At 36.7% G+C, this 57,671-nt stretch carries 43 protein-coding genes and 1 pseudogene (1 of these 44 running past the window's edge); 19 read left to right on the top strand and 25 right to left on the bottom strand.

All coding sequences use genetic code 11. The annotated features are described in order from the left end of the window. A protein-coding gene (locus GWI58_RS10435; protein WP_004242891.1) for a DmsC/YnfH family molybdoenzyme membrane anchor subunit crosses the window boundary here: on the top strand, positions 1-500 show its 3' portion. It extends 361 nt beyond the left edge of the window; the window shows 500 of its 861 coding nt (coding positions 362-861); its start codon lies off the left edge, out of view; it ends in the stop codon at positions 498-500. Positions 501-639: 139 nt separating this feature from the next. After that, positions 640-1,251, top strand: coding sequence for a Tat proofreading chaperone DmsD (gene dmsD, locus GWI58_RS10430; protein WP_161769158.1), 612 nt, complete (start codon positions 640-642; stop codon positions 1,249-1,251). A gap of 52 nt (positions 1,252-1,303) precedes the next feature. On the opposite strand, the gene GWI58_RS10425 is transcribed toward dmsD, so the two are convergent. Both GWI58_RS10425 and GWI58_RS10420 read right to left on the bottom strand, forming a co-directional pair. Beyond that, a complete protein-coding gene (locus GWI58_RS10425) occupies positions 1,304-1,765 on the bottom strand; it encodes a nucleoside deaminase (RefSeq protein ID WP_004242888.1) in 462 nt (153 codons plus the stop codon). Then, a complete protein-coding gene (locus tag GWI58_RS10420) occupies positions 1,765-2,451 on the bottom strand; it encodes an ankyrin repeat domain-containing protein (RefSeq protein WP_004242887.1) in 687 nt (228 codons plus the stop codon). The genes GWI58_RS10425 and GWI58_RS10420 overlap by 1 nt, the downstream gene beginning before the upstream one ends. A gap of 335 nt (positions 2,452-2,786) precedes the next feature. Here GWI58_RS10420 and kdpA point away from each other — a divergent pair, with 335 nt between their 5' ends. From kdpA to kdpE, 5 genes are read left to right on the top strand one after another with little or no spacing between them, the layout of a single operon-like run. Beyond that, entirely contained in the window at positions 2,787-4,487 is a 1,701-nt protein-coding gene (kdpA, locus tag GWI58_RS10415; RefSeq protein WP_094959178.1) for a potassium-transporting ATPase subunit KdpA, read from the top strand. Between the two features lie 11 nt (positions 4,488-4,498). After that, positions 4,499-6,556, top strand: a complete 2,058-nt coding sequence (gene kdpB / locus GWI58_RS10410; RefSeq protein ID WP_004242885.1) for a potassium-transporting ATPase subunit KdpB — start codon at positions 4,499-4,501, stop codon at positions 6,554-6,556. Positions 6,557-6,566: 10 nt separating this feature from the next. Continuing rightward, complete coding sequence (kdpC, locus tag GWI58_RS10405) at positions 6,567-7,160, top strand: potassium-transporting ATPase subunit KdpC (RefSeq protein WP_094959177.1); 594 nt, start codon at positions 6,567-6,569, stop codon at positions 7,158-7,160. Between the two features lie 4 nt (positions 7,161-7,164). Continuing rightward, positions 7,165-9,867 carry a two-component system sensor histidine kinase KdpD gene (kdpD, locus tag GWI58_RS10400; RefSeq protein WP_004251249.1) on the top strand — a complete coding sequence of 901 codons (2,703 nt, stop codon included), beginning with the start codon at positions 7,165-7,167 and terminating at the stop codon, positions 9,865-9,867. Next, positions 9,864-10,547 (top strand): two-component system response regulator KdpE, encoded by a 684-nt coding sequence (gene kdpE, locus GWI58_RS10395; protein WP_004242882.1) that lies wholly within the window; start codon positions 9,864-9,866, stop codon positions 10,545-10,547. The genes kdpD and kdpE overlap by 4 nt, the downstream gene beginning before the upstream one ends. 27 nt (positions 10,548-10,574) lie before the next feature. On the opposite strand, the gene GWI58_RS10390 is transcribed toward kdpE, so the two are convergent. From GWI58_RS10390 to GWI58_RS10380, 3 genes are read right to left on the bottom strand one after another with little or no spacing between them, the layout of a single operon-like run. Further along, the gene (locus GWI58_RS10390) at positions 10,575-11,702 is read right to left on the bottom strand and encodes an ABC transporter permease (protein ID WP_004242881.1); all 1,128 of its coding nucleotides are present in this window, start codon (positions 11,700-11,702) and stop codon (positions 10,575-10,577) included. Then, positions 11,703-14,471 carry a ribosome-associated ATPase/putative transporter RbbA gene (rbbA, locus tag GWI58_RS10385; protein ID WP_094959175.1) on the bottom strand — a complete coding sequence of 923 codons (2,769 nt, stop codon included), beginning with the start codon at positions 14,469-14,471 and terminating at the stop codon, positions 11,703-11,705. Beyond that, positions 14,468-15,541, bottom strand: coding sequence for an HlyD family secretion protein (locus GWI58_RS10380; protein ID WP_020945631.1), 1,074 nt, complete (start codon positions 15,539-15,541; stop codon positions 14,468-14,470). The genes rbbA and GWI58_RS10380 overlap by 4 nt, the downstream gene beginning before the upstream one ends. A 713-nt stretch (positions 15,542-16,254) precedes the next feature. Here GWI58_RS10380 and GWI58_RS10375 point away from each other — a divergent pair. Together GWI58_RS10375 and GWI58_RS10370 are read left to right on the top strand one after the other, a co-directional pair. Continuing rightward, positions 16,255-17,292, top strand: coding sequence for an isoaspartyl peptidase/L-asparaginase family protein (locus tag GWI58_RS10375; RefSeq protein ID WP_004242876.1), 1,038 nt, complete (start codon positions 16,255-16,257; stop codon positions 17,290-17,292). Positions 17,293-17,599: 307 nt separating this feature from the next. Continuing rightward, the gene (locus GWI58_RS10370; RefSeq protein WP_110229234.1) at positions 17,600-18,592 is read left to right on the top strand and encodes a tyrosine-type recombinase/integrase; all 993 of its coding nucleotides are present in this window, start codon (positions 17,600-17,602) and stop codon (positions 18,590-18,592) included. 82 nt (positions 18,593-18,674) lie between these two features. On the opposite strand, the gene GWI58_RS10365 is transcribed toward GWI58_RS10370, so the two are convergent. The 17 genes and pseudogenes from GWI58_RS10365 to GWI58_RS10290 all read right to left on the bottom strand — a co-directional run bounded on the left by GWI58_RS10365 (position 18,675) and on the right by GWI58_RS10290 (position 38,575). Then, positions 18,675-20,126 (bottom strand): AMP nucleosidase, encoded by a 1,452-nt coding sequence (locus tag GWI58_RS10365; protein ID WP_161769157.1) that lies wholly within the window; start codon positions 20,124-20,126, stop codon positions 18,675-18,677. Between the two features lie 71 nt (positions 20,127-20,197). Next, positions 20,198-21,538: a hypothetical protein gene (locus tag GWI58_RS10360; protein WP_161769156.1), complete on the bottom strand. Its 1,341-nt coding sequence runs from the start codon at positions 21,536-21,538 to the stop codon at positions 20,198-20,200. A 122-nt stretch (positions 21,539-21,660) separates the two neighbouring features. Then, a complete protein-coding gene (locus tag GWI58_RS10355; RefSeq protein WP_020945627.1) occupies positions 21,661-22,569 on the bottom strand; it encodes an AEC family transporter in 909 nt (302 codons plus the stop codon). Positions 22,570-22,761: 192 nt separating this feature from the next. Next, positions 22,762-23,244 carry a GNAT family N-acetyltransferase gene (locus tag GWI58_RS10350; protein WP_094959172.1) on the bottom strand — a complete coding sequence of 161 codons (483 nt, stop codon included), beginning with the start codon at positions 23,242-23,244 and terminating at the stop codon, positions 22,762-22,764. A gap of 158 nt (positions 23,245-23,402) precedes the next feature. Then, positions 23,403-23,885 carry a hypothetical protein gene (locus GWI58_RS10345; protein ID WP_094959171.1) on the bottom strand — a complete coding sequence of 161 codons (483 nt, stop codon included), beginning with the start codon at positions 23,883-23,885 and terminating at the stop codon, positions 23,403-23,405. A 261-nt stretch (positions 23,886-24,146) separates the two neighbouring features. Further along, positions 24,147-25,139, bottom strand: a complete 993-nt coding sequence (locus GWI58_RS10340) for an alpha/beta hydrolase family protein (protein ID WP_094959170.1) — start codon at positions 25,137-25,139, stop codon at positions 24,147-24,149. 312 nt (positions 25,140-25,451) lie between these two features. After that, the gene (gene ahpF / locus GWI58_RS10335) at positions 25,452-27,017 is read right to left on the bottom strand and encodes an alkyl hydroperoxide reductase subunit F (protein WP_017628129.1); all 1,566 of its coding nucleotides are present in this window, start codon (positions 27,015-27,017) and stop codon (positions 25,452-25,454) included. Positions 27,018-27,109: 92 nt separating this feature from the next. Then, complete coding sequence (ahpC, locus tag GWI58_RS10330; protein WP_004242845.1) at positions 27,110-27,673, bottom strand: alkyl hydroperoxide reductase subunit C; 564 nt, start codon at positions 27,671-27,673, stop codon at positions 27,110-27,112. A 292-nt stretch (positions 27,674-27,965) separates the two neighbouring features. Beyond that, the gene (locus GWI58_RS10325) at positions 27,966-28,673 is read right to left on the bottom strand and encodes a hypothetical protein (RefSeq protein WP_110229237.1); all 708 of its coding nucleotides are present in this window, start codon (positions 28,671-28,673) and stop codon (positions 27,966-27,968) included. Between the two features lie 281 nt (positions 28,674-28,954). Further along, positions 28,955-29,110 (bottom strand): hypothetical protein, encoded by a 156-nt coding sequence (locus tag GWI58_RS17715; RefSeq protein ID WP_004242841.1) that lies wholly within the window; start codon positions 29,108-29,110, stop codon positions 28,955-28,957. Beyond that, positions 29,103-29,921 carry a PadR family transcriptional regulator gene (locus GWI58_RS10320; protein ID WP_110229238.1) on the bottom strand — a complete coding sequence of 273 codons (819 nt, stop codon included), beginning with the start codon at positions 29,919-29,921 and terminating at the stop codon, positions 29,103-29,105. The genes GWI58_RS17715 and GWI58_RS10320 overlap by 8 nt, the downstream gene beginning before the upstream one ends. A gap of 355 nt (positions 29,922-30,276) precedes the next feature. Then, entirely contained in the window at positions 30,277-32,109 is a 1,833-nt protein-coding gene (disA, locus tag GWI58_RS10315; protein WP_110229239.1) for a swarming inhibition tyrosine decarboxylase DisA, read from the bottom strand. A gap of 513 nt (positions 32,110-32,622) precedes the next feature. Continuing rightward, positions 32,623-33,648, bottom strand: a complete 1,026-nt coding sequence (locus tag GWI58_RS10310) for an NAD(P)H-quinone oxidoreductase (protein WP_161769155.1) — start codon at positions 33,646-33,648, stop codon at positions 32,623-32,625. A gap of 130 nt (positions 33,649-33,778) precedes the next feature. Continuing rightward, positions 33,779-34,663 (bottom strand): 4Fe-4S binding protein, encoded by an 885-nt coding sequence (locus GWI58_RS10305; protein ID WP_004242836.1) that lies wholly within the window; start codon positions 34,661-34,663, stop codon positions 33,779-33,781. 20 nt (positions 34,664-34,683) lie between these two features. Next, a complete protein-coding gene (locus GWI58_RS10300) occupies positions 34,684-35,556 on the bottom strand; it encodes a dimethyl sulfoxide reductase anchor subunit family protein (RefSeq protein ID WP_004248022.1) in 873 nt (290 codons plus the stop codon). Continuing rightward, positions 35,553-36,182 (bottom strand): DMSO/selenate family reductase complex B subunit, encoded by a 630-nt coding sequence (locus GWI58_RS10295; RefSeq protein ID WP_004242832.1) that lies wholly within the window; start codon positions 36,180-36,182, stop codon positions 35,553-35,555. The genes GWI58_RS10300 and GWI58_RS10295 overlap by 4 nt, the downstream gene beginning before the upstream one ends. Continuing rightward, positions 36,179-38,575: pseudogene (locus GWI58_RS10290) on the bottom strand (DMSO/selenate family reductase complex A subunit). The gene GWI58_RS10295 and the pseudogene GWI58_RS10290 overlap by 4 nt, the downstream one beginning before the upstream one ends. A 565-nt stretch (positions 38,576-39,140) precedes the next feature. On the opposite strand from GWI58_RS10290, the gene GWI58_RS10285 reads away from it, so the two are divergent. Together GWI58_RS10285 and uspE are read left to right on the top strand one after the other, a co-directional pair. Further along, on the top strand, positions 39,141-39,899 hold the full coding sequence (locus GWI58_RS10285) for an FNR family transcription factor (protein ID WP_004248018.1): 759 nt from the start codon (positions 39,141-39,143) through the stop codon (positions 39,897-39,899). Positions 39,900-40,041: 142 nt separating this feature from the next. Next, positions 40,042-40,992: a universal stress protein UspE gene (gene uspE, locus GWI58_RS10280; RefSeq protein ID WP_004248016.1), complete on the top strand. Its 951-nt coding sequence runs from the start codon at positions 40,042-40,044 to the stop codon at positions 40,990-40,992. Between the two features lie 82 nt (positions 40,993-41,074). On the opposite strand, the gene pntB is transcribed toward uspE, so the two are convergent. Beyond that, positions 41,075-42,463: a Re/Si-specific NAD(P)(+) transhydrogenase subunit beta gene (gene pntB / locus GWI58_RS10275; protein WP_004242825.1), complete on the bottom strand. Its 1,389-nt coding sequence runs from the start codon at positions 42,461-42,463 to the stop codon at positions 41,075-41,077. An 11-nt stretch (positions 42,464-42,474) separates the two neighbouring features. Next, positions 42,475-44,004, bottom strand: coding sequence for a Re/Si-specific NAD(P)(+) transhydrogenase subunit alpha (gene pntA / locus GWI58_RS10270; protein WP_110229242.1), 1,530 nt, complete (start codon positions 44,002-44,004; stop codon positions 42,475-42,477). 387 nt (positions 44,005-44,391) lie between these two features. Between pntA and ydgH the strand changes: the two genes are divergently transcribed. The 7 genes from ydgH to GWI58_RS10235 all read left to right on the top strand — a co-directional run bounded on the left by ydgH (position 44,392) and on the right by GWI58_RS10235 (position 52,511). Then, positions 44,392-45,345, top strand: coding sequence for a DUF1471 family protein YdgH (ydgH, locus tag GWI58_RS10265; protein ID WP_004242823.1), 954 nt, complete (start codon positions 44,392-44,394; stop codon positions 45,343-45,345). Between the two features lie 268 nt (positions 45,346-45,613). Continuing rightward, the gene (locus tag GWI58_RS10260; protein WP_161769154.1) at positions 45,614-47,008 is read left to right on the top strand and encodes a basic amino acid/polyamine antiporter; all 1,395 of its coding nucleotides are present in this window, start codon (positions 45,614-45,616) and stop codon (positions 47,006-47,008) included. A 489-nt stretch (positions 47,009-47,497) separates the two neighbouring features. Beyond that, a complete protein-coding gene (locus tag GWI58_RS10255; protein ID WP_110229244.1) occupies positions 47,498-48,064 on the top strand; it encodes a fimbrial protein in 567 nt (188 codons plus the stop codon). Between the two features lie 26 nt (positions 48,065-48,090). Beyond that, the gene (locus tag GWI58_RS10250; RefSeq protein WP_094959158.1) at positions 48,091-48,765 is read left to right on the top strand and encodes a fimbrial biogenesis chaperone; all 675 of its coding nucleotides are present in this window, start codon (positions 48,091-48,093) and stop codon (positions 48,763-48,765) included. 8 nt (positions 48,766-48,773) lie between these two features. Next, positions 48,774-51,167: a fimbria/pilus outer membrane usher protein gene (locus GWI58_RS10245; protein ID WP_161769153.1), complete on the top strand. Its 2,394-nt coding sequence runs from the start codon at positions 48,774-48,776 to the stop codon at positions 51,165-51,167. 9 nt (positions 51,168-51,176) lie between these two features. Beyond that, entirely contained in the window at positions 51,177-52,181 is a 1,005-nt protein-coding gene (locus GWI58_RS10240) for a fimbrial protein (protein ID WP_110229246.1), read from the top strand. A 111-nt stretch (positions 52,182-52,292) separates the two neighbouring features. After that, the gene (locus GWI58_RS10235) at positions 52,293-52,511 is read left to right on the top strand and encodes a hypothetical protein (protein ID WP_237611689.1); all 219 of its coding nucleotides are present in this window, start codon (positions 52,293-52,295) and stop codon (positions 52,509-52,511) included. A 58-nt stretch (positions 52,512-52,569) separates the two neighbouring features. On the opposite strand, the gene hrpA is transcribed toward GWI58_RS10235, so the two are convergent. After that, positions 52,570-56,466, bottom strand: a complete 3,897-nt coding sequence (gene hrpA, locus GWI58_RS10230) for an ATP-dependent RNA helicase HrpA (RefSeq protein ID WP_161769152.1) — start codon at positions 56,464-56,466, stop codon at positions 52,570-52,572. A gap of 221 nt (positions 56,467-56,687) precedes the next feature. Between hrpA and GWI58_RS10225 the strand changes: the two genes are divergently transcribed. After that, the gene (locus tag GWI58_RS10225; RefSeq protein WP_161769151.1) at positions 56,688-57,320 is read left to right on the top strand and encodes an FMN-dependent NADH-azoreductase; all 633 of its coding nucleotides are present in this window, start codon (positions 56,688-56,690) and stop codon (positions 57,318-57,320) included. Positions 57,321-57,671: the final 351 nt, after the last annotated feature.

Below are 57,671 nucleotides of genomic sequence, written 5' to 3'. Positions count from 1 at the left end.
TTGTCATGATACTTGCGGTGCTATTTATCACGGCTATTTCGCGAGTTTATCAAATTGATACTGTACCTACTTGGTATAATGGCTATACCACAGTTAACTTCGTACTAACCGCATTTATTGGTGGCCCTATTTTAGCAGCACTGTTAATGCGTATTGCCGGTTTTAACTTAAATTGTATTAGTGCATTACCGCTATTAAGTGTCATCGCCATTATTATCAGTGCTATTGTGGCTACCTCTCAAGGCTTTGAATTGGGTTCAATTCAAACCTCCGTACAAAAAGCGGTTGATTTAGTTCCTGATTACGGTTTTTTAATGGGCATTAAATTGATTGCACTGACATTAGGGTTAGCTTGTTGGATAGCACCGTTATTACGCAAAAATAATCCTTCTGTTTCTTTAATGGTGTTAGGTTTTATTTTGGTGTTTGTTGGTGAATTTATTGGTCGTGGCGTATTCTATGGCTTACATATGACAGTAGGAATGGCTGTTGTAGGTTAATCAACCTATTTATCCTTAAAAACCGCCGTAATGGCGGTTTTCTTTTACTGTGTTACCCTTTTTTAATCTTAGTCATTATGTTTATATAGGGAATAACCTATTATAGATAATATACATTTCAGCGGATAATAAAAATATTATGGAACAACAAGTTATTACAGATATTTCTCTCTCTGCCCGTATTATTGGGGCTGCTTTCTATTACCCACCAACTGAAAAAAGTGACATTGTTGAGTTACTCTCAAGCGGCAAATGGTTAGCTGAATGGCCTTATGGCTCTGAAGAAGAAAAACAACGCATTGCCTCATTATTGGCGCAAACTACCTATCAAGATGAAACATTAGCACAAGCCTATCAACGTTTATTTATTGGGCCTTATGCGCTACCTGCACCACCTTGGGGATCGGTGTATCTTGATCATGAGAATGTCTTATTTGGTGATTCAACCTTAGATTTACGTGAATGGATGCTGGAGAATGGTATTGATATTGCCTTGACTCAAAATGAACCTGAAGATCACTTTGGTTTAATGGTGATGATGGTGGCATGGGTTGCAGAAACACGCCCTGAAAAATTAACTGAACTACTTGCTGAACATTTATTACCTTGGTCTTATCGCTATCTAGAGAAATTGTCATTACAAGGGGCATTCCCTTATTATGAAGGTCTTGCCATGTTAGCAACGTTAACGCTTAAAAACTGGCAATCCCTACTCTCGATTACTCCTGTTGAAAAACAGCTATTTTGCTAATCGACTGATTTGATCAAAAGAAGAACAGCCCTAATTGGGCTGTTATTTTTAGTTAAGATTGTTGAGACCAAAGCTGATAAAGTGCCGGTTGTTTTTCGTCTTCAGGTTTTATTTGCACAAATTGCAACCCTTCTTGTTGCTCCGGAGCGACTCTTAATGCCTTAGCAATATTGGCTGTCGATAATCCATAAGGCTGGGCATCATCATTAGAGTAAGCATAAAATATTTGTGAGATCCCCGCCATACGCATAGCCGCCAAACACATTGGACAAGGTTGACCACTGGCATAAACCACACAATCATCCAATTTTGCTCGTCCTAACACTTTTCCAGCTTCTCGTAATGCTAATAATTCTGCATGTGCAGTTGGATCATTTGTCGCTGTAATTTGATTAACAGCATGAGCAATCACTTGACCATTTTTCACGATCACCGCGCCAAAGGGACGCCCACCAACTTTCACATTCTCTGTGGCAAGCGAAATGGCTTGCTGTATAAATTGCTTATCTGACATTATTTTGCCCCTGCTTGTTGAAGAATATTGATGATATTGGTATAGCCTTTATCTTTCGCTAAGGTTAATGGTGTACGTCCAGATCCATCAGCCAAATTAACATCCGCCCCACCATCGATTAGCAACGTCACGATATCTGCATATTTTTGACTTCCATCACCTAAAATAATGGCTTCAATTAACGCAGTCCAACCAAGGCGATTAACATGATTGACATCTACACCGGCATCAATCAAGGTTTTTACTGTGGCAACATGGCCGCGCTCCGCCGCAGGAATCAATGCCGTACCACCATAACGGTTGATGCTATTCAGATCTGCGCCATGGGCTAAGGTTAAAGCTAAAATTTCCTGCAATCCTCTCGCTCCAGCATAAAGATAAGGTGAATCATAGATAGCATCGCGGGCATTGACGTTAGCCCCTTGTTCAATCAGGTATTTTGCCACCTCAATTTGATTCGCATGAGTAGCCGCCATTAGCGGTGTACGCAATTTGATATCTCGTTGTTCAATATTCTCTCCTTGCGCTATCTGGCGCTTTAATTCTGGCAAGTTTCCCTCTTGTGCCAGTGTCACTAGATCTGCTTTATCAGAATTTGCCATTGCTTTTACCATAAAGATAGATGAAACCATTAATAGGCCTAAGAAGTAGAAAAACCACTTGGTCTTTAAATAGATAGCATTCATTCAATCTCTCCTCGTGAAGGGGTATTTTCAGCCTGCTTAATCAGCAGATTATTCGACCATTTATTACATCTAACAAAGGGATGGCATTATTTCAACCTATTGAGGAATAAAATATTCCACCATTAAGCCTTGATTTAGGTTTGGTCAGCATTTTTATACTTTTTTTACATCCGCCATAGCGCTTTTATCAACATCTTTACACCTCTTTCAGTAGCTTTACTCAATCTAAATCGCAAAAGGATAGTTCAAATGTTGATATTCGGTGCTGTGGCATTAGTGATTGTGCTCACTGCTTATCTTATTTATGTGTTGTTTCATGCAGAGGCATTTTAAAAATGGCAACAACAACGTTGATCTATATTGCCGTTTTTCTCACCGTCTTACTGATTATGGGAAAAGTGATTGGCAATTATCTTGCTCGTCTCATAGAAGGTGATTTACCTCGTTGGGTAACAAAAACAGAACAGGTTATTTGGCGTAGCTGTGGTTTTAAACCTGCTGGCAAAGCAATTCAGCCTATGAGTTGGTATCACTATATGTTCGCCCTGTTAATTTTTAACTCAATGGGAGCATTTTTATTATTGGTAATTTTACTTAATCAAGGTTATTTACCTTTAAATCCACAGTTTGCACCTAATATGAGTTGGGATTTAGCATTAAATACCACCATTAGTTTTATCACTAATACCAATTGGCAGGCCTATAGCGGTGAAACAGCCGTCAGCTATTTAAGCCAAATGATGGGGCTTACAGTACAAAATTTCTTATCAGCAACAACGGGGATCGCTGTTGCCTTTGTATTGATCAGAGCATTAACACAATCTTCTTGCCATTCTATTGGTAATGCTTGGGTAGATATTGGTCGTATTACCCTATATCTGTTACTACCTTTAGCCATTATTTGGTCACTGTTATTTGTTAGCCAAGGCGTGATCCAAAATTTCCATCCCGCGCTATTAAGCCAAGGACTTGAAAATCAGCAATGGTTACCAATGGGCCCCGTTGCTTCTCAAGAGGCAATTAAACTGTTAGGAACCAATGGAGGAGGCTATTTTGCAGCAAACTCTGCTCATCCTTATGAAAACCCAACCTTTTTCAGTAACTTTTTGCAAATACTTGCCATATTCCTGTTACCTACCGCGCTATGCTTCGCCTTTGGCCGACTGAGTGGCACACAACGGCAAGGCTATACCTTACTTTGGGTAATGACATTGATTTTTATTGTTGCGGTTAGCGTGATTGTTTGGGCTGAATGGCGAGGCAACCCACAATTTACTTTAATGGGTGCGGATAGTTCATTAAATATGGAAGGTAAAGAGAGTCGCTTTGGTTTAATAGGCAGTGCGTTATTTGTTGCCGTCACTACAGCTGCTTCTTGTGGTGCAGTAAATGCCATGCATGATTCATTAACTGCATTAGGAGGTATGGTTCCTATGTGGTTAATGCAAACTGGAGAAGTCATCTTCGGCGGTGTTGGTTCTGGTTTTTATGGCATGATCTTGTATGTTTTGTTAGCTGTTTTTATCGCTGGATTAATGGTGGGTCGAGCACCTGAATATCTCGGCAAAAAAATTGGTGTAGCAGAAATGAAATGGGTTGCTGTCGCTATTTTAATATCACCAGCAATCACCTTATTAGGTACAACACTTGCCCTCTTTAGCGAAGTAGGTCGCGAAGCGATTTTAAATCCTGGTCCTCATGGTTTTAGTGAAGTTTTATACGCTTTTACTTCAGCTGCTAATAACAATGGCAGTGCTTTCGCCGGACTGAATGCTAATTCTGTTTTTTATAATCTGTTATTAGGTATCACTATGCTTGTCGGACGTTTTGGTGTCATGTTGCCTGTCTTAGCTATCGCCGGTAGTTTGGCAATAAAAAAACGCCAAGCCGAAAGTTTAGCCACATTGTCCACTACTTCACCGCTATTTATTTTTCTATTGTTCCTCACAGTAATAATGATTGGTGCGCTCACCTTTGTTCCGGCATTAGCACTAGGCCCTATTGCTGAGCATTTACAGTTGTTATGGGCTAAATAAGGAAACTCATCATGAAAAAAACACCTCTTTTTAATAGAAAAACAATGATGTCAGCTTTCTTGGATGCTATCAAAAAATGCACCCCTCAAGCGCAATGGCATAATCCGGTGATGTTTATTGTTTATGTTGGTGCACTACTCACTACGGGTATTTGGTTTGCCGTTTTACTGGGGTATCTACCACCAGATAATCATTTTACTTTTCAAGTCATGCTTTGGTTATGGATAACCCTACTATTTGCCAATTTTGCTGAATCTTTAGCAGAAAGTCGTAGTAAAGCACAGGCGGCAAGCTTACGAGGTGCGAAACAACAATCTAAAGCGGTGCGCTTACAGCATGCTGATCTTCACGCTCCCCAAGAAATCATTGATTCACTTTTATTACATAAAGGCGATATTGTTTTGGTCAATGCTGGCGAGGTAATTCCTTGTGATGGTGAAGTGATTGAAGGTGGCGCTTCTGTTGATGAAAGTGCGATCACCGGTGAATCAGCTCCCGTTATTCGTGAGTCAGGTGGCGATTTTTCTTCTGTTACTGGAGGGACTCGTGTGTTATCTGACTGGTTGATTATCCGTTGTAGTGCTGAAGCGGGTAACTCTTTCCTCGATCGTATGATTGGTATGGTGGAAGGTGCTAAACGCAGAAAAACGCCGAATGAAATTGCATTAACTATTTTATTAACGGCCCTAACGCTGATCTTTTTATTCGCTTGTACCACACTCTATCCTTTTAGTGTGTTTGCCGTGCAATTCCAAGAGCATGGTGAGGTTATTTCTGTTGTAACGTTAATCGCATTATTAGTTTGTCTGATCCCTACAACCATCGGCGGACTACTCTCTTCTATTGGTGTGGCAGGTATGAGCCGGATGTTAGACGCTAATGTGATCGCGACTAGTGGACGTGCAGTAGAAGCCGCAGGAGACGTTGATGTTTTATTACTCGATAAAACAGGGACAATTACTTTAGGTAATCGCCAAGCTTCTCGTTTTATTCCTCTATCAGGAATAACTGAAAAACAATTGGCAGATGCGGCGCAATTAAGCTCTTTAGCAGATGAAACACCAGAGGGCCGTAGCATCGTTATATTAGCCAAACAGCGCTTTAATTTACGTGAACGAGATTTAACTTCGATGGGAGCCTCTTTTGTTCCATTCTCAGCAATGACCAGAATGAGTGGCGTAAATATTGGTGAGCGTATTATACGTAAAGGCTCGGTTGATGCTATTCGTCGTCATATCGAAGTTAGTCATAGCCATTTTCCCGATGAAGTCAACACCATAGTCGAGCAAGTCGCAAGAGCTGGTGCTACGCCATTAGTCGTCGTTGAAAATCAAAATATCCTTGGTGTGGTTGAACTTAAAGATATCGTCAAAGGGGGTATCAAAGAGCGCTTTGCTCAACTTCGCCAAATGGGCATTAAAACCGTGATGATCACCGGTGATAATCATCTTACTGCGGCGGCCATTGCTGCCGAGTCCGGTGTAGATGATTTTCTTGCGCAAGCCACTCCAGAGGCTAAACTGGCGTTGATCCGTCAATATCAATCAGAAGGCCGACTTGTCGCTATGACCGGAGATGGTACTAATGATGCGCCGGCTTTAGCGCAAGCCGATGTTGCTGTGGCAATGAATTCAGGAACGCAAGCCGCTAAAGAAGCAGGCAATATGGTTGATTTGGACTCGAATCCCACCAAATTAATTGAAGTCGTTCATATTGGTAAACAAATGCTTATGACCCGTGGCGCCCTAACCACCTTTAGTATTGCCAATGATATCGCAAAATATTTTGCCATTATTCCCGCAGCTTTTGCGGTGACATATCCGCAATTGAATATGCTCAATATTATGGGATTACACTCCCCAGCATCCGCGATGTTATCAGCCGTTATTTTTAATGCTTTGATCATCGTCTTTTTGATCCCTTTAGCGTTGAAAGGTGTGCATTATCGTCCTGTTTCTGCTCATTCATTATTACGTCGTAATCTCTCTTTATATGGAATAAGTGGGTTAATTGTTCCTTTTTTAGGCATTAAACTCATCGATATGATTTTAGCTATTATTGGGCTTTAAGGAGAATACTATGCATCTTTTTCGTTCATCTTTAGTGATGTTAGTATTACTGACACTTATCACTGGATTAGCCTATCCTTTATTTATAACCGGATTAGCTCAATTGTTTTTCCCTTGGCAAGCAAATGGTTCACTGGTTTATCAGGACAATAAACTGATTGGCTCTGAATTGATTGGACAGTCATTTAATCGAGCCGACTACTTTCAAGGTCGCCCCTCAATGACAAGTGAAATGCCTTACAATAGTATGGCTTCCGGCGCTAGCCAACTTGCTACATCAAATCCACTCTTAAGCGAGAAAGTGGCTGCAGGTGTTCGTTTATGGCAAAAAAGGGTTGATAATCATCAAGTCGTTCCTGTTGATTTAGTGACCGCTTCCGCCAGTGGGCTTGATCCTCATATTTCATTGGCTGCCGCTTATTACCAAGCACCGCATATTGCGTTATTACGTCAATTCACAATAAATGAAATAAAACAATTAATTACAGAAAATACGACATCGCCATTAATACCATTTTTAGGTGAACCTGTGGTGAATGTCTTTAAACTCAATCAGGCACTTGATAGATTGAGTGCAGAAAAAAACAATAAAGTGAGCGGGTAATAAAATGGAACAAGCTCCGCAGTGGCAACGCCCTTCTCCTGATGATTTGCTGGCATTAACGCGAGCACCTCATCGAGGACGATTAAAGATCTTTTTTGGTGCCTGTGCCGGCGTAGGTAAAACCTACGCCATGTTACAAGAAGCTCAACGTTTACATCAGCAAGGTATTGATGTCTTAGCTGGGGTTGTAGAAACCCATCAGCGCCAAGAAACGGCACAACAACTTGAGGGATTACCGTTATTACCGCCATTAAAATTACATTATCGTGGTAGAAAGCTCTCTGCCTTTAATTTAGATGCGGCCTTAGCAAGACATCCTGCGGTGATCTTAATGGATGAATTGGCTTTTAGTAATCCACATAAATGTCGCCATCCAAAACGTTGGCAAGATGTTGAAGAGTTACTTGATGCGGGCATCGATGTTTTAACCACCATTAATGTACAACATATTGAAAGTCTTAATGATATTGTTGGTAGTATTACTGGCATTCGCGTTCAAGAGACGATTCCTGATTATATCTTTGATAATGCCGATGAAGTAGTTATGGTCGACTTACCACCAGACGACCTACAACAGCGCTTAAATGAAGGCAAAGTTTATCTGGCAGGACAAGCAGAGCGTGCAATAGAGCATTTTTTTCGTAAAGGTAATTTGATTGCATTACGAGAGCTTGCCCTAAGACGGATGGCAGATCGCGTTGATTCCCAAGTAAAAGAATTCCGTGATAGTCAAGGTGGTACGCCTGTTTGGCATACTACTGATAGTTTAATGGTTTGTCTTGGTGCTCATGGAAGAAATGATAAATTAGTGCGTACTGCTGCTCGTTATGCTGCTGCTTTTGGTTGCCAATGGCATGCTATTTATGTTGAAACACCAAAGCTACATCAGATAGGTGAGCATAAACGCCGTGCTATTTTACATTCCCTCAAGTTAGCACAACACCTAGGGGCAAGAACGGCGATCCTTTCTGATAATCAAGCGGAAAAAGCGGTGATCCGCTATGCCAGAGAGCATAATTTAGGCAAGGTGATTATCGGTCAACGCCCCTATCAAAAGTGGCAATGGTTAAAACGTTGGGTCCGTATGCGTTTCGCAGAAAGGTTAGCGCGTTATGCACCTGACTTGCATGTTATCAGTGTCGCTTTAAATGAAGAAGAGCCGCGTTATAAAACAAAAACATTTGTGCCACAAAATGATAAATGGCGCCAAAATCTTAAAGGCTATCTAACAGCTATTGGTTTATGTCTAGCTATTACGCTTTTTTCACGTACTTTTTTGTTAGCGTTAGATAAGGCAAATTTAGTTACTCTTTATTTATTAGGCGTTGTTCTTATCGCGCTATTTTTTGGTCGTCGCCCTTCTATTTTTGCTGCTTTAATCAATGTGATAAGCTTTGATTTGTTCTTTGTGCAACCGCATTTTTCACTGGCTGTATTAGATATGCAGTATTTAGTGACTTTTTCCGTAATGCTCATTGTTGGGTTAGTGGTGGGTAATTTAACTGCGGGAATGCGTTATCAAACCCGGGTTGCTCGTTATAGAGAACAACGCACTCGTCATTTATTTGAAATGACCCGAGAGCTGAGTCGGGCACTGACTTTAGAAGAAGTGGTACGTACTAGTTATCATTTTTTATCAAGTGCTTTTGATGCCAAAGTTTGTTTATTAATGCCTAATCATCATGGTGAATTAACGCCATACAATGCTGAAGGTATGGGACAACTTCCCATTGATAGTGGTATTGCCCGTTGGTGTTGGGATAAAGATCAAATCGCAGGTGCAGGAACGGATACCCTACCTAGTGTCCCTTATCAGTTGCACCCTATTAGCGCATCTCAACAAGTATTAGCGATTTTAGCGATTGAGCCAAATAATCTACGCCAAGTACTTATTCCTGAACAACAGCAACTCTTACAGACATTTAATGGCTTAATTGCCAATGCTCTTGAACGGTTACAGCAGGCGGAAATGGCCGAACAATCTCGTATTAATATAGAACGAGAACAATTAAGAAATGCGCTCTTAGCCGCCCTTTCTCATGATCTAAAAACACCACTTACCGTCCTGTTTGGCCAGTCTGAAATTCTTCTTCTAGACTTAAGTGCTGAGGGCTCTGCTCATACTGAACAAGTTAGTCAGATCCGCCAACAAATTTTGACGACCTCCCGCTTAGTCAACAATTTGCTGGATATGGCACGTATTCAATCAGGGGGTATCCAAGTCAACTTGCAGTGGAATTTACTGCAAGAAATTGCTGGAAGTGCAATACGTTCACTCTCTTATTTACTTGATAAACACCCATTACAAATTGATATTCCAGCTGATTTATTACTCTATTGCGATAGTCTGTTAATTGAGCGCGTGTTAACTAATTTATTAGAAAATGCAGTCAAATATACCGCATCACAGACCAAATTAGGCATAAAAGCTACGGTTGAAGAGGATCAAATTCATGTTGAAGTTTGGGATGAAGGCGCAGGTATTCCCACTGAACAATTGCAGCTTATTTTTAATAAATTTTCACGTGCAGTAAAAGAGTCCGCCATTCCGGGGGTTGGGCTGGGTCTTGCTATTTGCAGTGCTATTATCCACTTACATGAAGGTAAAATTTGGGCTGAAAATAATAAAAAAGGTGGAGCCAGTTTTCACTTTGTTTTACCTTTAAAATCACTACCTAATATTGATGAGATTGAAATAAAACAGTGACGCCATATAACATATTGATTGTTGAAGATGAAAAAGAGATCTTACGATTCGTTCGCCTTGCATTAGAGAACGAAGGTTTTCGTGTTTATGACGCCTCAGAATGTCAACGAGGATTAATAGAAGCAGCATCAAGAAAACCTGATTTAGTCATTCTTGATCTGGGATTACCTGATAAAGATGGGCTTTGCTTTATTCAAGATTTCCGTCAATGGAGTAGCACGCCGATTATTGTGTTATCCGCCAGAGATTCTGAACAAGATAAAGTTGATGCTTTAGACGCTGGAGCTGATGATTATTTAACTAAACCCTTCGGTATGAGTGAATTACTAGCTCGGGTTCGTGCTTCATTACGTCGCTTTGTCAAACAAGAAACAGAAACGACTCAATTTACATTTGGTGATATCACTATTGATTGGGTTAAAAGAATAGTCACTCGCCAAGGCGTACCCATTCACTTTACTCCGACCGAATTTCGTCTACTCAGTGAACTTGTCAACAATAGTGGAAAAGTATTAACTCAACGTCATTTAATGCAGCATGTTTGGGGGCCTAACTTTGTAGAGCATAGCCATTATTTGCGAATTTATATGGGGCATCTACGTCAGAAAATAGAAACCGATCCCACCTGTCCAGTGCACTTAATTACTGAAACGGGGATCGGTTATCGTTTTATGCCTTAAGTCTCTTTTTTCGGTTTATCAGAACGACTAAGCCATTGCAGATATCGTTTTTCTAAAACGTAACAGTGCCAATGCAAAAAAGACTGAGCCAATAATAATTAAAACGATAAATTGAGGCCAAACAATCGAGAAATCTGCGCCTCTATATAATATCGCTTGTGCAAGGCTGACAAAATGTGTGGTTGGCATAGTTTGCATCACATCTTGTACAAACTGAGGCATACTCTCTCTTGAGGTCATCCCCCCAGACAACATATTTAATGGCAACAATACCATAATCATCAATAAACCAAATTGTGGCATTGAGCGCGCCATAGTGCCTAAGAAAATACCAATGGATGTCGTTGCAAATAAACTTAACGCCACCCCACACATAAATAACAAAACAGAGCCTTCGATCGGCACATGTAGCAGTGATTTAACCACTAGCACTAAAGACATGGCCGACGCTAACAATACAACCAATCCCATTGACCATATTTTAGACAGCATGATCTCAAATGGTGTGACAGGCATAACTAATAAATGCTCAATAGTGCCATGCTCTCGCTCTCGTATTAGTGCCGCCCCGGTTAATACAATAGATAGCATGGTAATGTTATTGATTATCGCCATAACAGAGCCAAACCAAGATTGTGTTAAGTTTGGGTTAAAGCTCATTCTAACTTCTAAATCCACAGGCAGTGGATCGTTAGTGCGCTCTTTAGCAAGAAAAGTTTTCGCTTCTCCCATAACGATATTTTGAATATAGCTATTTCCTAAGAAAGCTTGGCTCATCCGTGTTGCATCAATATTGACTTGAATTTCTGGCTTACGTCCTGCGAGTAGATCGCGTTGAAAATTAGGCGGAATATCTAACGCAAAAGTATAAGTTCCTCTATCTAATAAACCATCAATCTGCTCGGGTGTAATATCTGCAGGGGGTAAAAAGTAAGGCATATAAAAGCTATTGACAATACGGGCCGAAAGTTGAGATTTATCCTGATCAGCCACCGCTATCGGCGCATGGTGTAATGAGCCCGGTGTTACAGTAGCCGATGAGTATATTGATACGGTAAAGGCAAACACAATTAATGCCAGCATCGCCTTATCACGGGATAAACTTCGTAACTCTTTTATTCCTAAATTAAAAATATTTTGTACGGTATGCCACATTTAAGCCTCCTGCTTTTTCAAGAAAAAGACACTCAGCCCAATCACAATGGGGATCGTGATAAGTAACGGAATAAAAGACCAAGGCAAATCAAATAAGTTAAGTCCTTTTGAAAACGTTCCTCGAGTGATAGTAAGAAAGTGAGAAGTCGGATAAATATGCCCTATCCATTTACCAATACCTTCTAAGGATGATACTGGGTCAATCATGCCGGAGAATTGTGTAGCAGGAATTAAGGTAATAATTGAAGTACCAAAAATAGCCGCAATCTGACTTTTCATAAAACAAGAAATCAGTAATCCCATTCCCGTAGCAATAGTGATATAAAGCAACGCCCCTAATGAGAGTGTTAACATGCTTCCTTTAAAACTGACACCAAAAACAAATACCGAAAGCGCACAGAGCATAAAAAAGTTAAACATTCCCAATAAAATATAGGGGATCTGTTTGCCTAATAAAAACTCGGCTTTAGTGACCGGAGTAACGTATAAATTAATAATAGAGCCTAGCTCTTTTTCACGTACCACACTCAAGGCGCTTAACATCGCGGGGATCATCATCAACAACAACGGAATAACCGCAGGTACTATAGCGGGTAAACTTTTTACATCAGGGTTATAACGATAACGGGTTTCGATATCAATGGGGGAAAATTGATCAACCATATTGGTAGGTTGACGCATGGCCATATCTAACATCCAAGTTAGATGCATTGCCTGAATATACCCACGGACAGTTTCTGCACGATTTGGCATCGCGCCATCAATCCAAACGCCTATTTTTACTTTATGTCCTTTAGCAACATCTCGAGCAAAATTAGGCGGAATTTCAATCGCAACAGTAATATCACCACTGCGGAGACGACGCTCAAGTTGGTTATAATCGGTAATCGGCGCTTTTTCAATAAAATAGCGAGAACCTGATAGGTTTTGACTATAAGCCTGACTTAACCCTGTTTGATCTCTATCCATAATGGCAAAGCGTAGGTTTTCAACATCCATACTGATGCCGTAACCCATAATAAACATCAATATTACCGTGCCTAGTAATGCTAAGGTAAGGCGTACTGGGTCTCGGCGTAACTCCATCCCCTCACGAATGCTATAACTAAATAAACGGCGTAAACTAAATCGTTGTTTTAACGCTTTTTCCGCACTTTCTTCACTAGAGGCAGGCAATTGTAGCTGTTTATCTTCAATATCGGGCGTTTCTGTTTCACCGGATGCTTTTTTCAAATAATCAATAAATACTTCTTCTAGTGTATCAAATTGACTATTTTTCACTAAATTAGCGGGGGTATCTGTCACTAGCACTTTTCCGGCATGCATCAGAGACATTCTGTCACAGCGCGCCGCTTCATTCATAAAGTGGGTAGAGATAAAAATAGTGACACCGTCACGTCTTGAGAGATCAACCATCAGCTTCCAGAACATATCGCGAGCAATAGGGTCAACCCCAGAGGTGGGTTCATCAAGGATCAGCATTTCTGGTTTGTGGATCACTGCCACCGCTAACGATAAGCGTTGTCGAATACCTAAAGGTAAACCATCAGGCATCATATCTTCTACATCGGTCAAATTAAAACGCTCACTCATTTCCTTGATACGTTGAGGAATATCCTGTTCAGGGATATGAAAGAGTTTGGCATGTAGCTCTAAATTTTGTCGAACCGTTAATTCGCTATACAGTGAGAATGCTTGCGACATATAACCAACACGTTTACGAGTTTCGATATCTTTTGGATCAACTTCTTGCCCAAATAACCAAGCGCGCCCTTCACTTGCCTCAAGTAAACCTGTAAGCATTTTCATGGTGGTGGATTTACCACAACCATTCGAACCTAGGAAACCAAAAATTTCGCCTTTAGGAATACGAAAACTGACATGATCAACAGCAACAAACTGACCAAAGCGCATTGTTAACTCTTTGGCCTCAATGGCGATAATATCGTCATCACTTTTATCCCGTGGAGGAATAATCACTTTTTGATGGTTTTTACGTTTTTCTTCCGGTAAAAGCTCAATAAAAGCAGCTTCTAATTCATCTGTCGCCGTTTGCGCCTTTAATTCTTCCGCATGACCAGTGGCTAAAACCTTACCTGCATCCATTGCAACCAGCCAATCAAAACGCTCAGCCTCTTCCATATAAGCCGTCGCAACCAATACGCTCATATTGGTTTGGCGTTTACGAATACGATTAATTAACTCCCAAAATTGCGCCCGTGATAATGGGTCAACCCCTGTGGTGGGTTCATCGAGGATCAGCAATTGTGGATCATGAATTAATGCACAGCAAAGCCCCAGCTTTTGCTTCATACCACCAGATAGTTTACCTGCAGGTCTATCCTTAAAAGGCGCTAGTCCCGTACTTTCAAGTAAATCATTGATGCGCTCTTTTCGCTCTTGTTTTGATTGACCAAATAAGCGACCAAAGAAATCGACGTTTTCAAAAACAGAAAGTGTGTGATAAAGATTTTTACCTAACCCTTGCGGCATATAGGCAATTTTGGGGCAAACAGCTCGCCGGTGATTAACATCATTCATATCACCATTAAGTACTATCACTTGCCCTTGCTGAATTTCTCTGGCTCCTGAAATAAGAGAAATTAAACTCGATTTTCCGACACCATCCGGGCCTATTAAGCCGACCATTTTTCCGGCAGGAATAGTCAATGTCACATCATCAAGTGCTTTGGTATCACCATAATGTTGGGATACATGAGTCAATTCAATGATATGAGAATGACTTTGCGTTCTCATTAGTTGACTCATTGTGGTAATTTCACCTCTAAATCAGTCGGCCAAGGTTGGCTATTATCTAAGCGAATATAGGCACGTCCCGGTAAACCTGTTTTGACATATTCAAGGTGTTTCTCTAGTAATTCAGGGGAGATCCTCGCCCTTACACGAAACATTAGCTTCAAACGTTCATTGTCAGTTTCAACTGTTTTAGGGGTAAACTGTGCAACACTGGCAACATAAGTCGTTTTCGCAGGGATCACAATATGTGGGGCTGCGTCCAAAATAATATGGACATCACTGCCTAAGGCTGCTTTGCCAGCGGCTTCAGTTGGCAAAAAGAATGTCATATACACATCACTAAGGTCGACCATATTTAACACTCGACCGCCAGCGCCTAGCACTTCACCGGGTTCCGCAACACGATATTGTACACGGCCATTACGAGGAGCTTTTAAGATACTATCATCCAACTCAGCCATAATACGTCGTTCGGTAGCTGTTGCTGCATCAACTTTGGTTTTTGCTTGAATAATTCCAGACTTTGCCGAATCAATTGCCGCAATGGTTGCAGTCACTTGTGCTTTTGCAGCTTCAACAGCAGCACGAGCCCCTTCGGTTCTTGCTATATCATCATCCAGTTGTTGAATAGAAATTGCTTTTGTTTTAACTAATGCTCGAGAGCGGTTAAGGCGTTTTACTGATGCGTCAAGCTCTGCAATACGCTGACGAACAACTGCCTGCGCTGCAACTTGCTCACTTTGACGTTGAGAAAGTGCCGACTCTGCCGTCATAACGCTACTTTTGGCTTGCGCTAGTTGGGCTTGAACTTCATGAAGTTGCTCTTTTAAGGTACGAGTATCCATTGTTGCCAACACTTCACCCGCTTTAACAAAATCCCCCTCTTTGACCAAAATAGTGTCAATTCTTCCTGGTGTTTTGGTTGAAATATCAATTTCAGTAGCTTCAATTCTCCCATTACTTTGAGCAAACCCATCAGGGAGTGCTGGTGCTTGTGTTTTCCACCAAAAAATACCTGCTGCAATAATTGCAACAATAATAATGCCGTAAACAAAAAAACGATTCGTTTTTTGATTTTTCATATAAATTATTTAACCTTCCTTTTGCCATAAATAACCCGATTTTTTGTGATTTACTGTGTGTAAGAAAATAGTTAAATAACAATTTTTAATTTTATTTCATCTACTTTAAAAATAGTCCATTTATATATATAAAGCGAATTAAAATAAAATAAAAAAAGAGAAAAACAAAAGTTAACCATATGAATTATAAAATATAATAAGAATATGATAGTGTGTTGTGTGAATTTAATGTAGTACTTTTATCACATAATACACTATCAAAATTTGATTATTCGAGATAACACACAAAATGTATAAAATTTAGCATCCATTAGCTTTATTAAAATCAAAATATAATAATAACACTTGGTTACGATAATTGATCGAAGTCACATATTTAATGTTGATGGAGTTAGCTATTTTTTGATTTTGCTATAAATTTAACAGCGTTAAAAATAAATAATAACCAACATACTTTTATTTTAATATTTTATTTGCAAGATTTAATTTTAAATTAATTGCATAAAACTCCTTAAATATAACAGTTTGATTATTATAGCATTAATTTAAATTAAAATTATTTGTTATTTTTGCCTGTCATCAGACCACTTATTAGGTAAAGTTTTTATATAGTGATTATTGCAGTTAATAATTATATATCAAATAACAATATACAATTAAAGTAATAACATCCCTGCAAATACACAACTCAATCCGATTAAGAGAAGGTTTATATGAAAAACATTAACTATAAGCTCGCTACACTTACCCTTTGTACTCTTTTTGCCTCTTCTGCGTTAGCTAATAATACACAAGCCCCTATCCGCCTCGTTATTCATGGTGGTGCAGGTACAATAACGAAAGATACCATCACCCCAGAACAAGAAAAAGAATATAAAGCCAAACTGACCGAAGCATTAAATGCTGGATATGCTGTTTTAAATAGTGGAGGCACCAGTATTGAAGCCGTACAAAAATCGATTAATGTTATGGAAGACTCTCCTCTTTTTAATGCAGGTAAAGGTGCTGTTTTTACTCACGATGGTAGAAACGAACTTGATGCTTCTATTATGGATGGTAAAACGCGCAAAGCGGGTGCTGTTGCTGGTGTTACCACAGTAAAAAATCCGATTAATGCCGCGATTGCGGTAATGGAAAAAAGTCCACATGTTATGATGGTTTCTCAAGGGGCTGATCTTTTTGCCAAAGAGCAAGGGTTAACCATCGTTGATCCGAGTTATTTCCGTACTGAATATCGTTGGCAACAACTACAAAAAGCATTAGAAAAAGAACAAGTTGTATTAGATCATGATGGTAAAACTGCGGCTCTTTTTGCTGATCCGATGATGTATGATTATAAATACGGCACTGTTGGTGCTGTTGCATTAGACCAACATGGTAATTTAGCGGCGGGAACATCAACAGGTGGAATGACCAATAAACGTTATGGTCGTGTGGGCGATTCCCCTATTATCGGTGCAGGTAATTATGCGGATAATGAAACGGTTGCGGTATCGGCAACAGGATCAGGTGAAATGTTTATTAGAACGCTGACCGCATTTAATATTGCAGCCCAAGTTAAATATCAAAAACTACCTCTAGAGCAAGCGGCACAAAATGCACTTGATGAAGTAAAAGCAATAAATGGAAGTGGTGGTGTTATCGTATTAGACAAATCTGGAAACTACACGATGAGCTTTAACTCTGAAGGAATGTATCGAGGCACCATTGGTAATGATGGCAAACCACTAGTCGCCATTTATAAAGATTAACCTTCATTATTTTAAAACAATGCCTTTGGTTTTTAGCGACTGTTATTAAAAATACAGATAAACCAAGGGCATAATATTAAGCCATTTCCACGATCATCCCCCTATTTTGATCTCTTTATTCCTTTCATGGGTAAACCCCACTGTTCACTTTGCACTCCAAAACAGTTCACAAAACAAACGTTATGCGCTAAAAACAAACACGATCGCCTCTACTTATTAAAATGATCCTTTGAAAAAGTAGCTTTTTTCTTTTTTAGATCTGTTAGAATATTCAGCATAGTTATATTGATTTAATAAGGAAATTGCTGTGGATTTTCACCACGACGATCAAGAAATAACACCAGAAACATCACTTGTATTGGCGGAAAAACAACCATTATTAGATCTCAATGCAACTTTCACCTCTCCGACACAAACTAACCCTGCACTGGCTTATTTACGCAGTTTAGGCTCTAAACGTAGTCGCCAAACGATGGGATCGTTTTTAACAATCGTGGCAAAAATGATTGGCTTCTCTTCAATAAAGCATTGCCAATGGGGAGCACTTCGTCGCCACCATATTCAAGCAATTATCGACATGTTATCTGATGCGGATAAAGCACCCGCCACGATTAACACTTATTTAGCAGCACTAAAAGGTGTCGCTTTAGAAGCATGGGCGATGAAGTTGATGGATACAGAAAGCTATCAACATATTCGCCAAGTAAAATCGGTAAGAGGAAGTCGATTACCTAAAGGTCGAGCGCTTACTGGACATGAAATTCGCGCACTTTTTCGTTGTTGTGAAAAAGACCACTCCTCAAAAGGTTTAAGAGATGCGGCCATATTAAGTGTACTACTTGGCTGTGGATTACGCCGTTCAGAAATTGTTGCGCTTAATTACGAGCATATTCAATTTCGTGATCAAGCCTTTATTGTCAGAGGAAAAGGTAATAAAGAAAGAATATCCTATATGCCAGAAGATACTTGGCTGCGGGTTCAATTATGGATCGATGAAATAAGGGGATCACAAGATGGCGCCCTTTTCACACGTATTCGTCGTTTTGATGATGTAACGGATGAACGAATAACTGACCAAGCCATTTATTATATTTTAGAGACACGCCAACAAGAAAGTGGCATTGATAAATTTGCTCCTCACGATCTGCGACGCACTTTTGCCTCTGCAATGTTAGATAATGGCGAAGATATTGTAACCGTAAAAGATGCGATGGGTCATGCCAGTATTATGACTACACAGCGCTATGATAGACGTGGTGATGATCGCCTTAGAAAAGCGGCTCGACATTTACGTTTTTAGCTTTTTATATTGTAAAAATATACCCAATTCAATCAATGATATTGGGTATATAAATTTTCATCTTATTAATTTTGGCTATGGCTTATCTAAATGGTGGCTCATTAAAGGTTCTTAATTTACGCGAATGTAATTTATCCTCTTCGTCTTTTAATAACTCAATTGCATGAATACCTATTTGCAAATGCTCTGATACCGCACCTTCATAAAAGTGATTAGCTTGTCCTGGTAATTTTATTTCACCATGTAACGGTTTATCAGATACACATAACAAAGTGCCATAAGGAACGCGAAAACGATAACCTTGAGCGGCAATAGTGGCACTTTCCATATCCACGGCAACGGCTCGACTTAAACTAAATCGCCTTGATGTCGCTGAAAAACGTAATTCCCAATTACGATCATCAGTTGTCACAACTGTTCCTGTTCTTAATCGCTGTTTGATTTCATGTCCAGGCTTACCGCTAATGGCTTTAGTAGCATCATAAAGTGCACGCTGAACTTCAGCAATATTAGGAATAGGAATATCTGGCGGTAATACAGCATCTAAAATATGATCATCCCGTAAATAAGCATGAGCTAAAACGTAATCACCTAATAATTGGCTTTCTCTTAAGCCGCCACAATGACCAATCATTAACCAAACATGAGGACGTAAAACTGCCAAATGATCACAAATCGTTTTGGCATTTGACGGCCCAACACCAATATTCACTAATGTTATTCCCGGCCCTTCTTTTGCGATTAAATGATAGGCGGGCATTTGATATTTTTTCCATGTCAGATCAGAAATTAATTTTTCCGGATCAACCGTATCGGCGGTTATTTGCTGAAAACCTGCACAAGAAAGTGCGCAATATGGACTATTTTTATCAGCAACTTGTGCACAGGCCCAACGAACAAATTCATCCACATAGCGGTTATAATTGGTGAATAAAATATAAGGTTGCACATCTTCAGGTAAAGTTCCGGTATAATGCTTTAAACGTGCTAGAGAGAAATCTGTCCGTAGTGCATCAAAATGTGAAAGTGGTAAAAGTTCGCTGTCATCAATTAAACCATCGGTAATATCATCACCAATTTTAGAGAGATCGGTAGTCGGAAAATATTTTGCTAAAGAAGTGCTCATTGACCGATCAAAACCGATGCCAGTGCCATCAATGACAAAAGGATATGGTATTTCTTGTTTTGAGGCCGTCACTTCAAAAGAGACATGATAAGCATCCGCAATAAGTTGCAGTTGCTCAGTTAAATAATTTTCAAATAAAGTTGGATTGGTGATAGTCGTAGAATAAGTACCTGATTTTGATAAACGCCCATAAGCTCTTGTTTTATCTTCTATTTTTACATCACCATACCAATGTACGGTTAATTGTGGATAAGCAAATAGACCTTCAGCCCTTTGTTTTATATCAGGTAATTTTCCATCTTGAGCATACATAATAATAGCATTACGTAAGGCATCAACAGCATTTTGATATTGTTGTTTTAACTGATTAATAATTTTTTGAATTTCTGGGTTATGAGGTTGTGACATAAAGGAGCCTCTACTTATTCTCACGTTTTTCACATCATAGCAAGAAGCTCTATTTTGACCAAAGGATAAAATTAATAAAATTTATATGAGCATTCTCCACCTAATGAGACTAGTTGTCCATTATTTAGTCTTAACGTAATATCAACGCTGTCTTCTTTAATGATTTTATTTCGAGCTAGTAGATCGAAGAATTGCTCTCCTAGCCTTGGTTCTTTATTATTTAGTTGTTTTTTTATCTCGTTCATCTTTTCATTTAAACTCTTATCATCTGTTCTTTCAATATTATTATTAATAGCAACCATATCATAGATAAAATTATATAATTTACTTTCAAATGGTTGAGCTAAGGGGATATCTCGATTTATTTTATCGCTACTTTTTTTAAAAAAATTTATTTTTAATTCAATTAAATCATTAGAAAGAGTCTTTATACTATAAATTTGTTCTTGCTTAACAACATCATTGCTAGAAAAAGATGTTGTCAATGTGTAGTAATCAAAAGCATTATTATATGATTTAATTAAGGTAATCCCTTCTTGATTTAATAAATAATAAATTGCCTTTTTATTTTTCTCTGAGATATCTTTGATTAAAGTTTCAAATTCTTTCATTGCCTCGTTTTGATTTTTACTTTTTATTTCTTCACCATTGATAATATAAGTATTTCTATTTATATCTTTCATTAGTGCCTTTTTTATATTTAAGTTAGCATTACCATTTTCTGTTTCTAAGCTAATATTACTATTTTCTGTATCTAAGCTAATATCACTATTTTCTGTATCTAAGCTAATATCACTATTTTCTATCGCTTTGCTTACGAGCAGTTCTATTGCACTAAAGTTAACTTGATTAAAGTTACTTTTATTAAGCTTTATGTCTATTTCACCAGAACGTATTTTATTATCTAATTCAATATACAACTCAGCAAAAAGTTGATCATTAAGCTCATTTTTATCTAGCTTTTCATATAGACATTTCAATGCGATTTCATTAGAAAAAATTGATGAATGTCGATTAAATATATTAATCATTGTTGACATTTTATTAATTTGTTCATTGTCTATATCTTTTATAAAAATATTATAATTATCTATTAAAATTGTAATGTCTTTATTATTCGGATTACTCAAATTATCCTTAATATTAATTGTTATATTTTCTTTATATGCATCTGAAGCCATAGTTTTTAGCATTAAAACATGATATAGCATTTTAAAATTGTTTTTGTCATCAAATTTCTCTTCAACTACAATATTTTCAACTATTTTTAGTGCTTTTTCTTTTTTGTTTGATTGGAACCAGTCTTTTATTTTATCCCATAATGACATAACATCTTTTGTTTTTTCTCCTTGTGATATTCTTAATATCTGTAAACTAGAAATATCATTGTGATTAATTTTTACACTCATCATATTTTCCTCTTAAATTAACCATATAATAATTAAAATTATATTTAAGAGAAGAACACTTTTAGTGAAACTATGCTATAAAAAATCACCCACGATAAATAATATTAGTCGCATTTCCTTTAAATTTATGGAATTAAAAAACTTAATACGATCGGCAAGGTAATTGCTGCAAGCATGGTTTGTGAAGTAATGATCCCCGCCATTAGCTCAGAGTCCCCTCCTAGCTGTCGAGTTAAAATATAAGAAGTTGGGGCTGTAGGGATAGAAAAGAAAATGACTAAAAGCATCATAACTAATGAAGATAAACCTAAAAAATTAGCAACACTATATGCAATTATCGGTACAATAAGCAACCGAGTCACTGTGTTAATACTAATCATTTTACTTTCTGCTTTTAGTGTTGATAAATGTAATGCCGCACCAATACAGATAAGCCCTAAAGGTAAACTAGTCGCAGCTAACAATTTTAGAAACTGATCGCTACCAAAAGGAAGCCCTATTCCTGATAAATTGATAACAATCCCTATTACGCAAGAGATAATTAATGGGTTTTTAATGATTGGGAAGATTAATTGACGAAAAGTGACATTTTGCCCTGCGGTTAAACAAAGCACTGAAGTCACATTTGATAGAGGAACCAAGGTTGCTAATATCAAAGCAGCTATTCCTAAACCTTCAACGCCAAATAAATCAGCGACAATAGCTAAACCTAAATAAGTGTTAAACCGAATATTGCCTTGAACGATCGCACCAAAACGGCCAGCAGACCAGCCGGTTATCTTTTTAAAAATAACACACAAAATAGTGGTAATGATGACTACTGAGAAAATAGCCCCAGCAAGGTGAGGTAATTGAGGATCAGATAAAGGAGCATTAGCCAAGCTATTGAGAAGTAATGCAGGAAAGAGTAAAAAATAATTTAATTTTTCAGCCCCTACCCAAAATGCAGGTTCAAATGCTTTATTTCTTCTTAAAATAGCGCCTAGCGCAATTAACGCAAATAAAGGCCATAACGTTAACAACACATTTTGCATAGTGTTTGCCCCAGAAAAATAGTCATAATTTACAATATCGTAACATTAGCAAAATTACCAACTGATATTGTTAATATAAAAGCTAATTCAAAAAATGATAAAAATAAAAAATTTTCGCATTTTAAGCCCAACTTTTTCTGTTCTATAATGCTAGGTATAATTTTTATGTCAATAAGGCACTATTTATAAATTTTATAAATCAATATACATTCGATAACAGTGTAAACTTGCCTGAGCCAAGCTAGAATAGTACTCTCGCTCTTCTAAAACAGTGAACCCTTGTTTTAAATAAAATAGCATCGCATTAGGCGTTGCATCTAAAAATAACTGAACAAAATTTCTTTGTTTAGCTTCATATTGTAGCTGTTTAAGAATAAGTCCTGCATATCCTTTTCCTATGCATTCTGGTAATGTAAAAATGGCTTCAGCAAAGCCTGTTTTAAGATCTAAAAAACCAGAAGCCACGGGAATAGACAACTTTTTATCATCAATAACATAGAAAGGATTATTAATAATAGATTGTCTATAGCCGTCAGGCATTTCATCAGGAGTCCAAGCGGCTAATATATCGGGCGGATAGACATGTTGACAGCCAAAACGTAACGCTTTATTTCTTAAATACCATAATCGTTTTGCTTCATGAGGCTCCGCAAGCCTAAGTTGAACACCTTCCATTATAACCTCATTAGTCACTGTATATATTGCAATTATAGAAGTTATTATTCACTATTTTTATATTTTCTTCTTATACCACTATTATAATATTATTTTTATAATGTCCTAAGTGTATCCATTACGCCTGATACACTTAGGCTAATTCACTTATTAGTTAACTATTTTAGTATGGTTATCTTATTATTTTCATCGTTATTACACTCAACATTATTCGAAGATGGCAATAATAATGCAATAACGTATCCTAATAATAAAATAAAACGCACTATCACCATTGTATCTGAAGAAATAAGTAATGGATATGGTGTAAGGGCCATGGTGCCAATGGTAAAGATCAGTGCAATAGTGATAGGATATTTGAAACCGAAATCTCTTACTCGTTGAGTTAAAATAAGTGCAAATACGTAGATTTGTGCTATTAGTAATATGAATTCGACTATACCATAAGAACTAAAAGAGAATTGGTAAAAAAATAATTTATCAGGATCATTCTCAACGGAATCAGGTAACAAGGTCATAAATAACATATATATTAAACCGTTTACAATACCAAATAACACAGAAAAAACCACTTCTGCCCCTAAAAAAGAGAGTCTATCCCGTCTTTTTTCCTTCCATTGATAAACTATTTTAGTTTTCATATTCAATCCTTTCTATTTTAAAATTGTATTCTTTCATATCATATATAATATACTTAACATTTTTACCTAAAACTATATGTTTATAAGACATTATAAGTAATTTTAGTATATTCTGTTTTGATAATTGAAAGAAACAGTCAACAAAGTTATAAATACCTTCAAGTACATATGATGAAATTTCAGACGCACTATATTGGCTCTAAATAGATACTACCGCTCTTTTATCTAATTGATAATAGAGCAGTTTTATCATTTTAAAATTTATTTCACCATTTTATTGATCCACTTAATTTCTTCGTTAGTGAATCGAATATTGCTTTCTTTATTTGTATCAGTATCTTGCAATATTTTCTCTTTAATTAATTGGCTAACAGGGACAATAATATTAAAATGGTCTCCATTTTTTATATTATAAATTTTCAGAGGAATATCGTGTTCCATTGCAACCACACGTAATTCATTGAATTCATCCCAAAAATAATCATGACCTTCAAAATAAAATGTTGGTGTTTTTATTGATTTAATATAGCGGTATACAGAGCGGACATTAAATTCTTCTTCGTTATTTTTATCAAAGGGTAATTCAACCATCATCCGCCCTTCTGTGCGTAGTTTAAGATCAGGTATTCCTCCTAAAGAGAATATTGCCCTGAATTTATCACTGTATTCACTAGCCAATAATGCTCTCGTTCCCCCAGTGCTATGTCCTACTACGTAAATACGTTTAGGATCAACATAAGGTAATGACGCTAAATATTCTCTAGCTGAGTCTAAATCTTCTAATTCACCATAAAACATTTCATAGCGACCAGGGTTGGTATTTTCACCACGAAAAGAAGGTATCATGAGTACCATATTAGGATCACGAAACGTCGCTCCTGTTTGGTCATTTTCAACTGGTTGTGGTGTCCAAAAATAATCATCTCCTCCTATCCCACCATATCCTCCATTCAGCCAAATCACCGCAGGTAGTTTATTTTTTTTATTCGCCGGCGGAGGGGTTAAATAAGCATACATATCACCTAGTTTGGCAGGATATTTAACTACATTGAATATTTCTGCTGGCGCTTCCCAAGGTGCTTCAGTATTGTCAAAACTATCATTTATAATTTGTGTTTTAAAACGCTGATGTGCTTCAAATAAGGTTTCATCGCGAACATCAATATTCGCATTTGCCGAGAAAGTACCAATTGTTAGTAAAGAAAAAATAAGCGCAGGAACAATTTGTCTAAAACATCTCTTTTTTAGAACCATATCAATCAATTTCCTTATAGATTATTTAAGTAGTGGAATAATAGTATAGATAGCTTAAAAATTTTGAATAGCATTTTTCTTGAACAAAGAAAAATAGATGTAAAAAGTATCTTAATTGGAATGGTTAAATTGCTTAAAAATTAAATAGGCAGAAAACGGCTTTTGTTTTGAGAAGTTATTTTTAAACAACACCCTGTCCACACTTGAACACTTAAGGGCACTTTTTAGCTCTTTTTAATGGTTTTATGTACAAAAAAAGGCATCTTAAAAAAGATGCCTTTCTCGATAACTTATTGATTATCTTTGATTTACTTATTTTGCAGTCGTACGAATTAAGTAATCAAAGGCGCTTAATGAGGCTTTTGCACCTTCACCCGCGGCGATAATAATTTGTTTATAAGGAACAGTTGTACAGTCACCCGCAGCAAATACCCCTTTAATATTGGTTTCACCACGTGAATCAACCACGATCTCACCAATTTTATTACGCTCAACAGTTCCGTCTAACCATTGTGTGTTTGGCAGTAAACCAATTTGGACGAAAATACCCGCTAAGGCAATATCATGCATTGAATCGTTAGTGCGATCTTTATATTTCAGTCCTGTTAACTTAGTACCATCTCCATATACTTCTGTTGTTTGGGCATTTAAGATAACATCGACATTACTTAAGCTACGCAGTTTCTTTTGTAAAACAGCATCGGCTCTCATTTCTGAGGCAAATTCTAGTACGGTCACGTGCTCCACTAAACCAGCTAAGTCAATGGCAGCTTCAACACCGGAGTTACCACCACCAATAACAGCCACTCTTTTACCTTTAAATAGAGGACCATCACAATGTGGGCAGTATGTTACACCGCGAGTACGGTACTCGTTTTCACCCGGTACGTTCATATTTCTCCAGCGAGCACCCGTGGCAATAATTAAGCTACGGGTTTTTAAAATCGCACCAGATGCGGTTTCAATTTGGTGTAGATCACCTTCCGCTGCTCCCGGAATTAAACGGCTGACAGTTTGGCTGTCAATGACATCAACTTGATAATCATCAACATGAGCTTTTAAAGCCCCAGCTAATTTTGCACCTTCGGTTTTAGGTACAGAGATATAGTTTTCAATATCAACAGTATCGAGAACTTGTCCACCAAAACGTTCACCGATAAGACCTGTATTTAAGCCTTTACGTGCAGCATATACCGCCGCTGACGCCCCTGCAGGGCCGCTTCCGACAATCAGAACATCAAAGGCATCTTTTTTATTTAATAACTCTGCAGTGCGTTTTTCTGCATTGCTATCTACTTTGCTAACAATTTCAGCTAAAGTCATACGACCTTGGCCAAACTCGTTGCCATTTAAGAATACCGCAGGAACGCCCATGATATTACGTTCCTGAATTTCATTTTGGAACATGCCTCCGTCGATCGCCGTATGGGTGATGTTCGGATTTAAAATCGCCATTAAGTTTAATGCCTGAACAACATCAGGGCAGTTATGACAAGAGAGCGAATAATAGGTTTCGAAATGAAACTCACCGTCTAACTGACGAATTTGTTCAAGTAATTCTGGGGCTTCTTTAGATGGATGACCACCGGTTTGTAATAATGCTAAGACTAAAGAAGTAAACTCATGACCTAATGGCGAGCCTGCAAAACGAACGCCCGTTGTTTTCCCTGGGTTGGTAATAAGAAAAGATGGTTTGCGCACATTAGCACTGTTATCTTCACGGTATGTGACTTTATCAGATAACGGTTCAATTTCTTTTAATAAGGCTTGGATATCAGCAGAATGTTTGCTGTCGTCTAATGTTGCAACTAACTCAACTGGCTGGGTTAATCGTTCTAGGTAAGCTTTCAGTTGAGCTTTTAAATTATTATCTAACATTTTTGCACCCTCAATAAAATCGGGTGCCGAAACACCCGATAAATAACTACGTTAGTAGCTTCTTTAGTGGCTTGATTCTTATTTAGAATTTTTTAGATTTTGCCAACTAAATCCAGTGATGGAGCTAAAGTTGCATCACCTTCTTTCCATTTTGCTGGGCAAACTTCACCTGGGTGGCTAGCAACATATTGAGCTGCTTTTACTTTACGTAACAGGTCAGCTGCATCACGGCCAATACCTTCAGCAGTAATTTCGATTGCTTGGATGATACCTTGTGGGTCAACAACGAAAGTACCACGATCTGCCAGACCTTCCGCTTCACGCATATTTTCAAAGTTACGAGTTAATGCGCCAGTTGGGTCACCGATCATGCCATATTTGATTTTACCGATAGTTTCTGAGCTGCTATGCCATGCTTTATGAGTAAAATGAGTGTCAGTAGAAACAGAGTAAATTTCTACACCCATTTTTTGGAATTCTTCATAATGATCAGCTAAGTCACCTAATTCTGTTGGACAAACAAAGGTAAAGTCAGCTGGATAGAAGAAGAAAATGCTCCATTTGCCTTCGACGTCCTTTTCAGTCACTTCTACGAATTGACCGTCTTTAAATGCCATGTTTTTGAATGGTTTGATTGGGGTATTAATTAAAGACATTGTATTTCCTCCTGTTTGGTATGAATCTAATGTACCTATTCCAATTGAGAATATCTAATACATTCCTACTATCATATCAATAGGTTTTACCTAATGAGTTTAATAAATTGATAGAGATAGATTAACGAAATGTAGCGACTAACGCAAATGACTAAAAAAAATACAAAAAAACACGATTTAATGACAAAAAAAGCTAATTATTGCTATTTTTAGCAGTAAAACTATAAAATTAACTCTATAAAAAGTAACAATTATTTTTTCAATTTAGCGCTTTTTATCACATATATATAGATCAAATCTCTTTGGCGGTTTTTAAAATAGTATAAGTGCATTTAAAAGCGGCCTGCTGGATCCGATAAATATCTTGTTTATCGGTGGTAGATTGCACAACTGCATCACCGGCTTGAAAACGTTGTAGCTCTCCCCAAGGCGCTTCCATTGCAAACTCAGCGGTTTGTTTTGGAACAATAAAATAGTTCATTTCAATCCCTTTAGGGATAAAAACTTGATAGCCTTGCCTTATCGGTGTGATGCTTTTCGCTTTGTCTGCATCAGCCAGATTATAGCGCTGAGCAAATTTATCTCTTCTGACCAGAATTTCTTCATTACCTGTTGCTGGACAAATATTTTGTACAACCCAATCACCCGCTTTGGCTGGCTCCGAAATAGTTTCAACCCCTTCACCTTTTATGTAAGTGGTGATCACTTCTCCTTCTTTTGCAGGTCTGGCTAAAACGGGTTTGGTTTTAATTGCCACACCAGTGATGGCCATTTTCTCCGCTTGAGCAAAATAAGAAATGCGATCTTTTTGAGGTAAATGAGTGAGTGATTCAGCCACAGAAAATCTAGGTAGCAAGGCAGAGGCGAGAAATAATATTGCTATGCTATTTTTATAATGTTTGTAAGGCATATAGGTACTGTTTATCTTATCTGTCATCTTATTTATCTTATCTATCATCTTATTCATATAGATGCATGGGTAGCATTTTGGTTTTACCATATATCAATGGTATCTCGAATATTATGACAAATTAAAAAATAACAGTATCAATAAAATCAGCAAGTAATAAACTAAGAATAAAAAAGCGAGGAGTCTCACAACTTATAATAAAAAACTAATAAAAAACTACCGAAATAGTTATAAAGTGCCTCATTAGTAGTGAGAACTATTTGAAAAAACAGTGCGTTGAAAGAAATGATGACATGATAAAAGAAATATGCAAGGCAACATGATCAAAACGACAGAAGCTATAGCATATGGATAGCCTCTGTCTAGCATTATCATAGTCTACCTGTTTTTCGTAGCGCTCGTCGAAAATAGGATACTGGCATTTTAGGACAAATTTGCTCTTTGACGGCTGGATTATTTTCTAGCTCTTCTTTTTCAATATCATTATTTTTGCTTCTGTTCCGTAATGGTGTTTCTGTTTTATTCATCTTCCCTTACCTCAGAGATCAATGCCTCATTAATGGCTTCTATTTTTTCGACTGCTTCATTAAGTATAAAAGCAATGCGTTGCGCTTTTTCTACAGAAAGTTGTTTCAATACTAGCTTATGACGTAATACCGCTTTTAATTTTCCTACCGCAAATTCGATTTCCTCAGAAACTCCCCCTGCGTTTTGTGATAAATCACGTGCATAAGCCAGTTTATTTTGAATATTTTTTTCTGTTTCTTGGTTTTCTGCTAAAAATGCTGAACCTTCTGGCGTAATACTATAATTTTTACGGCCTTTTTCAGCGATATTAGCAACAACTAAATCTTGCTCTTCTAATAGTGTCAGTGTTGGATATATAACCCCTGGACTTGGTACATATAGTCCTGAAGATGCTTCGTCTATTCCTCGAATAATTTCATACCCATGGCTCGGTTTTGCCGCGATCATACTCAGCAAAAGAACACGTAAATCACCATGGTCAAACATACGTTTTAATTGACGACCTTGGCCCCTTCCTTTTCCTTTACCGGCACCACAACCTCGGCCATGTCGTTTACCATGCTCTTGCTGTTTTTCACCGTGACAACAGCCATGATCGGCATGACCATTATACTCATGACTTTGCTCACCATGTTGGCAACATTCGCCATGACGTTCTTGGTGATGGCCCCTTTCACCATGACAACAATGTTCATTATTGCCATTGTGGTGTTGTCCTCTGTGTTTACCTTTACCACCACAACGTCCGATGCCATGACCACCATTATCGGTGTGTTGTTGATAAAGCGAATGTAACACTTGGATCATCATAATATTCCCTCATTTTTTAGATATATCGAAATCATTGATAACCAATATAATCCGATATATCTAAATGATCAAGTTTTAGATATATCTATTTATTTTTATCTATCATAAGGAATAGTAACAATATGATTTATCTATAGTTACATTCTATAATTCACGCTTAATTATGAATGATTCTCATTCTCGAGCTTGATTTTATGTGCTATTCATAACGAAAATAAGAAGCTAGACAAACGAAACAAGCAAAGGAAGGAGTAATTTTAGTGACAGCGTCACTTTTATAAGGGTAAAATAAAAAAGTTAGCAACCTTTTCCTTGCTAACTTTTACTATGTTAAATAATAAATAGAACAAAATAGCTATTTTAATGCAGATAGGACAACTTTTTTAATATAGTCGCACCCTGCTTTAATATGCTCTTCACTCCATTTATCAGAGTTTTTTATCGTTAATTGTAAAAGACTTAAGTGGTTAACTTGCTTCCATTCATCTTTGCCTAAATGACATTGTTGACAAAACTGAGCAGGTATATCATCGCTATTACGAGCACACAGCACTAATAGGTTGAGATCTTGCTTATATTGGCTCTTTATTTCTAAATTTTTATAAATAGCATTATTTAGCTGATTTTGTATTTTTAAACATTGGTTGCCTTTAATTGCAATGGCAAAAGTGAGTTTATTAAAATCTGAAACTGGCAAAATATGAATAGCATAAGAGATACCCGATTTTTCAAATTCGTTCTCTTGTTTTAATTGTTGTTCCAGTTTTACTCTAGCTTCCCATTGATTTTGAGCGCATTGTCCATACCCAAAATTATTAAAAGCATATAGCTGATGGATCCCCCACATTGATGCAACCGCAGGTGCTGATTGGATCCCATCAATTTCATCGGGAATATTCCCCTCTTCTGGGCACAGTTTTGGCGGGTTAGCGAGAAAACGACTTAATCGAGCATCTTTTATACAAACAATCCCCGTAGGATAAGGAGAAAATCCCGCTTGAAATGGCTCAAAAGAGACAGAGTCAGCTCTTGAGAGCTGAGTAAAACTATCATAAATATCCGAGGTTAACTCAAGTAAAGGTGCTTCTTGCTTAAGTTTATCGCACAATATGTTATAAGGGATGATGCTATTATTTTCGTCAAGAAACAGGCTTTTCATATAGCCTAATTGGGATGCATCAATGTGAATATAGAATGAGTTGTTATGTTGTTTTTCACACTCTTCACGTAATTCGAAAAGAGGCTTAAGTTTGTCAATGCTACCGTATGTCGATGAGCCTAACACGCCAATAATACCGAGTATCGGCTCTCCCTGCTCGATTAAGCGAAGCACAATATGACGCGTTTTAGCTATATCTGTTTTAAACTCTTCATCTATTGGTAAGGCAATGAGATTATCATAACCTAACCCCAAGATATCCATCGCCTTCTTCCAAAATTCGAAGCGGTATATCGGTACTAGTAATTTACCTAAATGCATCGTTCTTGTCATGCCGGTGCCACGACAAGTTAAATGGCTGACATCATCAAAAATATCTCGCTCATATAGCTGTTCACTGATGGATAAAATATCAGTGATAGACATATTAAATAACTCAAATGCTTTTTTATCTGCAACCAGATCTCTTGATTTTGGATGACGTGCAATCGCCATCGGCAGTGTTTTTAAATTTCTCAAAGCCCACAAAATTTCATAACAAGCAAAAACATGACTGGTGGTAATATGTCCAAATGCTTTATCTGGTTCAAAACCGATTAGTTTACACAAATCATGAGTTATTTTTTGCTCTTGCTGTTTTTGTATGGGTGAATGTTTGTTAAAAACATTATCAGCATTATAGGCCAGTGCAGAAAGGTAGCCTAATTTCGCCAATCGCATGACGGGAGAGTTGTAATGTGAGAAATAAGGCTCAATCTCAGGTTTATTATTCACTAGCTGCTGGTTTAAATTATTTAAAATATCACCATAAAATCCCTTCACAGCTTTATTTTCAATGGTATTGCTTTTTATTTTGTTCTCTAATCTCTCATTAGTATTTATCTGTGAGTTATTTGGACTAGAATAAAAGGACTCACTATCCATCAACATCTTTACCATCTCTCGATGATAACATGTTAGGGTATCCACGGTTCGGGTATCAAACACACGCTCTGCAGCACTCAGACAGGTTTCTTTGTGATTTGCCATCATCGCACCTATATATAAATTTTTGTTATCAATTTTAATCAGAATTGAGTTTATTTTACGTAAATAATTAGTCTCTTTTTAAATGATATACTACATGATGAGTAAGAATCTTCTTTATTTTATTGATATCAGATAAGATTTTCCAAGTTCGTTCTAAAGTTTTTACTTTTTCATGATAAATGATTTAGTTTTATTAATTAGTTTATAAATTTCATTATCAATTTTGATTTATGCTATTTTTCAAAACTTATTATAATATTTTTACCATAGTCGATACTTAAATCTGTTTTATTTTAAATAAGTGATTTTTTATCTTAGATAAGATGGATTATTAAGTGAGGTTTATTTTTATAATGACGCAAAAAGCACAGGATCATATTAAAGCTTCTTAAATTTTTTATAGAAAATAAAAAAACACATAATATCTTTATTATGTGTTTTTTCAGAATAATCGTGATTGAGAATGAGAATGCTTTTATAACTTATAATAAATAAAATAAATTTATTTTCGCTCTACACAAGTGATTTATTCATATCAATCTCAAGCACTACTTTACCAATTAAGTCACCAGACTCCATTAATTGATGTGCTTTGGCAACTTCTTGTAAAGAAAAGACCGCATTAATAATAGGCTTAATTTGACCTTTGATAATCAACGGCCATACTTGTTGTTTTAATTCTTGTGCTATATGCGTTTTTTCTTCTGGCGTTCTAGAACGCATGGTAGAACCTGTATGACTTAATCGCTTAAGCATCAGTGGCATCATATTTAAGTTTTTAGGGGCCCCTTTCATCATGCCAACTTGGATCACTCTGCCAAATTTCGCCGCAACTTGATAATTTTTTTCCACATAATCGCCGCCGATAATATCAAGTATGACATCAACGCCTTTACCTTGAGTTAATACAGGAATTTCTGTAGCAAAATCTTTCTCACGGTAATTAATAACATGATTAGCCCCTAATTTTTGGGCAACTTCGGCTTTTTCTTTTGAACCTACTGTTGTGTAAATTTCACAACCAAGATTGTGCGCTAACATAATCGCCATAGAGCCAATCCCAGAAGTGCCCCCATGGATCAAAACCGATTCCCCTGCTTTTAACTGACCGAGTTGAAATAGATTTGCCCAAACAGTAAATAAATTTTCAGGTAATGCTGCCGCTTCAATATCGCTTAATCCTTGCGACGGTAAAGCGATATCTTCATGGACTAAACAATATTCAGCATAACCGCCACCAGCAACTAAAGCACAAACACGATCACCTATTGCCCATTTTGTACAATGTTCACCTAATTTCACCACTTCCCCAGCAATCTCTAATCCTAATATAGGAGATGCATCGGCTGGCGGTGGATAACTACCTTGACGTTGAAAAATATCAGGGCGATTAACACCCGCTGCATTAACTTTTACCAACATATAATGAGGGGGTAATGATGGTAATGGGCTATTTTCTAATTGCAGTTTATCAACGCCACCGGGTTCAGTAATAACCACTTGCGTCATAAAAGCAGGTAATTCATTATTTTTTATCATGATGTCACCTTACTTAGAAATGAATGAAATCTTTATCAACAATCACTATCGCATAAAAATAGTCATTTTATTTAAGTAATGATGTTATTGAGATGAATTTATTTTTGCATAGAACAAATTATAAACACCGTTATAGCCATCCCTGTTTTTGATGCTGAGTACAAATCGGACATAAGGTGGCATTAGGCTCCCAAGCAAAAAAAGCAAGACGGCATTTATCACATTGTGCATCATAATAATGGTAGTGTGTCGGTGTGCTATTTTTAGCAATTTGTTCTACGACTTTTATTGATTTTGGAAAACAGACAACTTGGCAGTTCATACAACCGGTACAACGTTTTTCATCAATGATAAAGCGATTATCTTCGATTGTGATTGCACCTTCATCACACACCTTGGCACATGCAGAACAAAGAATACAACTTTCTTTATCTAATTGAATATGGAACCAGCTATCTTGCGGATAAAGCTGTTTCCTTGCATTTAATCCTGTTTTTACGTGACCTTTATTAAGTGGCTTTTCATCTAATTTTTGTCGAAATAGCATAAAGCGACGACCACTATCGACCGGTTCAGGCTCCACTAAAACTAATTGCCAAATAGGCTCTTGTAAGGTTTTTAATTGCAAATTAAGTTGTGCGAGTATCGGCAGCCACTTATCAACCAAGGGTTCTGCTATTTTCATACCACGTATTTGATATTGTCGATGCCAAACCAAAAGCTCTTCAATACTGGCCAGTGGTTCATCATGATTAATGACTAATAGATTATCTTGAAAGCTACGTTCATGGGGGGAGATATTTTCTATAGCATCAACAGGACAAGTAAATAGACAATTACCGCATTGGAAACAACGCTCATTATCTATTTCAACGTTCAAAAGACTAAAAGTGATAGCGTCCACAGGACAGACTTTTGAACAGCTATCACAAAGGCTTTGTTTGAGGCGTTTCCTAACACATTTATCATTAATGATAGGTTCAGGAGGAAGATCTACCCTAATAAAACGCCTCATACTTCATGACTCCATTACTATTACTTAACAATAAAAAATGCAAATCGGTTAAGTATTTCAGCAATTAACAGGACAATACCGCTACCCCAAATTAGAGATAACCCAGAAGTAAATACAGCTATACGATATTTATACAGGCTATATCCCATCATTAATATACTGATAATAGACAATATCCATGCAGATATTCTTAATCCGAAAGTCTCATTATACGCAATTATAGGGGTATGAGGAAAAGTAATTGCATCATTGGTTAATTGTATTTCTGACATCCATGATAAATAAAGTGGTTGCTCTGCCATACGGATAGTCACCGCAAGAAAAATACCAACCAAAGCACTTAATACTATTTTTTTAGCAAGTTCGCCATCAGCAAAGGCTTTAACCCTTATTGAAGTGATTAATAATGTGATCACCGCTCCCGCAGAAAAAACAGAGCCGATAAACATAAAATAGGTATTAACATGCATCCAAGTTATCATCGATGTGCTGTAATAAAGCGAAGCCATACAGAAAATATCCACTAACCCCAGTAAACCGATAATGGCTAAGAGGGTTTTATTCATATGACCTTTTATTAGTACTAGCAAGGTATATAAACATAATGCGCCCAGGTAAAGAGCAGCAAAGATAATCTCACGGCTTAGCCATGATGATGATATATGGCGTAAGGCATGAAACGCATTCCACGGATATCCCATATGCAATGTTGAGGCTAATAATCCTAAGCATCCCAATATAGCACTTGTCAGTAATACGGGGCGCAAAGTGCGTGTTGCTCGTTGATTACCTATTTCTTTCTCTAACCAACAAAAATAGAGGGCAGTAAAAATAGTAACACCAACAGAACTTTGTACTAACAAAGTAAAGGTAACTAATGGCCATTCACTCATGCTTGGTTCCCTCCTTTTTTAATTGCACCAGTATGTGGTTTGATGACCAAATTAGGGTGAGTGATTGTAAAATCAGGTAACCCTTGAACTTGGCTTAAATGGCCATATTTAGCACGTAAATCTTTAATTTTTCCAAACTTAATCGCATTTAATGGACATGTATCAACACAAATAGGATTTTTACCTTCTGCTAATAAATCTACGCAGAAATCACATTTCGACATTTGTCCTGTTTCAGTATTCATTTGTGGTGCACCATAAGGACATGACCATGAGCAATAACCACACCCAACACATTTGCTGGTATCAACACGGACAATGCCATCTCCGGGGCGTTTATGCATTGCTGTTGTTGGACAGTTTTTTACACATATAGGATCGTCACAGTGATTACATGAAATCGTTAATGTGTATGCAAAGACATTATTTTCAAATGCACCTTGCCCATTAGGCGCAAATCCCCCGCCCTGTATTTCATAAATACGGCGAAAACGGCGCCCAACCTCTAAATTATTTTTATCTTTACATGCAACTTGGCATGCTTTACAACCTGAGCAACGAGAAGAATCAATAAAAAAGCCAAGCTGTTCATCGCTAACAGGTGCATATTGTTTGAATTCACTCATGCTTTGGTTACCTCAACTAAAACGGTTAAATGTGAATTACCATGGGCTAATGGTGTCATACGTGTTGATGTCAAAACGTTAGGGCACCCACCATGATCAACGCCGTCTTTATCAGGAGACCACCAAGCCCCCGCCTGTAAACCAACCACACCAGGAATAATTCGCTCGGTAACTAAAGCAGGTATTTGGGTGATCCCTCTGTCGTTATAGATACGCACCATATCGCCATTTTTGATGCCTCTATTTTGTGCATCAATAGGGTTTATCCACATTTCTTGGCGTTGTACCTCTTGTAACCAAGGGTTAGCATATTGCGTTGAATTGGCTCTATTTTTTCCTTTCCAAGTTAACATTTGTAGTGGATATTTCTCGGTCAATTTATCTTCTGGACCTTCAATTGCAGGAACATAATGAGATAATGCAGGAATATCGACATTATTCATGTCATAGAGACGTTTAGGGAAAATTTCAATTTTTCCTGATGGAGTTGGGAAAGGATGATTTTCTGGATCACGAATATTTTCTTCAAATGCAACAAAAGGTGCATCTTTGAAAAGATAGCGGCGAGTCTTGAGTAATTCATCAAAAGTTGGGAAATCAGGTCTATCTTTAAAGCGTTCTTTGTTAGTATTAACGAGATAAGCTATCCACTCTTTTTCTGTTCGTCCTTCGGTAAAAGCCTCTTTGACGCCCATTTTCTCAGCAACATCGCTGATCCATTCATAATCAGAACGTCTTTCAAAAGCAGGTTCAACGACTTTTTCTGACAGTAAGAAATAGTTGCCCGTTCCCCATGTATTACCGATATTCCAACGCTCTAAAAAGCTCGTTTCTGGTAAAACTAAGTCTGCGTATTTGGCTGACGGAGACATATATAGATCACTAACAACGATAAACTCTACTTTAGATTCATCTTCAAGTAACTTAGCTGCCGCATTAACATCAGGGTTTTGATTGACAAGATAGTTACCCGCTAAAGAAAAGATCATTTTGATATTACTATCAAGTTTATCGACGCCAATAAGGCCATCTTCTGGCGTCACTTTGCTCGCATCCTCAACAGCTTGCATCCAATTCATAATGGATATTTGTGCAGTTACCGGATTTTTGCCAATATTGGGACCACGAATAGATTGACGGTTACCAATTCCGCCATATCCAGCCGCCCAAGCGCCTTTTTTACCCACATTCCCAGTAATTGCTGCTAATAACGTTGAACCACGGGCGGTACGTTCACCACAAATATGACGTTGTGGCCCCCAACCTTGAATTAAGGCCGCGGGTTTTGTCATCGCATATTCACGTGCTAATTGACGGATAGTATTAGCTGGGACTCGTGTGATTTTTGTCGCCCATTCTGGGGTTTTCGCTATACCGTCTTTTTTCCCTAATAAATAAGCCATTAATGATTCGTTAGCTGGCACCCCTTCTGGCATATGATCTTCATCAAAACCTACCACATATTTATCGATAAACGCTTTATCATGTAAATTTTCGGTCACAATGACATACATCATTGCATCCATCAGTGCATTATCTGTGGTAGGAAGTAAAGGGATCCATTGATCAGCTAAAGATTGGGCTGTATCTGAATAACGAGGATCGACAACAATAAATTTGGTCCCATTATTTTTCATTTTTTGAAAATAGTGATTGGTGTGACCAAAAATGGTTTCGTTGGGATTATGTCCCCACAAAATAACTAAAGGCGTATCCGCTAAAGTATCAAGAGAACTTCCTGTTTTAGATACGCCATAAGTATAAGGTGTGACTTTAGCGGTATTCCCTAAGCTCACTGAGTGATAATAAGGAAGATATCCTCCTGTGAGATTAAAGAGTTTTTTCATCATAGTATCACCAGAGAAGATCCCCCCAGTGACGGCGGTATTTACCGTAAGAAAACGACTTGCTGCACCATGCTGTTGAGTTAATCGTGTTACATTCTCAGCAATTAAAGAGGTTGCTTCATCTCAAGAGATACGCTCAAATTTGCCTTCACCGCGCTTACCCACACGTTTCATGGGATATTTAAGTCTATCCGCATGATAAGTGAATTTACGATAACCTCTACCTCTTACGCAGGCTCTCATTATCGGCATTTGTTCATCTAAATCAGCATCTGGTCTTGTGGTAATACGGGTAACAATCCCCGCTTTAACATGAGCTCGGATATCACATTTACCACCACAGTCAAAGGTGCTACATGTTGCGACGACAGTAGCAGGTTTCTCATCAATGTTGGCAATAGGTAGGCTTTTATCAAGATTGGCCTGTGCATTTTGTGCGAAAAAAGGCATACTCACTAATGCTGCACTGGCTTGTACAAAATGACGACGCGTTAATGGCATCCCCTCTTGGTTAGCAAGCCTTTTTTCTTGTTTTTTTATAGACATATCATTCTCACATAACTATTTTTATTAATGAAAATGATAAAAGATAGTGGATACCCCTTATTGATACATATCAATACCACTTAATAGGTAAGCGAATGTTTCAAAACTCCGTTCGCCTTTGTATGGGATCTGCCATTTTATAAGGAAAAGCTAATTCAAGTTAGCATTAAGTTGTATCAAAAATACATTTAGCTAATTTTAGTTAGAGAGTGTTAATAAATGATCAATTTCTGTTAGGAAAACGAAAAGTTAAGAAAATAAAGTGAATAAGATGTTAATCCTTGAATAAAATTTCTTGAGTTCCCTCCTAATTTTTAGTTTTACCAAAGATAATTTAGCAAATACCCTATGACTTCCTTAAAAAATCGAATAATATACCAATCGTGTATAGGGTTAGCGCAAATTATTCTAAATAAGTCACCAAACAAAACACGGGCTTAATCAATCTATATCGTTTTTTACATTCAGAATTATTTCTATGCGTACCATTATTCCCCTTACCAATTACAGCAATGTGTGTTAAAATTGACACATATCAATATTTTTATTTGTAATGAGCAAGCTTATGATCCCAGAAAAACGCGTCGTTCGCCGAATCCAATCTGGCGGTTGTGCAATCCATTGTCAAGATTGCAGTATTAGCCAGCTCTGCATCCCGTTTACTTTAAACGAGCATGAGCTTGATCAACTGGATAATATTATCGAGCGTAAAAAACCTATCCAGAAAGGTCAAACCTTGTTTAAAGCCGGTGATGAGCTGAAGTCACTTTATGCCATTCGTTCAGGAACTATTAAAAGTTATACAATCACTGAAGAAGGCGACGAACAGATCACAGGTTTTCATCTCGCTGGTGACTTGGTTGGATTTGATGCCATTATCAACACTGAACACCCAAGCTTTGCACAAGCTCTTGAAACATCAATGGTTTGTGAAATACCATTTGAAACACTAGATGATTTATCAGGCAAAATGCCTAATTTACGTCAACAAATGATGCGTCTAATGAGTGGCGAAATCAAAGGTGACCAAGAGATGATCTTACTGCTATCAAAGAAAAATGCAGAAGAACGTTTAGCCGCCTTTATTTATAACCTTTCTCGTCGCTTTGCCCAGCGCGGTTTTTCACCTCGTGAGTTCCGTTTAACCATGACTCGTGGTGATATTGGTAATTACTTAGGCCTGACAGTAGAAACCATTAGCCGACTATTAGGTCGTTTCCAGAAAAGTGGTATGTTAAGTGTAAAAGGTAAATACATCACTATTGAAGATAGTGAAATGTTAAGTGAACTCGCAGGCAAACTGCCTTCCTCAACAGAAGCTTAATCTTTTACATTACATCACCTATTTTTATAACGGGGCACACAAATTTGTGTCCCGTTTTCTATTTTGTGCTATTGCATTTTAGCTTCTTGGGTTATCTTTAAAAATGTAGATGGATAAATCCAGCCCTAAAGAGGATATAGCAATGGAAAAATATCAAAACCTTCTCGTTGTCATTGATCCTAACCAAGATGACCAACCAGCACTACGTCGTGCTGTTTATATCGTTCAGCGTAATGGTGGGCGGATAAAAGCTTTTCTACCTGTTTATGATCTCTCATATGACATGACCACCCTTTTATCTCCCGATGAACGTAATGCGATGCGCAAAGGCGTGATTAATCAAAAAACCGCTTGGATAAAACAGCAAGCTCGCTATTATCTTGAAGCCGGCATTCAAATCGACATAAAAGTGATTTGGCATAACCGACCGTATGAAGCCATTATTGAAGAAGTGATCACCGATAAGCATGACTTACTGATTAAAATGGCTCATCAACATGATAAGTTAGGCTCCTTAATTTTTACTCCCCTAGATTGGCAATTGTTAAGAAAATGCCCTGCTCCTGTATGGATGGTAAAAGATAAAGAGTGGCCAGAATACGGCACTATTGTTGTCGCCGCTAATCTGTCCAATGAAGAGTCATATCATGATGCATTAAATTTAAAATTAATTGAATTAACTAACGATTTATCTCACCGTATACAAAAAGATCCAGACGTTCATTTACTCAGTGCCTACCCTGTTGCACCCATTAATATTGCAATTGAGTTACCTGACTTTGATCCTAACCTTTATAACAATGCTTTGCGTGGACAACACCTTATAGCGATGAAAGAGCTTCGCCAGAAATTCTCTATCCCTGAGGAAAAAACACATGTCAAAGAAGGATTACCTGAGCAAGTTATCCCTCAAGTATGCGAAGAGCTAAACGCGGGTATTGTCGTATTAGGTATTTTAGGGAGAACCGGACTTTCTGCCGCTTTCTTAGGCAATACAGCAGAACAGCTGATCGACCATATAAAATGTGATTTACTCGCTATCAAACCTGATGGCTTTACCTGTCCTATCACTGTCGATTCAGATAACGAATAACGCTTTTAATACTGTATAGCAAAACGCCCGCTATCGCTTAAATAGTCGGGCGTTTTTTATTAAAGATTATTAGCTAAACAGATCACAAGGCTTTTAAAATTGCATCGACACTGGCTTTAGCATCACCAAATAACATTTGGGTATTTTCTTTAAAGAATAATGGATTTTGTACTCCTGCATAACCGGTATTCATAGAGCGTTTAAACACGATCACGTTTTGAGCTTTCCATACCTCTAATACCGGCATACCTGCTATTGGACTATTAGGATCGTCTTGTGCGGCTGGGTTAACAGTATCATTTGCACCAATAACTAAAACGGTATCTGTATCAGCAAAATCATCATTGATTTCATCCATTTCTAAGACAATATCGTAAGGTACTTTCGCTTCTGCTAACAATACATTCATATGTCCCGGCAGACGACCCGCAACTGGGTGAATACCAAAGCGTACTTTTATACCACGCTGGCGAAGCTTTTCTGTTATATCATGTACTGGGTATTGTGCTTGTGCCACAGCTAAGCCATAACCCGGCGTAATAATCACTGAAGTTGAGTTTTTTAATAGTTCAGCAACTTCTTCTGCGGTTGTTTCACGATATTCCCCCATCTCTCCTTCATCACTGGAGCTGCTACCATCAGTACCAAAACCACCGGCAATAACGCTAATAAATGAGCGGTTCATTGCTTTACACATGATATAAGAAAGAATAGCGCCCGATGAACCCACTAATGCCCCTGTCACAATTAACAAATCGTTGCTTAACATAAAACCAGCAGCGGCGGCGGCCCAACCCGAATAAGAGTTCAACATTGACACAACAACAGGCATATCCGCACCACCAATGGAGGCAACTAAATGCCAACCAAATGCTAATGCAATGACTGTCATCACAATCATTAAAAAGACTTGTAAACCAACACTGTCAGTTTTAACAAACCAGATCATTAATAAAAATGAAATAACTAAAGCCGCTAAATTAAGTTTATGGCGATTAGGCAACATCATAGGTTTGGATGACATTTTGCCACTTAGTTTGCCATAAGCGACAATAGAGCCGGTAAAAGTAACCGCACCGATAAAGATACCTAAAAAGACTTCTGTGAGATGAATGTTGGCCATTACAGGATCAATGGCAGGATTATGATCTAGATAACTATTAAAACCAACCAGAACCGCGGCTAAACCCACAAAACTATGTAAAATAGCCACCAACTCTGGCATTTGCGTCATTTCAACTTTTTTGGCTAAACGGATACCAATAACGGCACCAATAACCATAGCAACAATGATCCAACCTACATTATCAGCATAAGGCCCAAAGATAGTCGCAAATAACGCGATAGCCATCCCTGCAATACCAAAGTAATTCCCCTGTTTTGAGGTTTCATGTTTGGATAACCCTGCAAGGCTAAAAATAAATAATATTGCGGCGACAATATATGCCGCTGTAACAACACCGCTGGACATAATTGTCTCCCTTATCCTTTACGGAACATTTTCAACATACGTTGAGTGACGGTAAATCCACCAAAAATATTAATACTGGCAATTAAAATAGCGATAAATGAGAAAAAGCTTACCCAACCACCACTACCAATTTGTAGTAATGCACCAACGACAATGATACCTGAAATGGCATTTGTCACCGACATTAATGGGGTGTGCAATGAATGGCTGACATTCCAAACAACGTAATAACCAACAACACAAGAAAGTGCGAAGACAGTAAAGTGTGATAAGAACTCTTTTGGCGCAACATTAGCCAACCATGCGAACAGTAAAAAGGCAATAGCCAATAAACCATATTTTTTCCACGGGGAAATAGGTTTCGCAACGGGTTTTTCTTGGGGTTTTGCTGCAGGAGCTACTTTAGGTTGCGCTGAAACTTGAATAGGAGGCGCCGGCCATGTCACTTCCCCTGCTTTAATAACGGTAACACCACGAATAACCACATCGTCAAAATCAATATTGATATTACCATCTTTTTCTTTACAGAGTAATTTCAATAGGTTAACTAAGTTAGTACCATAAAGTTGAGATGATTGAGCCGGTAACCGGGCGGCTAAATCAGTATACCCAATAATTTTTACACCATGTTCAGTGGTAAAAATCTCACCAGGAACGGTATATTCACAGTTACCACCATTTTGGGCTGCCAAATCGACCACCACACTGCCGGGTTTCATTGAATCAACCATCTCTTTAGTGATTAAACGTGGTGCAGGTTTTCCTGGAATTAATGCTGTGGTAATAATGATATCAACATCTTTGGCTTGCTCTGCAAATAATGCCATTTCTGCATCAATAAATGCTTTTGACATCACTTTAGCATAGCCATCACCACTCCCCGCTTCTTCTTTAAAATCAAGCTCTAGGAACTCAGCGCCCATACTTTGCACTTGCTCTTTGACTTCAGGTCGAGTGTCAAATGCACGAACAACAGCGCCTAAACTACCTGCAGCCCCAATAGCGGCAAGTCCAGCGACACCCGCACCAATCACCATTACTTTGGCTGGTGGTACTTTACCTGCAGCAGTAATTTGCCCAGTAAAGAAACGGCCAAATTCATGAGCAGCTTCAACAACGGCACGATAGCCGGCAATATTCGCCATTGAACTTAATGCATCTAAAGATTGTGCACGGGAGATACGCGGTACACTATCCATAGCCATTACATTAATCTCTTTTTCAGCTAATTTTTCTAGCAATGGTGCATTTTGTGCGGGCCAGATAAAACTAATTAAAGTCGAGCCTTTTTTTAGTAAAGCAATTTCATCTTCTAGGGGGGCATTAACTTTTAAGATAATATCGGATTGCCAAATATTTTGACAATCTAAGATCTCAGCCCCTGCTTGTTGATAAGCGTCATTATCGAAACTAGAAGCAATGCCAGCTTCATTTTCTATCGCGACTGTAAATCCTAATTTCAAGAGTTGTGTGACTGTAGCAGGTGTTGCTGCAACTCTTGTTTCGTTAGAAAGTCGCTCTTTGGGTATACCAATTCGCATAATTTTCCCTTCTTATCCATCCGAAAACTGTTAAAATTTCATGGCTAATTTCATTAATATGCAAAAAAATTGTTAAGCATTATCATTCACATGCCATTTATTGGGGTACTAATAACCTACTGAAAATAAAACCAATAATCTAGAACTGTGTAAAGCTAAAATTGAACTTAATGCGATCATTTTAGTCGAAAAGGCATATTAATGAATTATTCACTATATTTAAGTAAATATCTGGTAACATATACTGGTCATTTGACCCAGTGGCTATTCACTAAATAAAATAATGCGACAAACGCTATTATTACATGTAATAATTGCACTCTATGTGATAGATCACTATGTTCAGCACATGACCAATATTAATTGCGCAAGGCGGAAGGATTTTGTATGAAGCTGAAAACCTCAGTCATCGCAGCAGCGGTGTTATCTTTAACTAATATTACTGTTGCGCAGGCTGCACAGGAACTGTCTCCAGAACAAGCGGCAGAGCTAAAACCATTTGAAAGAATTACAGTCATCGGTCGTTTTAATGCGATTTATGAAGCAGCTGACGCAGTATCTCGTCGTGCTGATAAAATCGGTGCTGATAGTTTTTACATTCAAGGTCTAGATGATATCAGTGATAGTGGCAACATGAGTGTGACTGCCGATCTGTATCGAAAAGATGCACCAAAAGCGACTGAAGAAGAATACCGCGTATTTCATGGTGTAAAAGAATTACCAAAACCTGAAGCTATTTTGCTACAGCCTTTTGATACCGTTACTATTCATGGTTACTATCCAACAACACCTGATATTAATAACGAAATCGGAAAAGAAGCTGCAAAAAAAGGTGCAGCATCATTCTTTATTGTCCGTAATATCTCGGTAAATGATGGTGGTAACCAAGAAGTTACTGCTTATATCTATAAAAAAGATGCCCCTAAAAGAGCCATACAGTCTTCAGAAGCCGTGGTTCCTTATGACTCTGATGCGGGTCGAGCGCTTATTGCCGAAGGTGGAAGTGCAGCCAATAAAGTTGAAAAACCAGGACTTGCGTCAAATAGTGACTTTGATAGAAATGTAGGTGTATTTGCTGAAACACAATCATCAGGTAAAAGCGGACGTTACACTGTCACCTTACCTGATGGCACTGAAATTCAAGAGGTTAATAAAGCAGCAGCTGCATTAATGGAACCTTTTGATACCATTACTTTCAGTGGTTATTTTGTGAACTCCCCGGAAGTTTCTTATCAAGTTGCTAAACGTGCCGCAGAGAAAGGTGCAAAATATTACCATATTACTCGTGAATGGCAGAGTAATGGTGGTACAGTAACAATCACAGCGGATTTATTTAAATAATCTGTTGTTACTTTCTCTTTTAAAAACCTTGCCCTATGCAAGGTTTTTTTATACTTGTCCAAATAACCTCACTCAATTTCTTATCCTTATGCATAAAATTTATGATTTTATGCATAGACAACCAAGTCAACTCTCCGTAAAATCTCGCTGTTTTTTAGTGGTTTTATCTTTGTCTTAAATTAACAGATTCATATTTATGCTAATTATTAAACCAAAAACAAGAAAATACGCTATTTATTCACAATTTTAATCATGCAGGAACTTATCTTTGAATAAAAAACTTGGTTTAATGTCACTAACAGCGTTAGTGCTAAGCTCAATGGTTGGTGCAGGTGTATTCAGTTTATCCCAGAATATGGCTGAGGTTGCAAGCCCTGCGGCACTGATTATCGGTTGGATAATAACAGGGGTTGGCATCCTTTTTCTCGCTCTATCATTGTTATTGCTTTCTCGCTTAAGACCTGATCTTGATGGCGGTATTTTTACTTATGCAAAAGAAGGATTTGGTGAATTTATTGGCTTTTGTTCTGCTTGGGGCTATTGGGTCTGTGCGGTAGTTGCTAATGTCTCTTATTTAGTCATCGTTTTCGCTGCTGTGAGTTTTTTCACCGATAGCCCTAATAATATTATTTTTGGTGATGGTAATACATGGCAGGCATTATTGGGTGAATCAATCTTGCTTTGGGTTGTGCACTTTTTAGTTCTACGAGGTGTACAAACAGCCGCTAGTATCAATTTAATGGCCACGATGGCAAAATTAATTCCATTGGGGTTATTTATTATTGTTGCCCTACTTGCCTTTAATATGGATATTTTTACCCTTGATTTCGAAGGGATAAAAATGGGCGTGCCCGTTTGGGAACAAGTAAAAAATACCATGTTAATTACTTTATGGGTATTTATTGGTATTGAAGGTGCCGTTGTCGTATCCGCAAGAGCAAAAAATAGAAGAGATGTTGGTTTAGCGACAATATTTGCAGTTGTGATCGCACTAATTATTTATATTCTCGTTACCCTATTATCTCAAGGATTAGTTAGCCAACCAGAGCTTGCTATGATGAAAAACCCATCTATGGCACCTTTACTGGTTCAACTAATTGGAAATATAGGTGAGATAGTTATTGCCGCCGGCCTTATTCTATCGGTATGTGGCGCTTATTTAAGCTGGACAATTATGGCTGCTGAAGTCCCTTATATTGCCGCATTACACCACTCTTTTCCCAAACAACTGAGTAAACAAAATCACAATGATGCACCTTCCTCTTCCTTGTGGTTTACTAATTTAGCTGTTCAATTATCACTAGTATTAATTTGGCTTACTGGTAGTAATTACAATACCCTACTGACCATCGCATCAGAAATGATCCTTGTTCCTTATTTCCTGGTTGGTGCTTTCTTAGTTAAAGTTGCCATAGAACGCAGTAGCCGAGGATTATTACTGATAGCGATACCTGCAAGCCTCTATGGTTTATGGTTACTTTATGCATCAGGTGTAATTAATTTATTACTTTCCGTCGTTCTCTATGCACCCGGTGTATTAATATTTTTATATTCACGAAAACAATATAAAGATAAGCAATCATTAAATACTAGTGAAAAAATACTACTGATGATGGTATTAATTGGTGCAATTCCTGCTTGTGGCTATTTAGTATTTAATTAAGATCTATTATTCCCCCTTGAGAAAGAAGCAAGGGGGCATTTCTTCCTCTTCACCCCCCTTTTTCTATCCAAGCCACTCCTGTTCATTTCCTTAAGTTTTTTAATTAGAAATTGAGTAACGCCATGTTTTGGTTACTTAGCAAGTAAATATGACTGATGATGGTTAGGTGTATTATATTAGAGAAATAAATTGGATGTTGTAACTAATTATCCCCCTAATTGACTACAATTCACCCATATAATTTTTATATAAAATTCATTTTTTATATGATGTTTTTTAAAAATCCAGTGAATAACACAATAAAATATATTGTTTTTAGTTAACACGACCACAAAAAAATATAATACACAGATAAATAAACTAGTTTTCTAACAAAAAGCAGATGAATTCACTTTATTTACTTTTTGTTAGAAAACTATATTATCCACTTCGTCGCAACAAATAGGATAAACCTATTGCATTATCAAATAATTTATTAAAGGAAAAACAATGAAAATAAAAAATCATATCAGATTACTATCTGCATTATTAGTTATCTCTTCTAGCATGAATGTATTAGCAGATAATAGCAAAACAACAGAAAAGAAAAATAGCAATATTATTAATTTTAGTGGAACAGTAACATCAACATCCTGCAATATAGAAAGCCCTATTTCTCCTATCATTTTGCCAGCTATTAATAAATCGGAAATAGTCTCAGATAAAGATTGGGCCAATGCCAAAAGCAGTACAGGTAGTAATTTTGAAATTAAACTATTAGATTGTGGCAATAATAATGCAGCATTAACATTTAACGGCACTGATTTAGCGAGTGAAAATAAAATTCTGAAAAATAAAAACACCACAAATAATGGTGCTAAAGGAGTAGGAATTTTCATTCGTAGTGATGAAGGTGATAAAAATATTATTCATTTAAATGGTAACCAAGCAATAACTAAGAGAATTGAAAATAAAAAAGCAACTTATAAATTCCATGCTAATTACGCAAGTTATCTTCCAAATCCAACATCAGGAACTGTTAATACATCAATAAGTTTTACCGTTAAATACTCTTAATTAAAAAAACACAGGATTATTTTATTATGAAGTATAATGTTTATATTTTATTTATCATAATTCTGTGTTCTACTTTTTTTACACAAGCAAATGTAATATATAGTGGAACACGGTTTATCTATAATGAAGACGATAATGATATTATTATTAATGTAAAAAATAATAAATCAGTTACTGATTATTTAATACAAAGCTGGATCACAAAGGATGAAAATAATAAAAACACACCTTTTATGATTACCCCACCTTTATTTAAATTAAATAAAGAACAATCTGCAATTTTGCGAATTGCCAAAATCACATCAATAGCTCAGACAGATCGTGAAAGTCTATTTTATATAAATAGCAAAGCGATCCCTATCGCTGAATCAAAACATAATAGTATTCACATATCAATTAAATCAGTATTTAAATTATTTTACCGACCACATGGCTTAACTGAAACAGTTGAAGAAGCGACAAAAAAAATTATTTTTTCTATAAATAATAAAAAAGAAATGATAATAAAAAACAACTCTGAATATTACTTCACTATTATAAATATTTTTTCTAATGGGGAAAAAAAAGAGATCGCAGTCATGCTATCCCCTTTTAGTGAAATTAATATAGGAAAAAATCATTTTGGTACAGCTAAAGTAGGCTGGAGCTATATAAATGATTTTGGTAATGAAGTTAATATCAACATAAAAAATAGCGAATAGTATTAATTATGATAAAGTTATCTCCTATTTCTTTACTCTTATTATTTACGCCCTATGTACATGCAAATGCACTTTACTTACAAGCAATTGAAAACCACAATGGGAATATTGATTTTTCACTCTTGCTTAATGAAAATTTCATCGAAGGAACCTATAACATAACAATTTATATAAATAACAATAAAAAACAAAATACTGAGATATCATTTAAAAACAAAAATAATAACTTAACCCCAATAATAACTCTATTTGATTTAAAACAATGGGGAATAAACACCAATTATTACGAGCCTTTAAAGAATAAGTTAGACAACGATATCGTTGACTATGATTTATTAAAAAAATTATTTAATATAAAATTAGAAATTAACAAACAGTCGATTTACTTTAAAGTACCTTTAATTGCGATAGAAAAAACCGCCTCATATTCCAAAGAAAAATTGGATGATGGTGATAATGCTGCTTTCATTAAATACAACTATCAAGGCCATTATTATAAACAAAATAGCTTAAATGGACAACATATACATAACCTACAGCTATATAATGGAATTAATTTATTTGCATGGCGTTATCGTCAAGATCTAAACTATAATAATAATAATTCTTTTTCTATAAACCAGCAATATGTATATAGGACACTTAGAAATATTAATTCCATTTTAACTTTAGGTGATTTTTATGCTTATGCTCCTAACTTAAACACTTATAAAATACTAGGTATGCAAATCAATAGTGATAATACAATAAAAGATGGCTCCCTAGTAGGTTATGCACCCATTATAAGTGAAACCGCCTATACCTATGCAGAAGTTAGCATTGAGCAAAATGGAGAAACACTATATAGCACATCTGTACCACCTGGGCCATTTACTCTTAATAATCTTCCCTCTTTAGGTGCAAATGGTGAACTCGTGTTAATTATAAAAGAAGAAAATGGCGAAGTAAGAAAGAAGAAAATCTGGAATTATTCTTCACAGTATTTATTAAGAAAGAACCAATGGAATTATTACTATACTATGGGTTTAGTAAACAATCCTCAAAAAAGACAATTTCCTTCTAATAAGAAAAAAGAACTATTAACTCAATTGAATTTAAGCTATGGAGTGAGCAATTATTTAACGACAATGATAGGAGCTGAAAAAAAAGGAGATGATATTAAAGCACTTATTGGAAATACCCTAGGATTAAATATCCTGGGTATAGTCTCATTAGAAAACGCTTGGATAAGAGAGAAATATTATCAACAATATCAGTCCAATAAGATTAATTACCAAAAAGTATTTTCTATGGAAAATACAACTATTTCATTAAACTCATCATTCTACTTTAGATTTAAAGAGAATTATGCTGTAAATAAAGAATATAAGAAATATGATTTAGGATTTCACTTTTCACAATCATTAAATAATAATATTGCTTTAACGTTGGGATATAATATTGCAACCTATTATCACTCAAAAGAAAAAAGCCAACGACTTTTTATTAATACCAGTTCAAATTATAAAAAACTTTCCTATTCATTAGAGCTAGAGAATAGCAAAGATCAGTATAGCAATAATAATCAATTATCAATTTTTTTAAATTATCCTATTGGTCAAGATCTCTCTCATTGGGCAACAGCAAGGATCAATTATGATAATAGAGAAAAATATTTTCATGAGAACATTTCATTTAGTGGAAATACATTAGAAAATAATCGGTTAAATTACAATCTTAATTTTTCTAAAAATAATAAAGAACATTTAGATTCGTCAATGAAAATTAATTATTTAAGTAGGATAGCCAAACTAAATATAAACTCTAGATTTAATAAAGATAGTTATTCTTTAGGCTATGGACTCAATGGCGGCATTGTGTTTCATAATGGAGGAATAACGTTAGCCCAAGATCTAAATGATAGTTTTGCTATCCTTAATTTTGCAGGTGCTAAGAAAGTAAAAATAATAGGAAAACCAACAATAGAATCAGATCGAAGAGGTTATTTAATCATTCCTAATTTAACTAGTTATCATAACAATAAGTTCCACATTGATGCAAAATCATTAGATTATAATTATAATATTGATAATTATAGCTATCATTTAATTCCTACTAAAGGAGCTATTATTGCAAAAAATATTAAGGTAACTAAAGGAGAAAGCGCTTTATTTACATTTCACCAAAACATTCCTTTTGGTGCAACAGCCTATGTGAAAAATTCTGATGGCACCCTATCCGATATATCCTATGTAAATGAAGATAATAAATTATATATTTCTAATTTACCTATTTCAGGAAAGATTTTTGTAAAATGGGGAAGTTCCAACAAACAACAGTGCTCATTTAACTATCAATTAAATGGTAATGAAAAACAAAATAGAATTTATTTTAAAACTGTAAATTGCATTAAAGAGGAATAATATATAAAAATGAAATACATTATTATTTTAATTTATTTACTCTCATTCCATTGTTATTCTGATGAACCATATAAAAGCTTTAGTAACAATTGCGTTTATGACGATATAACAGACAATGGGTTTATTCCAGTACATACTATTAGATTTAAAGCTAGTGATATTGATTTAGGTGTCGATATTGGTCAACCTATCGCAGAAATGAGTTTTACTGATGCCTCTCTATCTACGTCAATTCTTCATTGTAAAGATAAAGTTGATCTAAAATTAATTATTAATGCAAGGCATTATAAAGATGATATTTTTAAAACAAATATTCCAGGAGTTGGCTTTAAGATATCAGCGAATAAAACACCTTTTAACTTAGTAGGCGATGAATTTAATGTAACACCTAAATATGCAAATGTCTGTAATGCTCAAACTAGAAAAGAAGGATATGAAAATATATATTGTACTGATAGTTGGCCAAGCCTATATATTCAATTAATAAAAATAGGTGAAATCGTTCTAGCACCTCTGAACGATATATTTGTTATGGATGATTTTCTTGTTTATACATTAGATAATAAAAAATTTACTTATAATCATTTGATTATTGAGAAGCCTCAGAATAAAGTTTGTGAGCTTAATATTGACCAACCTAATATTGAATTAGCGCCTGTAGAAAAAAACAGTTTAAGTGATTCAATACCCGCTAATGAAACACATTTTTCTATTGGTGTTATTTGTAACCAAGATACATTAGTTTCATTAAAGCTTGATGCACCTGCTATTTATAAAAGTGAAAAAACTAATTTATTAACACTTCTTAATAATGGCACCCCTTCTGGGGTCGGTTTATCCATTAAATATAAAGATACAAATTATTATTTAGGTAATGCTATTTATAATAGCGTTCATAGAACACCTTCGACTGAATATACTTTTCCTTTCTCAGTAGGATATGTGAAGATGAGTGAAAATATATTGCCCGGTAAGGTAACATCTCAGATTAATGTAAACTTAGAATATAAATAATTTATGTCCCCTATGAAAAAACATTTAACTCCTATTATCATGTTATCAATATTACTACCTGTGTTTTCTGTAAATGCTTATTATATCTATGAAACTAGCTGTGAATACATAATGGATGATAATAAATCAAAAGAAAACCAAGAAGTTATATTGAAGATATCAAACTGTCCATCAATAATAAAAAACGCTAATAGTATATTGAATATTAAAAAGAACACTGCTATTTCAATAAAAAATAGCGCAAAAACATCTTTTATCTTAGATAGTAATAAAGTGGTTTTAGCTGACAATATTAATGATCAATTTACCATTTCAGTACATTATCAATAAGAGTAGTATATAAACCCACAATGGCTATAACTCACCACTGTGGGTTTATTTATCAGCATTAGCTTAATGAGATAGACTCAATGGCTTGTAAGATGCGTTTATCAGAGATGGGATAAGGCGTTCCTATCTGTTGAGCAAATAAACTCACTCTTAATTCCTCTATCATCCAACGAATATTTTGTACCTCTTCTTGCTGTTTTTGCTTCTCGCTTAATTTAGCTAACCACTGTTGCCACTGCAAAATGACATTTTCAACTCGGCTCATTTGTGCTCTATCACGGTTAGGATCAATCGCTAATTTCTCCATACGTTTTTCAATGGCACTGAGATAGCGAGGAATATCCGCAAGTCGTTTCCAGCCATGGGATGTGACAAATCCGGGGAAAACTAATTGATTAAGTTGTGCTTTAATATCAGACAATGCAAAAGCAACACTAATATCAACCCGCCCTTTTAAGCGTTTATTAATCGCAAATACCTGAGTTAAAATAGATTCAACTTGTTTAGCAATTTCGACAACAACATCGTTTAATTCAGCACGGACATAATCTTGGAGTTTTTGATATTGCTCTTCTTGCCATATTAATCCCCCATAAGAAGCAATAAGTTTATCAACCCCACAAGCAATACAGTCATCAATCAGATCTAGCACCTTGCCATAAGGATTAAAATAAAGACCTAATTTTGCTTTATTAGGCAATTTTTCATGTAAGTATTTAATGGGGGAAGGAATATTAAGCAATAATAACCGTCTTATCCCCTGCCACATTGCCGCTTGTTGCTCTGTTTCTGTTTCAAATAGCTTGATACCAACACTATTCTTTTCATCCACTAATGCAGGATAGGCTTTAACTGAATAACTACCACGTTTTTGTTCGTAGCGTTGTGGCAAGTCACCAAAACTCCAAATATGTAAATCTTGCTGCTCAATACCATCATCTGCCACCGCTGATAACGTTTCTTGAACTTTGCCCTTTAAACGCGCTTTTAACTGATTAAGATCTTTTCCTTCCGCAAGGGTTTTATTGTTGTCACCAACAACTCGAAAAGTCATTTTTAAGTGATCGGCCACTTGCTCAAGTTGCCAACTGTCACGTTCGACCGTAACGCCAGTCATTCTACGTAGCTCTTTTTCTAATTTATCGAGTAATTCACCTTCAGGGGTAACCACTCGTTCTAAAAAAGCTGAAGCGTAGTTAGGCGCAGGAACAAAATTACGACGTATAGGTTTAGGTAATGATTTTATTAAGGCAACGACTAATTCATGACGAATACCCGGAATTTGCCAATCAAAACCTTCATCTTTAACCTGATTTAAAATCGGTAATGGAATATGAACAGTGACACCATCTGCTGCTGTACCTGGCTCAAACTGATAAGTTAAGCGTAATTTTAAATTATCTTGATGCCAATAATTTGGATAATCTAATGCACTAACACGTTTAGCATCTTCTTTGATAAGCATGCTTTTTTCAAAGCTCAGCAAATCAGGTGAATTCTTTTGCGCTATTTTCCACCATTTATCAAAATGGCGGGTAGAGATAACATCTTGTGGTATTCGTTGATCGTAGAATGTAAACAGCGTTTCATCATCTACCAAAATATCGCGACGACGTGATTTATGCTCTAACTCTTCAACCTCGGTACGTAATTTTAAATTTTCACGGAAGAAAGCATGCCGAGTTTGCCAATCGCCCTCTACCAACGCATGGCGGATAAATAGCTCTCGACATAATAGTGGATCAATTTTGCCATAATTTACTAATCGCGAGGCCACAATAGGTAAACCATATAAGGTGACTTTTTCATTAGCCATTACCGCACCCTGTGCTTTTGACCAATGAGGCTCACTATAGTGGTGTTTAACTAGGTGGGTGGCGATAGGTTCAATCCACTCCGCTTCAATGCGTGCAGCAATACGCCCCCATAACCGTGATGTTTCTACTAATTCTGCCACCATAGTCCATTTGGGCGGTTTTTTAAACAACCCAGAGCCGGGATAAATAGCAAAACGCGCATTTCTCGCGCCAGTAAATTCCTGCTTATCGCTATCTTTTTGTCCGATATGTGATAATAGCCCACTTAATAAAGCCATATGAATACTTTTAAAAGCGGCGGGTTGACTATTAATTGGAAAGCCTAGCTCTTTAACAACTTGACGTAGTTGCGTATAGACATCTTGCCATTCCCTAACTCGCATAAAGTTTAAAAACTCTTGGCGACAGTGTTTTCGAAACTGAGAATGACTCAATTCTTTCTGCTGAGTTTTTAAATAGTCCCATAAATTGAGTAATGAAAGAAAATCTGAATCTTTATCTTGGAAACGACGATGTTTTTCATCTGATGCTTGTTGCTTGTCCATCGGTCTTTCACGAGGATCTTGAATAGAAAGCGCCGATGTGATCACCATTAATTCTCTAACTGCACCATATTTGCGCGCTTCAAGAACCATTCTCGCTAATCTTGGATCGATAGGAAGCTGAGCTAATTGTTTCCCCATCGGCGTCAAACGATAAGCACCTTTATTATCAGTACCCTCTTGTAAGGCACCCAGCTCTTCTAATAAGCGTACACCATCTTGTATATTGCGTTTATCGGGCGCTTGTACAAAAGGAAATCCGCTAATATCCCCTAATCCTATCGAGGTCATTTGTAAAATAACCGAAGCAAGATTGGTTCTTAGTATTTCAGGATCGGTAAATTGCGCACGGGAAATAAAATCATCTTCAGAGTAAAGACGAATACAAATACCATCAGAAACACGACCGCAACGCCCTTTTCTCTGATCCGCAGAAGCTTGAGAGATAGGCTCTATGGGTAAGCGCTGAACTTTAGTTCGATAACTATATCGACTAATACGAGCATAACCCGTATCAATCACATATTTAATACCCGGTACCGTAAGAGAAGTTTCGGCAACATTGGTTGCTAATATGATGCGTCTTCCGGTATGAGGCTGAAATATCCGGTTTTGTTCACTATTAGAAAGGCGAGCAAATAGGGGTAAAACTTCGGTATGACGCAGTTGTAATTTATTTAATGCCTCTGCGGTATCCCTTATCTCACGCTCACCGCTCATAAAAATAAGAATATCACCCGCACTTTCTCGACTTAACTCGTCAATTGCATCAATAATGCCCTCAGTCATATCCTTATCACTATCCAAAGCGTCACCACCAATAGGACGATAGCGCACTTCAACCGGATAAGTTCGGCCAGATACCTCAATAATAGGAGCTTGATTAAAATGCTTAGAAAAACGCTCGGGATCGATAGTGGCAGAAGTAATAATCACTTTTAGATCTGGGCGTTTGGGTAAAAGCTGCTTTAAATAACCAAGAATAAAGTCAATATTTAAGCTACGCTCATGGGCTTCATCGATAATAATAGTATCATATTGTAATAACAGCTTATCTTGTTGTAGTTCAGCTAATAAAATCCCGTCGGTCATTAACTTAACCAGCGTGTTATCACCAACATGATCACTAAAACGAACTTTATAACCGACAGACTCACCTAATGTTGTGTTTAATTCATGGGCAATTCGCTCTGCGACAGAGCGTGCAGCTAAACGTCGAGGCTGCGTATGCCCAATATAACCTTTTACGCCTCGCCCTAATTCGAGACAAATTTTCGGGATCTGAGTTGTTTTACCCGATCCCGTTTCCCCTGCAATAATAACCACTTGGTTATCTTTGATTGCATTGTAGATAGCCTCCTTTTTCTGGCTAACAGGCAAGTTTTCTGGATAAACAATTTTAGGACAGTGAGCTTGTCGATTTAATATACGCTGTTTTGCGACAATAATATCCTGCTCAATCTCGCTTAATACCGCCTGTTTCGACGTTTCTTTACTTATTTTATCAACGCCACGTAAGCGTTTTCTCAATCGTTGCTGATCCCGCAACGAGAGTTGCTCTATCTCTTTGTAGAGCATCGCAGATGATAGTGCCACCTTTTGTTATCCTTTTTGAGGTTTATTTAACCCAATAATATTGTTGCCATGATATCACAACAGCCAATTTGCACATAAAGGGTTGATGAATTTTCTTATTCTATGAATATATATAATCAATAAATTTGAATAGCATATTCAAACGATTATGGTGTGAAATTTTTCAGATAAGATAAAATTTTGTCTATATAAACATAACAGATATTTACCGAGAGAATAAAATGAACAAGCTTCTTGTACTAAAATCCAGTATTTTAGAAAATTACTCACACAGCAATAAAATGGCTGACTATCTAATAGAAAATTGGCAAAAGCATCATCAAAATGATCTCATTACCCTACGTGATCTGGCAAAAGACCCCATTCCTGTTTTAGATCAAGCCACATTATTTGCTTTTGGCAAAGATACGGCTATGTTATCGGAACAACAAAAAGCCGCTAGAGCACTCTCTGATACATTAATTAATGAATTAAAAGCACATGATATTATTGTGATCACGGCGCCTATGTATAATTTCTCCATCCCTTCTCAATTAAAACACTATATCGATTTTATTGCGCGTGCAGGCGAAACATTTAAATATACTGAAACAGGGTCAGTCGGATTACTTGAAGATAAGCAAGTTATTGTATTAACGAGTCGTGGTGGGATCCATAAAGGACAACCCTCTGATTTAATTATTTCATATCTAACACAATTTTTATCATTTATTGGTATTAATAATGTACAGTTTATTCTAACCGAGGATACTGCGCTAGGCGAAGAATATGCACAACAGTCACATGTTCAAGTACAAAAAGAAATAGATTTAATTATTAATAAAGAAATAATGATAAAATCAAAATATATCTAATGGCACCTTTAATCAAGGTGCTATTTTTTATAAATATAATTACAAAAAAAACCTCTATTTTTTTTTAAAAAAAACCTTCAACAGATAAACCTTTCACCTTTTACCTATAAGTTAAAATTTAAATCTAACCAACCAAACACAAAAAACATATTTCGCTAATCATTTAACAAAATAATACTAATCATAATTATATATAACTTGTCAAATTTCACGTAAAAAAATATTATTATCTTGCTCTTAATTATGAGCAAATTTGTAACTACAATTAATACTTAAATGGACTTTAAAATGAAAAAATCATTATTTTCACTATTAATTCTATCTACACTTTCTTTATCAACACAAGCTATT

Source organism: Proteus sp. G2674 (assembly GCF_009915195.1).
In the GTDB taxonomy this organism is placed as follows: Bacteria; Pseudomonadota; Gammaproteobacteria; order Enterobacterales; family Enterobacteriaceae; genus Proteus; species Proteus mirabilis.
Note: the sequence above shows the minus strand (reverse complement) of the source record. Positions and strands in the feature narration are given on the sequence as shown.

Bases quoted from the DNA above. Each gene is read 5' to 3' on its own strand.
- dmsD (WP_161769158.1), top strand. From the start codon at position 640: ATGGAACAACAAGTTATTACAGATATTTCTCTCTCTGCCCGTATTATT.
- GWI58_RS10425 (WP_004242888.1), bottom strand. From the start codon at position 1,765: ATGTCAGATAAGCAATTTATACAGCAAGCCATTTCGCTTGCCACAGAG.
- GWI58_RS10420 (WP_004242887.1), bottom strand. From the start codon at position 2,451: ATGAATGCTATCTATTTAAAGACCAAGTGGTTTTTCTACTTCTTAGGC.
- kdpA (WP_094959178.1), top strand. From the start codon at position 2,787: ATGGCAACAACAACGTTGATCTATATTGCCGTTTTTCTCACCGTCTTA.
- kdpB (WP_004242885.1), top strand. From the start codon at position 4,499: ATGAAAAAAACACCTCTTTTTAATAGAAAAACAATGATGTCAGCTTTC.
- kdpC (WP_094959177.1), top strand. From the start codon at position 6,567: ATGCATCTTTTTCGTTCATCTTTAGTGATGTTAGTATTACTGACACTT.
- kdpD (WP_004251249.1), top strand. From the start codon at position 7,165: ATGGAACAAGCTCCGCAGTGGCAACGCCCTTCTCCTGATGATTTGCTG.
- GWI58_RS10390 (WP_004242881.1), bottom strand. From the start codon at position 11,702: ATGTGGCATACCGTACAAAATATTTTTAATTTAGGAATAAAAGAGTTA.
- rbbA (WP_094959175.1), bottom strand. From the start codon at position 14,471: ATGAGTCAACTAATGAGAACGCAAAGTCATTCTCATATCATTGAATTG.
- GWI58_RS10380 (WP_020945631.1), bottom strand. From the start codon at position 15,541: ATGAAAAATCAAAAAACGAATCGTTTTTTTGTTTACGGCATTATTATT.
- GWI58_RS10375 (WP_004242876.1), top strand. From the start codon at position 16,255: ATGAAAAACATTAACTATAAGCTCGCTACACTTACCCTTTGTACTCTT.
- GWI58_RS10365 (WP_161769157.1), bottom strand. From the start codon at position 20,126: ATGTCACAACCTCATAACCCAGAAATTCAAAAAATTATTAATCAGTTA.
- GWI58_RS10360 (WP_161769156.1), bottom strand. From the start codon at position 21,538: ATGATGAGTGTAAAAATTAATCACAATGATATTTCTAGTTTACAGATA.
- GWI58_RS10355 (WP_020945627.1), bottom strand. From the start codon at position 22,569: ATGCAAAATGTGTTGTTAACGTTATGGCCTTTATTTGCGTTAATTGCG.
- GWI58_RS10350 (WP_094959172.1), bottom strand. From the start codon at position 23,244: ATGGAAGGTGTTCAACTTAGGCTTGCGGAGCCTCATGAAGCAAAACGA.
- GWI58_RS10345 (WP_094959171.1), bottom strand. From the start codon at position 23,885: ATGAAAACTAAAATAGTTTATCAATGGAAGGAAAAAAGACGGGATAGA.
- GWI58_RS10340 (WP_094959170.1), bottom strand. From the start codon at position 25,139: ATGGTTCTAAAAAAGAGATGTTTTAGACAAATTGTTCCTGCGCTTATT.
- ahpF (WP_017628129.1), bottom strand. From the start codon at position 27,017: ATGTTAGATAATAATTTAAAAGCTCAACTGAAAGCTTACCTAGAACGA.
- ahpC (WP_004242845.1), bottom strand. From the start codon at position 27,673: ATGTCTTTAATTAATACCCCAATCAAACCATTCAAAAACATGGCATTT.
- GWI58_RS10325 (WP_110229237.1), bottom strand. From the start codon at position 28,673: ATGGTAAAACCAAAATGCTACCCATGCATCTATATGAATAAGATGATA.
- GWI58_RS17715 (WP_004242841.1), bottom strand. From the start codon at position 29,110: ATGAATAAAACAGAAACACCATTACGGAACAGAAGCAAAAATAATGAT.
- GWI58_RS10320 (WP_110229238.1), bottom strand. From the start codon at position 29,921: ATGATGATCCAAGTGTTACATTCGCTTTATCAACAACACACCGATAAT.
- disA (WP_110229239.1), bottom strand. From the start codon at position 32,109: ATGGCAAATCACAAAGAAACCTGTCTGAGTGCTGCAGAGCGTGTGTTT.
- GWI58_RS10310 (WP_161769155.1), bottom strand. From the start codon at position 33,648: ATGATAAAAAATAATGAATTACCTGCTTTTATGACGCAAGTGGTTATT.
- GWI58_RS10305 (WP_004242836.1), bottom strand. From the start codon at position 34,663: ATGAGGCGTTTTATTAGGGTAGATCTTCCTCCTGAACCTATCATTAAT.
- GWI58_RS10300 (WP_004248022.1), bottom strand. From the start codon at position 35,556: ATGAGTGAATGGCCATTAGTTACCTTTACTTTGTTAGTACAAAGTTCT.
- GWI58_RS10295 (WP_004242832.1), bottom strand. From the start codon at position 36,182: ATGAGTGAATTCAAACAATATGCACCTGTTAGCGATGAACAGCTTGGC.
- GWI58_RS10285 (WP_004248018.1), top strand. From the start codon at position 39,141: ATGATCCCAGAAAAACGCGTCGTTCGCCGAATCCAATCTGGCGGTTGT.
- uspE (WP_004248016.1), top strand. From the start codon at position 40,042: ATGGAAAAATATCAAAACCTTCTCGTTGTCATTGATCCTAACCAAGAT.
- pntB (WP_004242825.1), bottom strand. From the start codon at position 42,463: ATGTCCAGCGGTGTTGTTACAGCGGCATATATTGTCGCCGCAATATTA.
- pntA (WP_110229242.1), bottom strand. From the start codon at position 44,004: ATGCGAATTGGTATACCCAAAGAGCGACTTTCTAACGAAACAAGAGTT.
- ydgH (WP_004242823.1), top strand. From the start codon at position 44,392: ATGAAGCTGAAAACCTCAGTCATCGCAGCAGCGGTGTTATCTTTAACT.
- GWI58_RS10255 (WP_110229244.1), top strand. From the start codon at position 47,498: ATGAAAATAAAAAATCATATCAGATTACTATCTGCATTATTAGTTATC.
- GWI58_RS10250 (WP_094959158.1), top strand. From the start codon at position 48,091: ATGAAGTATAATGTTTATATTTTATTTATCATAATTCTGTGTTCTACT.
- GWI58_RS10245 (WP_161769153.1), top strand. From the start codon at position 48,774: ATGATAAAGTTATCTCCTATTTCTTTACTCTTATTATTTACGCCCTAT.
- GWI58_RS10240 (WP_110229246.1), top strand. From the start codon at position 51,177: ATGAAATACATTATTATTTTAATTTATTTACTCTCATTCCATTGTTAT.
- GWI58_RS10235 (WP_237611689.1), top strand. From the start codon at position 52,293: ATGGATGATAATAAATCAAAAGAAAACCAAGAAGTTATATTGAAGATA.
- GWI58_RS10225 (WP_161769151.1), top strand. From the start codon at position 56,688: ATGAACAAGCTTCTTGTACTAAAATCCAGTATTTTAGAAAATTACTCA.